Source organism: Novosphingobium sp. SG707, from assembly GCF_012275515.1.
Taxonomy (GTDB): domain Bacteria; phylum Pseudomonadota; class Alphaproteobacteria; order Sphingomonadales; family Sphingomonadaceae; genus Novosphingobium.
The window spans coordinates 518,268-573,215 of sequence record NZ_JAAZQL010000002.1 but is presented as its reverse complement, the minus strand read 5'-3'; the positions used below and the strand labels follow the sequence as shown (position 1 = coordinate 573,215).

The 54,948-nt window shown below is 64.0% G+C and carries 55 protein-coding genes, 3 tRNA genes and 1 pseudogene (2 of these 59 running past the window's edge); 39 read left to right on the top strand and 20 right to left on the bottom strand.

The window, feature by feature from the left end:
• Positions 1 to 117: the 3' end of a copper chaperone PCu(A)C gene (locus tag FHW92_RS07395; RefSeq protein WP_246869991.1), read on the top strand. It extends 390 nt beyond the left edge of the window; the window shows 117 of its 507 coding nt (coding positions 391-507); its start codon lies off the left edge, out of view; its stop codon occupies positions 115 to 117.
• A gap of 84 nt (positions 118 to 201) precedes the next feature.
• On the opposite strand, the gene FHW92_RS07390 is transcribed toward FHW92_RS07395, so the two are convergent.
• The 3 genes from FHW92_RS07390 to hrcA form a co-directional block, all read right to left on the bottom strand.
• Entirely contained in the window at positions 202 to 462 is a 261-nt protein-coding gene (locus FHW92_RS07390; RefSeq protein WP_168602600.1) for a hypothetical protein, read from the bottom strand.
• A 73-nt stretch (positions 463 to 535) separates the two neighbouring features.
• Positions 536 to 1,051, bottom strand: a complete 516-nt coding sequence (gene grpE / locus FHW92_RS07385; RefSeq protein ID WP_168602599.1) for a nucleotide exchange factor GrpE — start codon at positions 1,049 to 1,051, stop codon at positions 536 to 538.
• A gap of 19 nt (positions 1,052 to 1,070) precedes the next feature.
• Entirely contained in the window at positions 1,071 to 2,129 is a 1,059-nt protein-coding gene (gene hrcA / locus FHW92_RS07380) for a heat-inducible transcriptional repressor HrcA (protein WP_168602598.1), read from the bottom strand.
• Between the two features lie 168 nt (positions 2,130 to 2,297).
• Between hrcA and rph the strand changes: the two genes are divergently transcribed.
• Both rph and rdgB read left to right on the top strand, forming a co-directional pair.
• Positions 2,298 to 3,014, top strand: coding sequence for a ribonuclease PH (gene rph, locus FHW92_RS07375; protein WP_168602597.1), 717 nt, complete (start codon positions 2,298 to 2,300; stop codon positions 3,012 to 3,014).
• A gap of 57 nt (positions 3,015 to 3,071) precedes the next feature.
• Positions 3,072 to 3,692, top strand: a complete 621-nt coding sequence (gene rdgB, locus FHW92_RS07370) for an RdgB/HAM1 family non-canonical purine NTP pyrophosphatase (protein WP_168602596.1) — start codon at positions 3,072 to 3,074, stop codon at positions 3,690 to 3,692.
• A 268-nt stretch (positions 3,693 to 3,960) separates the two neighbouring features.
• Here rdgB and FHW92_RS07365 read toward each other — a convergent pair whose 3' ends face one another.
• Positions 3,961 to 4,506, bottom strand: coding sequence for a CAP domain-containing protein (locus FHW92_RS07365; protein ID WP_168602595.1), 546 nt, complete (start codon positions 4,504 to 4,506; stop codon positions 3,961 to 3,963).
• Between the two features lie 44 nt (positions 4,507 to 4,550).
• Here FHW92_RS07365 and hemW point away from each other — a divergent pair, with 44 nt between their 5' ends.
• Together hemW and FHW92_RS07355 are read left to right on the top strand one after the other, a co-directional pair.
• Positions 4,551 to 5,699, top strand: coding sequence for a radical SAM family heme chaperone HemW (gene hemW / locus FHW92_RS07360; protein WP_168602594.1), 1,149 nt, complete (start codon positions 4,551 to 4,553; stop codon positions 5,697 to 5,699).
• Complete coding sequence (locus FHW92_RS07355) at positions 5,696 to 6,616, top strand: tyrosine recombinase XerC (protein WP_168602593.1); 921 nt, start codon at positions 5,696 to 5,698, stop codon at positions 6,614 to 6,616. The genes hemW and FHW92_RS07355 overlap by 4 nt, the downstream gene beginning before the upstream one ends.
• 12 nt (positions 6,617 to 6,628) lie before the next feature.
• Here FHW92_RS07355 and FHW92_RS07350 read toward each other — a convergent pair whose 3' ends face one another.
• From FHW92_RS07350 to rsmI, 4 genes are read right to left on the bottom strand one after another with little or no spacing between them, the layout of a single operon-like run.
• The gene (locus FHW92_RS07350; RefSeq protein ID WP_168602592.1) at positions 6,629 to 7,708 is read right to left on the bottom strand and encodes an acyltransferase; all 1,080 of its coding nucleotides are present in this window, start codon (positions 7,706 to 7,708) and stop codon (positions 6,629 to 6,631) included.
• Positions 7,709 to 7,710: 2 nt separating this feature from the next.
• The gene (gshB, locus tag FHW92_RS07345; protein ID WP_168602591.1) at positions 7,711 to 8,712 is read right to left on the bottom strand and encodes a glutathione synthase; all 1,002 of its coding nucleotides are present in this window, start codon (positions 8,710 to 8,712) and stop codon (positions 7,711 to 7,713) included.
• 21 nt (positions 8,713 to 8,733) lie between these two features.
• A complete protein-coding gene (locus tag FHW92_RS07340) occupies positions 8,734 to 9,105 on the bottom strand; it encodes a YraN family protein (RefSeq protein WP_168602590.1) in 372 nt (123 codons plus the stop codon).
• Entirely contained in the window at positions 9,102 to 9,929 is an 828-nt protein-coding gene (rsmI, locus tag FHW92_RS07335) for a 16S rRNA (cytidine(1402)-2'-O)-methyltransferase (RefSeq protein WP_168602589.1), read from the bottom strand. Before rsmI ends, FHW92_RS07340 begins: the two co-directional genes overlap by 4 nt.
• A 51-nt stretch (positions 9,930 to 9,980) precedes the next feature.
• On the opposite strand from rsmI, the gene FHW92_RS07330 reads away from it, so the two are divergent.
• The 4 genes from FHW92_RS07330 (at position 9,981) to FHW92_RS07315 (ending at position 14,697) form a co-directional block, all read left to right on the top strand.
• Positions 9,981 to 11,144: a penicillin-binding protein activator gene (locus tag FHW92_RS07330; protein WP_168602588.1), complete on the top strand. Its 1,164-nt coding sequence runs from the start codon at positions 9,981 to 9,983 to the stop codon at positions 11,142 to 11,144.
• A 67-nt stretch (positions 11,145 to 11,211) separates the two neighbouring features.
• On the top strand, positions 11,212 to 13,209 hold the full coding sequence (parE, locus tag FHW92_RS07325) for a DNA topoisomerase IV subunit B (RefSeq protein ID WP_168602587.1): 1,998 nt from the start codon (positions 11,212 to 11,214) through the stop codon (positions 13,207 to 13,209).
• Entirely contained in the window at positions 13,209 to 14,285 is a 1,077-nt protein-coding gene (locus FHW92_RS07320; RefSeq protein ID WP_168602586.1) for an acyltransferase, read from the top strand. The genes parE and FHW92_RS07320 overlap by 1 nt, the downstream gene beginning before the upstream one ends.
• Position 14,286: 1 nt before the next feature.
• Positions 14,287 to 14,697 (top strand): GFA family protein, encoded by a 411-nt coding sequence (locus FHW92_RS07315; protein WP_168602585.1) that lies wholly within the window; start codon positions 14,287 to 14,289, stop codon positions 14,695 to 14,697.
• A 21-nt stretch (positions 14,698 to 14,718) separates the two neighbouring features.
• Here FHW92_RS07315 and FHW92_RS07310 read toward each other — a convergent pair whose 3' ends face one another.
• Positions 14,719 to 15,459 carry a glutathione S-transferase family protein gene (locus tag FHW92_RS07310; protein ID WP_168602584.1) on the bottom strand — a complete coding sequence of 247 codons (741 nt, stop codon included), beginning with the start codon at positions 15,457 to 15,459 and terminating at the stop codon, positions 14,719 to 14,721.
• Positions 15,460 to 15,508: 49 nt separating this feature from the next.
• On the opposite strand from FHW92_RS07310, the gene FHW92_RS07305 reads away from it, so the two are divergent.
• Positions 15,509 to 16,390 (top strand): DUF817 domain-containing protein, encoded by an 882-nt coding sequence (locus tag FHW92_RS07305; protein ID WP_168602583.1) that lies wholly within the window; start codon positions 15,509 to 15,511, stop codon positions 16,388 to 16,390.
• Here FHW92_RS07305 and FHW92_RS07300 read toward each other — a convergent pair.
• Positions 16,384 to 17,607, bottom strand: coding sequence for a DUF1343 domain-containing protein (locus FHW92_RS07300; protein WP_168602582.1), 1,224 nt, complete (start codon positions 17,605 to 17,607; stop codon positions 16,384 to 16,386). The two genes, FHW92_RS07305 and FHW92_RS07300, sit on opposite strands and share 7 nt — an antisense overlap.
• Positions 17,604 to 18,047 (bottom strand): DOMON-like domain-containing protein, encoded by a 444-nt coding sequence (locus FHW92_RS07295; RefSeq protein ID WP_168602581.1) that lies wholly within the window; start codon positions 18,045 to 18,047, stop codon positions 17,604 to 17,606. The genes FHW92_RS07300 and FHW92_RS07295 overlap by 4 nt, the downstream gene beginning before the upstream one ends.
• A gap of 135 nt (positions 18,048 to 18,182) precedes the next feature.
• On the opposite strand from FHW92_RS07295, the gene tyrS reads away from it, so the two are divergent.
• The 4 genes from tyrS (at position 18,183) to FHW92_RS07275 (ending at position 21,928) form a co-directional block, all read left to right on the top strand.
• Positions 18,183 to 19,412, top strand: coding sequence for a tyrosine--tRNA ligase (tyrS, locus tag FHW92_RS07290; protein WP_168602580.1), 1,230 nt, complete (start codon positions 18,183 to 18,185; stop codon positions 19,410 to 19,412).
• A gap of 122 nt (positions 19,413 to 19,534) precedes the next feature.
• Entirely contained in the window at positions 19,535 to 19,867 is a 333-nt protein-coding gene (locus FHW92_RS07285) for a PilZ domain-containing protein (RefSeq protein ID WP_168602579.1), read from the top strand.
• A 106-nt stretch (positions 19,868 to 19,973) separates the two neighbouring features.
• A complete protein-coding gene (locus tag FHW92_RS07280) occupies positions 19,974 to 21,224 on the top strand; it encodes an MFS transporter (protein ID WP_168602888.1) in 1,251 nt (416 codons plus the stop codon).
• A 2-nt stretch (positions 21,225 to 21,226) separates the two neighbouring features.
• Positions 21,227 to 21,928, top strand: coding sequence for a dienelactone hydrolase family protein (locus tag FHW92_RS07275; RefSeq protein WP_172249230.1), 702 nt, complete (start codon positions 21,227 to 21,229; stop codon positions 21,926 to 21,928).
• 11 nt (positions 21,929 to 21,939) lie between these two features.
• Here the strand turns inward: FHW92_RS07275 and hisI are convergent, their stop codons facing one another.
• Entirely contained in the window at positions 21,940 to 22,311 is a 372-nt protein-coding gene (hisI, locus tag FHW92_RS07270) for a phosphoribosyl-AMP cyclohydrolase (RefSeq protein WP_168602887.1), read from the bottom strand.
• Positions 22,312 to 22,669: 358 nt separating this feature from the next.
• Positions 22,670 to 23,413, bottom strand: coding sequence for a ComF family protein (locus FHW92_RS07265; RefSeq protein ID WP_168602577.1), 744 nt, complete (start codon positions 23,411 to 23,413; stop codon positions 22,670 to 22,672).
• An 83-nt stretch (positions 23,414 to 23,496) separates the two neighbouring features.
• Between FHW92_RS07265 and FHW92_RS07260 the strand changes: the two genes are divergently transcribed.
• A complete protein-coding gene (locus tag FHW92_RS07260; RefSeq protein ID WP_168602576.1) occupies positions 23,497 to 24,264 on the top strand; it encodes a methyltransferase domain-containing protein in 768 nt (255 codons plus the stop codon).
• Positions 24,265 to 24,483: 219 nt separating this feature from the next.
• On the opposite strand, the gene ppdK is transcribed toward FHW92_RS07260, so the two are convergent.
• From ppdK to FHW92_RS07245, 3 genes are read right to left on the bottom strand one after another with little or no spacing between them, the layout of a single operon-like run.
• The gene (gene ppdK, locus FHW92_RS07255; RefSeq protein WP_168602575.1) at positions 24,484 to 27,147 is read right to left on the bottom strand and encodes a pyruvate, phosphate dikinase; all 2,664 of its coding nucleotides are present in this window, start codon (positions 27,145 to 27,147) and stop codon (positions 24,484 to 24,486) included.
• A gap of 50 nt (positions 27,148 to 27,197) precedes the next feature.
• Entirely contained in the window at positions 27,198 to 29,252 is a 2,055-nt protein-coding gene (gene glyS, locus FHW92_RS07250; RefSeq protein ID WP_168602574.1) for a glycine--tRNA ligase subunit beta, read from the bottom strand.
• Positions 29,249 to 30,163, bottom strand: a complete 915-nt coding sequence (locus FHW92_RS07245; RefSeq protein ID WP_168602573.1) for a glycine--tRNA ligase subunit alpha — start codon at positions 30,161 to 30,163, stop codon at positions 29,249 to 29,251. The genes glyS and FHW92_RS07245 overlap by 4 nt, the downstream gene beginning before the upstream one ends.
• Positions 30,164 to 30,364: 201 nt before the next feature.
• Here FHW92_RS07245 and FHW92_RS07240 point away from each other — a divergent pair, with 201 nt between their 5' ends.
• The 8 genes and pseudogenes from FHW92_RS07240 to FHW92_RS07205 all read left to right on the top strand — a co-directional run bounded on the left by FHW92_RS07240 (position 30,365) and on the right by FHW92_RS07205 (position 37,614).
• Positions 30,365 to 31,279, top strand: coding sequence for a TraB/GumN family protein (locus tag FHW92_RS07240; protein WP_168602572.1), 915 nt, complete (start codon positions 30,365 to 30,367; stop codon positions 31,277 to 31,279).
• Positions 31,279 to 32,151, top strand: a complete 873-nt coding sequence (locus tag FHW92_RS07235; RefSeq protein WP_168602571.1) for a TraB/GumN family protein — start codon at positions 31,279 to 31,281, stop codon at positions 32,149 to 32,151. Before FHW92_RS07240 ends, FHW92_RS07235 begins: the two co-directional genes overlap by 1 nt.
• 113 nt (positions 32,152 to 32,264) lie before the next feature.
• Positions 32,265 to 32,552, top strand: a pseudogene (gene rplY / locus FHW92_RS07230) (50S ribosomal protein L25); the annotation flags it as partial.
• A gap of 112 nt (positions 32,553 to 32,664) precedes the next feature.
• Positions 32,665 to 33,231 (top strand): aminoacyl-tRNA hydrolase, encoded by a 567-nt coding sequence (pth, locus tag FHW92_RS07225; RefSeq protein ID WP_168602569.1) that lies wholly within the window; start codon positions 32,665 to 32,667, stop codon positions 33,229 to 33,231.
• Between the two features lie 143 nt (positions 33,232 to 33,374).
• Positions 33,375 to 34,619, top strand: a complete 1,245-nt coding sequence (locus FHW92_RS07220; protein WP_168602568.1) for a PEP-CTERM sorting domain-containing protein — start codon at positions 33,375 to 33,377, stop codon at positions 34,617 to 34,619.
• A gap of 136 nt (positions 34,620 to 34,755) precedes the next feature.
• Positions 34,756 to 35,856, top strand: a complete 1,101-nt coding sequence (gene ychF / locus FHW92_RS07215; protein WP_168602567.1) for a redox-regulated ATPase YchF — start codon at positions 34,756 to 34,758, stop codon at positions 35,854 to 35,856.
• Positions 35,856 to 36,335 carry a MaoC family dehydratase gene (locus tag FHW92_RS07210; RefSeq protein ID WP_168602566.1) on the top strand — a complete coding sequence of 160 codons (480 nt, stop codon included), beginning with the start codon at positions 35,856 to 35,858 and terminating at the stop codon, positions 36,333 to 36,335. Before ychF ends, FHW92_RS07210 begins: the two co-directional genes overlap by 1 nt.
• Before the next feature lie 37 nt (positions 36,336 to 36,372).
• Positions 36,373 to 37,614 carry an ectonucleotide pyrophosphatase/phosphodiesterase gene (locus FHW92_RS07205; protein ID WP_168602565.1) on the top strand — a complete coding sequence of 414 codons (1,242 nt, stop codon included), beginning with the start codon at positions 36,373 to 36,375 and terminating at the stop codon, positions 37,612 to 37,614.
• 3 nt (positions 37,615 to 37,617) lie between these two features.
• Here the strand turns inward: FHW92_RS07205 and mutL are convergent, their stop codons facing one another.
• The gene (gene mutL / locus FHW92_RS07200; RefSeq protein WP_168602886.1) at positions 37,618 to 39,456 is read right to left on the bottom strand and encodes a DNA mismatch repair endonuclease MutL; all 1,839 of its coding nucleotides are present in this window, start codon (positions 39,454 to 39,456) and stop codon (positions 37,618 to 37,620) included.
• A gap of 133 nt (positions 39,457 to 39,589) precedes the next feature.
• Entirely contained in the window at positions 39,590 to 39,772 is a 183-nt protein-coding gene (locus tag FHW92_RS07195) for a hypothetical protein (RefSeq protein WP_168602156.1), read from the bottom strand.
• On the opposite strand from FHW92_RS07195, the gene FHW92_RS07190 reads away from it, so the two are divergent.
• From FHW92_RS07190 to ribH, 11 genes are all read left to right on the top strand, one after another.
• Positions 39,747 to 40,793, top strand: a complete 1,047-nt coding sequence (locus tag FHW92_RS07190) for a rod shape-determining protein (RefSeq protein WP_168602564.1) — start codon at positions 39,747 to 39,749, stop codon at positions 40,791 to 40,793. The genes FHW92_RS07195 and FHW92_RS07190 overlap by 26 nt on opposite strands.
• 78 nt (positions 40,794 to 40,871) lie before the next feature.
• Positions 40,872 to 41,855 (top strand): rod shape-determining protein MreC, encoded by a 984-nt coding sequence (mreC, locus tag FHW92_RS07185; RefSeq protein WP_168602563.1) that lies wholly within the window; start codon positions 40,872 to 40,874, stop codon positions 41,853 to 41,855.
• Positions 41,856 to 42,401: a rod shape-determining protein MreD gene (locus FHW92_RS07180; RefSeq protein WP_168602562.1), complete on the top strand. Its 546-nt coding sequence runs from the start codon at positions 41,856 to 41,858 to the stop codon at positions 42,399 to 42,401.
• Complete coding sequence (gene mrdA, locus FHW92_RS07175; RefSeq protein ID WP_168602561.1) at positions 42,401 to 44,491, top strand: penicillin-binding protein 2; 2,091 nt, start codon at positions 42,401 to 42,403, stop codon at positions 44,489 to 44,491. Before FHW92_RS07180 ends, mrdA begins: the two co-directional genes overlap by 1 nt.
• The gene (rodA, locus tag FHW92_RS07170) at positions 44,488 to 45,606 is read left to right on the top strand and encodes a rod shape-determining protein RodA (protein WP_168602560.1); all 1,119 of its coding nucleotides are present in this window, start codon (positions 44,488 to 44,490) and stop codon (positions 45,604 to 45,606) included. Before mrdA ends, rodA begins: the two co-directional genes overlap by 4 nt.
• A gap of 118 nt (positions 45,607 to 45,724) precedes the next feature.
• Positions 45,725 to 45,800, top strand: a tRNA-Lys gene (locus tag FHW92_RS07165).
• Between the two features lie 27 nt (positions 45,801 to 45,827).
• Positions 45,828 to 45,903, top strand: a tRNA-Lys gene (locus FHW92_RS07160).
• 27 nt (positions 45,904 to 45,930) lie between these two features.
• Positions 45,931 to 46,006, top strand: a tRNA-Lys gene (locus FHW92_RS07155).
• Positions 46,007 to 46,040: 34 nt separating this feature from the next.
• Entirely contained in the window at positions 46,041 to 47,066 is a 1,026-nt protein-coding gene (locus FHW92_RS07150; RefSeq protein WP_210428396.1) for an acyltransferase, read from the top strand.
• A 43-nt stretch (positions 47,067 to 47,109) separates the two neighbouring features.
• On the top strand, positions 47,110 to 48,393 hold the full coding sequence (gene ribB / locus FHW92_RS07145) for a 3,4-dihydroxy-2-butanone-4-phosphate synthase (RefSeq protein WP_168602558.1): 1,284 nt from the start codon (positions 47,110 to 47,112) through the stop codon (positions 48,391 to 48,393).
• Positions 48,394 to 48,403: 10 nt separating this feature from the next.
• Positions 48,404 to 48,826, top strand: a complete 423-nt coding sequence (gene ribH, locus FHW92_RS07140; RefSeq protein ID WP_168602557.1) for a 6,7-dimethyl-8-ribityllumazine synthase — start codon at positions 48,404 to 48,406, stop codon at positions 48,824 to 48,826.
• 58 nt (positions 48,827 to 48,884) lie between these two features.
• Here ribH and FHW92_RS07135 read toward each other — a convergent pair whose 3' ends face one another.
• Positions 48,885 to 50,972 (bottom strand): M13 family metallopeptidase, encoded by a 2,088-nt coding sequence (locus FHW92_RS07135; RefSeq protein WP_210428395.1) that lies wholly within the window; start codon positions 50,970 to 50,972, stop codon positions 48,885 to 48,887.
• 327 nt (positions 50,973 to 51,299) lie between these two features.
• On the opposite strand from FHW92_RS07135, the gene FHW92_RS07130 reads away from it, so the two are divergent.
• On the top strand, positions 51,300 to 51,464 hold the full coding sequence (locus tag FHW92_RS07130; RefSeq protein ID WP_168602555.1) for a hypothetical protein: 165 nt from the start codon (positions 51,300 to 51,302) through the stop codon (positions 51,462 to 51,464).
• Between the two features lie 114 nt (positions 51,465 to 51,578).
• A complete protein-coding gene (locus FHW92_RS07125; RefSeq protein ID WP_246869990.1) occupies positions 51,579 to 52,106 on the top strand; it encodes a MarR family winged helix-turn-helix transcriptional regulator in 528 nt (175 codons plus the stop codon).
• Positions 52,107 to 52,187: 81 nt separating this feature from the next.
• Here FHW92_RS07125 and eno read toward each other — a convergent pair whose 3' ends face one another.
• A complete protein-coding gene (eno, locus tag FHW92_RS07120; RefSeq protein ID WP_168602554.1) occupies positions 52,188 to 53,474 on the bottom strand; it encodes a phosphopyruvate hydratase in 1,287 nt (428 codons plus the stop codon).
• 171 nt (positions 53,475 to 53,645) lie between these two features.
• Here eno and FHW92_RS07115 point away from each other — a divergent pair, with 171 nt between their 5' ends.
• From FHW92_RS07115 to FHW92_RS07105, 3 genes are all read left to right on the top strand, one after another.
• Positions 53,646 to 54,179, top strand: coding sequence for a hypothetical protein (locus FHW92_RS07115; protein WP_210428394.1), 534 nt, complete (start codon positions 53,646 to 53,648; stop codon positions 54,177 to 54,179).
• An 81-nt stretch (positions 54,180 to 54,260) separates the two neighbouring features.
• A complete protein-coding gene (locus tag FHW92_RS07110) occupies positions 54,261 to 54,635 on the top strand; it encodes a phage holin family protein (protein ID WP_168602553.1) in 375 nt (124 codons plus the stop codon).
• Positions 54,632 to 54,948, top strand: partial view of a hypothetical protein gene (locus FHW92_RS07105; RefSeq protein WP_168602552.1) — the 5' portion only. The gene runs 58 nt beyond the window's last position; 317 of the gene's 375 nt are visible here — the first part of the coding sequence; its start codon is at positions 54,632 to 54,634; the stop codon falls past the right edge of the window. The genes FHW92_RS07110 and FHW92_RS07105 overlap by 4 nt, the downstream gene beginning before the upstream one ends.

The following is a 54,948-nucleotide window of genomic DNA, read 5'->3' as shown; positions in this document are numbered from 1 at the left end:
GAACTGACGCTGACCTTTTCCGACGGGCGCAAGTTGACCGCGCCGATGCAGATCGAAGCGCCCGGCATGATGGGGTCGAGTATGACCGGACCGGGCATGGATCACTCCAAAATGTAATCGCGCACGCCTGCCCATTAAGGAAAAGCCCGCCTGTCGCGATGACAGGCGGGCTTTTCCTTAATGGGGCTTCCTCCGGCCCGTTCAGCAGCGAACGCGATATTCGCGGCCGCGATCATCCATGCGATAGCAATTGCCGTCGCGCTTGCGCACCGTCGAACCGGCCACACCGCCCGCCGCCGCGCCAATCGCCGCGCCGGTGGCTACATCGCCGCCCGACACACCGGCCACAACCGCACCGACGCCCGCGCCTGCCAGTGCGCCCTCGCCGCCATAGTTGCGGGCGCAGCCCCCGGTCATCACAAGAGCACCGGCCAGCACGCCCACCATCAGAAAATTGCGCATAACAGCCTCCTTTCCTCGTTACCAAGGAAAGGGCCAAGGCGGGGGAAAGTTCCACCCGCCCCGCGCGTCCTGTTTATTCCGGCTTTTTGGCCACGGCCACCATGGCCGGACGCAGCAGGCGATCCTTGATCGAATAGCCATGCTGAAGCACCTGAATCACGGTGCCGGGTTCGGCATCATGGGGCACTTCGATCATCGCCTGATGCTGATTGGGGTCCAGCGGCAGACCATGGGCGGCCACCTTCTGGATGCCATGCTGGCCAAACACCTTGTCCAACTCGCGGCCCGTGGCCTCGATCCCGGCCAGCAGCGCCTTCAGACGCTCATCCTCGCGCAGATCGGCGGGAATGGCGTCGAGCGCGCGCGACAGATTGTCGGCCACGCTCAGCATGTCGCGGGCAAAGCTGGTGCTGGCATAGGCGCGCGCGTCGGCAATGTCCTTTTCCAGACGGCGGCGCACGTTCTGCGTGTCGGCGCGCGCGTAAAGCACGTCATTGCGCGCGGCTTCCAGATCGTTTTCGAGTTGGGCGATGCGGGCGGCCAGATCGTCTCCGGCCTCATTTTGACCCTGCGTAGTTTCTTCCGTCATTGTTCCGATTATTCCAGTTTCAACCGATCAGTTTGCCCAGGGACTGGGCTGTGAAATCCACCATGGGGACGAGACGCGCATAATTCAACCGCGTTGGCCCGATTACCCCCACAACACCGATCACCCGTCCATCGCGATCCCGATAGGGAGATGCAATGACCGATGAGCCGGAAAGCGCGAAAAGCCGGTTCTCGCTGCCGATGAAAATGCGCGTCGCGTCGCCCTGTTTGGCGCGGTCGAGCAATTCGGCCACCGATTGTTTGTTTTCCAGATCGTCGAGCAGCGAACGCACCCGATCAAGATCGGACAATGCCGCCTCGTCCAGCAGATTGGCCTGTCCGCGCACGATCAGCACGGGGCGATGGGCCGCATCCTCGCTCCACACCGCCAATCCGCGCTGGACCAGATCGGCGCTGGCCGCATCGAGCGCGCTTTGCCCGGTGATGATTTCGGCCTGCATCGCGCGCGCCGCCTCGGCCAGAGTGCGCCCACCCAGATGCGCGGTGATATAATTCGACGCCGCCTCCAGCGCGCCCGGCCCCAGCGAGGCGGGCAGCGCCAGAATGCGATTTTCTATGCCCCCATCCTCACCCACCAGCACCGCCAGCGCCCGGCCCGGCGAGAGCAGCACAAGGCTCATCTGCGCCAGTCGCGGTTCGCGCTGGGGCACCATCACCACACCCGCGCAGGCCGACAGGTCCGACAGGGCGGCGCTGGTCGCGGCCAGCGCCGCCTCGATCGGGCCGGGCTGGTGCAGCGAACGCTCGATGGCGGCGCGCTCCTCCATGCTGGGTTCGCGCACCTGCATCATGCCGTCGACAAACAGGCGCAGCCCCTGCTCGGTCGGCATGCGTCCCGCACTGGTATGGGGATGCGAAAGCAGGCCGATCCCCTCCAACTCGGCCAAAACGCTGCGGATAGAGGCAGGCGAAAGGTTAAGCGCCCCACCGCCTGCCAGCGTTTTCGACCCCACCGGCTGGCCCGAATGCAGATAGGCCTCGACCACTTGCCGAAAGACTTCGCGCGCGCGCCCCGTCACCTCGGGAAAGGAAAGGTCGGAAGGAGGGGAATTGGCCATCTCCACCATATTGGGCGGCCCATCCCATCAAATCAAGAGAGATGGCACATCGGGCGATACGTCAAATCAGGCAGAACCGGCAGGCAAAACCTTGCCCCTGCCCGCGGGACGCGATAGGGCCGCGTCAACTTCATCAGGAACCAAACTTTACCTATAGAAAGGCCTGCCATGCGTCCCTCTGGCCGCGCGCCCGACGAAATGCGCGAGATCGAAATCATCACCAATTTCACCAAGCATGCCGAAGGCAGCGTGCTGGTCTGCTTTGGCGACACCAAGGTTCTGGTCACGGCCAGCGTCGAGGAACGCGTGCCCCCGTTCCTGCGCGGCAAGGGCGAAGGCTGGGTGACGGCGGAATATTCGATGCTGCCGCGCGCCACCCATACCCGCGGCAGCCGCGAGGCCGCCAAGGGCAAGCAGTCGGGCCGCACGCAGGAAATCCAGCGCCTGATCGGCCGCTCGCTGCGCGCCGTCACGGATCTGAAAAAGCTGGGCGAGCGCCAGATCACGCTGGATTGCGACGTGATCCAGGCCGACGGCGGCACGCGCACGGCCTCGATCTCGGGCGCCTGGGTGGCGCTGCGTCTGGCGGTCAACGGGCTGATGGCCAAGGGGCTGATCGCTGAGGACCCCCTGCCGCGCAAGGTGGCCGCGATTTCCTGCGGCATCGTCAATGGCGCAGCGGTTCTCGACCTTGATTATATCGAGGATTCGGGCGCGGATGCCGATGCCAATTTCGTGCTGATCGAAGGCGGCCATATTGCCGAGGCGCAGGCCACCGCCGAAGGCGCGACCTATGACGAAGAGGGCCTGCTGCGCCTGCTGCGTCTGGCCCGCATTGGCTGCGACCGCATCTTTGCTGCACAGGCCAAGGCGGTCGGGGCTTAATTGCCCCACCGGCCTGCCGTACAACATCCAAATATCCTCCAAAGGGGCCAAGCGCCGATGACCAGACTTTCCGGCAAGATCGTGATCGCCACGCATAATCTGGGCAAACTGGCCGAGATGCAGAAGATGCTGGCCCCCTATGGACTGGAATGCGTGTCGGCGGGCGAACTGGGGCTGGAAGAACCCGAGGAAGTCGGCACCACCTTCATCGAAAACGCGCTGATCAAGGCGCGTTTCGCGGCGGTGGAAAGCGGGCTGCCTGCGCTGGCCGACGATTCGGGCCTGTGTGTTCAGGCGCTGGGCGGACGGCCCGGCGTCTACACTGCCGACTGGGCCGAGCGCCACTGGTACGAAGGTCCCGAAGGCCGCGACTGGTTCATGGCCATGGGCAAGGTCGAGGGCCTCCTGTGCGAACACGGGCCGGACGTGGGCCGCGCGGCGCATTTCGCCTGCGTGCTGGCGCTGGCATGGCCCGATGGTGTCGATGCGGTCTATGAAGGCCGCGTCGACGGCACGATGACATGGCCCCCGCGCGGACGTCTGGGCTTCGGCTTCGACCCGGTGTTCATCCCGCGCGGCTATGACCAGACCTTCGCCGAAATCCCCCCCGCCGATAAGGCCAAGATCAGCCACCGCGCCGATGCCTTCGCCAAGTTGGTGGCGGATCAGTTCGGGTAAGGTTTATGCCTCCGGCGGGCAAAGGGACTTGTCCCTTTGCAATCCCGTTAATGTAGGCGTTGCGCGCATGGTTCAGCCGAAACGCTGAAAGCGCGGCGTTCAGATTTTAAAGCCTGCGGCGCCAGACTGCATGAGCTCGCCGCGCCGCAGGCTTTAAAACGACAGCACATCATGTTTCGTCGCGAATCATGCACAACCCCATGATGGGATTGCAAAGGGCCCCCGCCCTTTGCCCGCCGGAGGCAAAACTCCAAACCTTCCAAACCCCTTACGGCACCTTCTGCCCAAAAATATTCCCCGCCGGCCAATATCGGCAAACGAGAAAATCATCCCTAGGCCCGCGCGCCATCGCGCAACCCAGCCGCTGCGTCCCGCGCCAAACGATCTGGGTATAATGGGCAACATTGCGCCAATTACCATCACGGGTGACGGCGGGGAATGTGCCGGGCAGGAAATCGTCGCGTTCGGAGATGAACTGCTCGATCATGGTTTCGATCGGGTATGCGCCCGCCGTGCCCATAAACAGGTTTTCGCCCGCCTTTTTGCGTCGCTCGGCCGAGGCATGTTCGAACTTTCCGCTGCGGGCCAGTTCCTGCGCCCAATCGAGCGCGCCTTGCGCCAGCGCTTCGTCCCAGACCAGCGGTGCCTCGCTCATCCGCCCCCTTTCGCGGTTGTGCGCGGCCAGCGCGCGGGCGGCGAGCGCAGGGGCCATGGCCGGGGCGCCGGAGCCATAGACGGCAACCGGAGTGATTGCGGGCGCGGCCGCAACCGGGCCGCCGATCAGGCAACAGAGGACAAAAGCATGGCGCATCATAGCCACCTCTTGACATCTCAACCTTAAACCAGCGTGAAGAAGCCATGGCGCGCGCACTTTATATTCACTGGCCCTTCTGTCTCAAGAAATGCCCCTATTGCGACTTCAACAGCCATGTGCGCGATGGAGTGGACCATGATCTTTGGCGTGGGGCGCTGCTGGCCGACCTGCGGCGCGAGGCCGAGATGGCGGGCGGCGAGGCGCTGGAGAGTATCTTTTTCGGCGGCGGCACGCCCAGCCTGATGCCGCCCGCGCTGGTCGCCGCCTTGCTGGAGGAGGCGCAGCGGCTCTGGGGTTTTGCCCCCGGCATCGAGATCACGCTGGAGGCCAATCCGTCGAGTGTGGAGGCCGCCAATTTTGCCGCGCTGGCCAGCGCGGGGGTCAATCGCGTCTCGCTGGGGGTTCAGGCTCTCGATGATGCGGCTCTGCGTTTCCTTGGCCGCCTGCATGGTGTGGACGAGGCACTGGCCGCGCTCGGCGTGGCGCAGGAGCATTTTTCCCGCGTCAGCTTCGACCTCATCTATGCCCGCCCCGATCAGTCCGCCGATGCGTGGGAGGCCGAACTCAACCGCGCCCTCGCGCTGGGCACCGATCACCTCTCGCTCTATCAACTGACCATCGAGGAAGGCACGCGCTTTGCTACTCTGGTGCGCGAGGGTGCCTTTGCCCCGCTGGAGGATGATCCGGCCGCCGACCTGTTTGCGATGACCCGCGCGGTCACCGCGCGCGCCGGATTGCCCGCCTATGAAGTGTCGAACCATGCAAGGCCGGGGCAGGAAAGCCGCCACAACCTGACCTATTGGCGCTATCGCGACTATGCCGGGATTGGGCCGGGGGCGCATGGGCGGCGCGGAGGATTTGCGACCACACGGCACAAGAAACCCGAAAACTGGCTCACCTCGGTCGCCGCCAAGGGCCATGGCACGCAGGAGGAGCGCGCACTTTCTTCCGCCGAACAGGGGGCCGAAGCGGTGCTGATGGGCCTGCGTCTGGCCGAGGGAATGGATGTGGGCGCGCTGGCCTCCCGGCTGGGTCTGGCGCGGGGCGATCTGATCGAGGCGGACAAGCTGGCGCTCTTCATCCGGCAAGGGCTGATGTGGCAGGAAGGGCAGCGCATCGGGGCGACCGAGGCCGGGATGCTGGTCTTGAACAGCCTGATCGCGCAGGTCACGCCCGACGGTTTGGCCGGATGAACGAGGCGGCCGCCTTCCTCGCCGCCCGCGCCGAAGTGCTGACCGCATGGCACGCGCATCTGACCGACGCCCGCCGCCGCAGCCCGCATACGGTGCGCGCCTATATGGCCACGGCGGGGCGGCTGATGGATGCGCTGGAGGCCTATGACTGGGCGGCGCTGGCGCGGATCGACACGGCGGGCCTGCGCCATTTTCTGGCCGAGCGGCGCGAGGATGGCATCGCCAATATCTCGGTCGCGCGCGAATTGTCGGCCTTGCGCGGTTTCCTCAGCTTTGCCCGCGAAAAGGCGGGCATGGTAAAACCCGCCCCGCCCCGGCTGCGCGGCCCCCGGGTCAAGCGCGGCATCCCCCGCCCGGTCACGCCCGACGAGGCGACCGACCTTGCCGATCTGGTGCATGTCAATGCGCGCGATGATTGGCAGGGCTTGCGCGACCGGGCAGTGCTGCTGCTGCTCTATGGCGCAGGACTGCGTATCGCGGAGGCTTTGTCGCTGACCGGCGCGGACTGGCCGATGGGCGACCGGCTGACCATCACCGGCAAGCGGAGCAAGCAGCGCGTGATCGCCATCCTGCCCGCCGTGCGCGAGGCGATTGCGGCTTACCTCAACGCCTGCCCCTATCCGGTGGAGCGGGACAAGGCGCTGTTTCGCACGGTAAAGGGCGCGGCGCTCTATCAGTCAGCGGTGCAAAAGGCGGTGGCCGATGCGCGCGGGATGCTCGGCCTGCCCGATACGGCCACGCCCCATGCGCTGCGCCATTCCTTTGCCACGCATCTGTTGGGCGCGGGGGCGGATCTGCGCTCAATTCAGGAATTGCTGGGCCATGTCAGCCTGTCCTCGACGCAGGTTTACACAAGGGTCGATGCCGCCGTGCTGCTCGACGCCTATCGCAATGCGCACCCCAGAGCCGAAGATTAAACGCGCGGAAGATTAATCCCGGAACCACCCGTCAATCCGGGGCCGCATCCAGCGCAGCACCGGCACCTCGACCCAGCGATAGACCGCCACCGACAGCGCCACCACGGCCAGACTGACCAGCCCTGCCCATGGCAGCCATGGCAACGCATCATCGCCCAGCCGGTCCTGCACTGCCAACGCGCCATGCACCACCGGCAGATGCACCAGATAAAGCGCAAAGGAGGCATCGCCCAGCAGAATCAGCCAGCCTTGTCGCGCCAGCCATCCCGACAAGGCCCCGCCGCCGGCGCCAAAGATCCAGATGAACAAGGCCATCAGCGGCAGATAGGCCAGTTGCATCCGCCACACATCGGGCAGGCCCAGCAAAGGATAGGCCACCATCGCGCAGAGCAGCAGCGCGAGCGCGGCCGCCTCCGCCCCCGTCCCGCCCCGGCGCGGCAGGCGATAGACCAGCATCCCTACGATAAAATCGAGCAGGCGCGAAACCGGGCTGATATAGGTCAGCCAATGAGTCAGCGTAGGCTCATCGCCCGCGAGAATCGCCCCCTGCCCCCATGCCACACGCCAGACCACCACGCCCAGATTGAGCGCCAGCAAGCCCGCCGCCAGCAACCCCAGCCGCCGCAGCGGCTTCAGCGCCAATCCCGCAAAACAGGCATAGAAAAACGCCTCGTCCGACAGGCTCCAGCTTGGCTCGTTGATGGTGAAATACCAGTCCGAGCGCGGCACCCATGCTTGTAGCAGCGACAGATTGACCGCCACCTTGGGCCAGACGCCCGCGCCTTCCTGAACCAGCGCCAGCACCGCCAGCGGCACGCCCACCAGCCAGTGCAGCGGCAACACTCGCGCCAGCCGGAGCGTGAAATAGTGCCAGCCGCCGATCCGTCCTTCTGCCAGCCGCGCCTGATAGGTATGGGCAAGGATATAGCCGGAAAGCATGAAGAAGAAGGACACGCCCGCATAGCCCTCGTGAAAGAGGGTGCGCGCGATAGGCTGCAACGCATTGGGATATTCGGCCAGCGGCCAGAGATGCGAGGCCAGCACCGCCAGCGCCGCGAAGAACCGCAGCGCCGTCAGTTGATCGAGGCGCATCCTCAGGCTGCCGTCATATCCTTATGCCGCCGTTCGATCGCGGCCCAGATCATCGCGCCGCAATCGCTGTTGTTGAAACGGTCGATGGCGACGATGCCGGTGGGCGAAGTTACGTTGATTTCCGTCAGCCATTGCCCGCCGATCACATCAATGCCGACAAAGACCAGCCCGCGCGCGCGCAATTCCGGCCCCAAAACGCGGCAAATTTCCGCCTCGCGTTCGGTCAGCTCGGTCGCCTCGGCGCTGCCGCCCACGGCCAGATTGCTGCGGAATTCGCCCTCGCCAGGCTTGCGGTTGATCGCGCCCGCCACCTCGCCGTCGACCAGCACGATGCGCTTGTCGCCCTTGGACACATCGGGCAGGAAGGGCTGCACCATGAAGGGTTCCTTCCACATCTGGGTGAACACTTCGATCAGCGCGCCCAGATTGTCGCCGCCGGCGGGCACGCGGAACACCGCCTTGCCGCCATTGCCATGCAGCGGCTTGATGACCAGATCGCCGCCGAAACCGCGCTCGACCATGCGCTTTTGAAAGCCGCGCACATCCTCGATCCGGCGGGCCACCAGCGTCGGCGGCATGAATTGCGCGAAATCGAGCACAAAGACCTTTTCGGGCGCATTGCGCACCTGTTCCGGGTCATTGACGACCAGCGTCTGCCCTTTAAGCTTTTCAAGGATATGCGCGCCGGTGATATAGCCCAGATCGAACGGCGGGTCCTGACGCATCAGCACCACGTCAATATCCGCGCCAAGGTCGATATTGGCAAATTCGCCCAGCTTGTAATGCGATTCGCCCGCCTGCGGGCGATGCACGATAACCGGAGCGGCCCAAGCAGAAACCCGGCCCTTTCCGTCCGCCGTCGATTCCCATGCCAGTGTGCCGACATCGTAATACCACAGCGAATGCCCCCGCGCCTGCGCCGAGAGCATCAGGGCAAAGGTGGAATCGCCCGCAACATTGATCGAGGGCAAGGGGTCCATCTGAACGGCAACACGCAGTGACATTGGCAAATTCTCCAGCACCGATCAGATCGGCATCCATGCGTTGGCGATGTGGCGCACCATCGCGCCGGGCGCAAGCAACAGAATATCTACCCGCATATCATCCCCGGCTTTAGCATAGTCCGGCCACAGCAATTCGGCCGCGCGCGCCACACGGGTCAAACGGCGCTGGTCGATGGCAAAATCGAGATCAGCCTCGCGGGCGCGCCATTTGACCTCGACGAAAACGACCAACCCCGGCTGGCGAGCAATGATGTCCACCTCGCCCCGCGGGGTTTTCACCCGCTGGGCCACGATCTCGAAACCCTGATCGCGCAGCCAGCCGCAGGCCAGCGTTTCCCCATGCCGCCCCCTCGCCTCGGCGGCAATGCGGTCGGCCTCGCGTTTCCAGTTCATTTCAAGGTGAGCGCCAAGGCATACAACGCCTTGCGGTCCAGCCCGGTGGCCTTGGCCACGGCGGCGGCGGCCTGGCTGGGCTTCAACTCGCGCAATTGTTCGCGCAGCAGCTTTTCGGCATCCTCCATACTGGCCGCCTCCGCCACCGCGGGGCCGACCATCAGCACGATCTCGCCGCGCGGCGGATTGGCGGTGTAATGCTCGATCAGTTCATCGGGCGTGCCGCTACGGCATTCCTCGAACATCTTGGTCAATTCGCGCGCCACGGCCACCTCGCGCCCCGGCAGAACCTTGGCAATCGCGGCCAGAGCATCGGTCAGGCGCGGCGCGGTTTCGTAAAACACCAGTGTCGAAGGCACCACGGCCAGCTCGGCCAAGGCATGTTCGCGCGCCTTTTCCTTGGGCGGCAAGAACCCGGCAAACAGAAACTTGTCCGAAGGCAGGCCCGAAAGCGTAATACCCACAATCGCCGCGCTGGGGCCGGGAATCGAGGTGACGGGAATGCCTCGCTCGCGGCATTCGCGCACCAGCCGATAGCCCGGATCCGACACCAGCGGCGTGCCCGCATCCGACACCAGCGCCACCGGATGATCCGCCATCAGCGCCAGCAAGCCTTCACGCGCGCGCTCATCGGCATGGTCGTCATAGCGGATCATGCGCGCTTTGATGTCCAGATGCTGCAACAAACGCCCGGTAACCCGCGTATCCTCACAGGCCACCGCCGCCACGTCTCGCAATGTCTCGATAGCGCGCAGGGTGATATCGCGGAGATTGCCAATTGGCGTGGCGACAATATACAGGCCAGAAGAGAGTTTTTGTTCCATAGGTCAGCTTCATAGCAGGGCCGACCGGAGCAAGCCAACAGGACAAAAAAGATGGAACAGCCCAAGGCCCCCGCAAGCCGCACGCTTTGGCGCAAAAGCATGACCCTTGGCGTCACCGCGCTGCTTTCGGCCTGTACGGTCGTGCCCAAGGGACCGGTGGAAACGCCCAATGCGCCGCCCCCGCCCACCGCGCAACTGCCCGCCGACGAAGGACGCCATCGCATCGCGCTGCTGGTGCCGCTTTCGGGCCCGGGCAGCGCGGTGGGTCAGGCGATGGCCAATGCCACGACCATGGCCCTGCTGGACACCAACGCCACCAAGATCCGCATCACCACCTATGACACATCGCCCGGCCCGGCGGCGGCGGCAGCTAAGGCGCTGGCCGATGGCAACCGGCTGATCCTGGGCCCGATGCTGGGCGAGGATGCGCTGGCCGTGGCGCAGACGGCGCGCCCGGCCCATGTGCCGGTGATTTCCTATACCGGAGACGCTGGCGTGGCGGGCAATGATGTGTTCGTGATGGGGGCGGTTCCGGCCCAAACCATCGCGCGCGAGGTCAAATATGCCCGCGCGCAGGGTCTGACCCGCTTTGCCGCGCTGATGCCGCTGGGCAATTATGGCGAACGGGCGGGCAATGCCACCATTGCGGCGGTGCGCGCGGCGGGCGGCACGCTGGTGGGCATGGAAAGCTATGATCGCTCCAAGGGCTCGCTGACGGCGGCTGTGCGGCGGCTGAAAGGGCGCGGGGCGTTTGATGCGGTGGTGATCGGCGATACGGCGGCGATGGCCGCGCAGGCCGCGCCGCTGCTGAAAATCGCGGCGCCGGGTCTGCGCATTCTGGGCAATGAACTGTGGGCCGGAGAGGCCGTGGTGGCGCGCACGCCCGCGCTGAACGGCGCATGGTTTGCCGCCCTTTCGGATCAGCGCTTTGGCCGGTTCACCGAAAGCTATAAGGCGCGCTTTGGCCAGCCGCCCTATCGCGCGGCCACGCTGGGTTATGACAGCGTGCTGCTGAGCTTGCGCATTGCGCGCGAATGGGCGCCGGGCACGCCCTTCCCCACCGGGCGCCTGCTGGATCGGGGCGGGTTCCTCGGGCTGGACGGCATCTTCCGCTTCAACAGCAATCAGGTGATCGAGCGCGCGCTGGAAGTGCGCGAGGCGCGCGGCGGGGCGATCAATGTGCTCAGCCCCGCGCCGTCGCGCTTCGAGGACTGAGGTTTCAGGGGATTTCAGGGCGTGGGGCGCTTGCGTTCGGGACCAACGCCGGTCTAGTCTGTCGTTCATGTCGGACGATCTGTTTGAAACCCCACGCGGCCCCTCGGGCGAGGCCTATGACGCCAATGCGATCGAGGTGCTCGAGGGCCTTGAACCGGTGCGCCGCCGCCCCGGCATGTATATCGGCGGCACCGACGAACGCGCGCTCCACCATCTTGTGGCCGAAGTCCTGGACAATGCGATGGACGAGGCCGTCGCGGGCCATGCCAACCGCATCGAGGTCATGCTTGAGGAAGAGCCCGGAACGCCCGGGCGCATCACCATCATCGACAATGGCCGCGGCATTCCCGTGGGCGAACATCCCAAGTTTCCCGGCAAATCCGCGCTGGAGGTGATCCTTTCAACGCTCCATTCGGGCGGCAAGTTTTCCGGCAAGGCCTATGCCACCAGCGGCGGTCTGCACGGCGTGGGCATCAGCGTGGTCAATGCGCTTTCGACGCTGACGCGGGTTGAGGTGGCGATCAACAAGGAATTGTTCGCGCAGGAATTTTCCAAGGGCCAGACCCTCGGCCCGATCAAGAAGGTCGGCGCGGCGCCCAACCGGCGCGGCACCAGCGTGCAGTTCACGCCCGATACCGAAATTTTCGGCACGGATGCCCGCTTCAAGCCTGCCCGCCTGTTCAAACTGGTGCGCTCCAAGGCCTATCTGTTTGCGGGCGTGGAAATCCGCTGGAAATGCTCCCCCTCGCTGGCCTCCGAGGATGTGCCTGCCGAGGCCACGTTCCAGTTTCCCGGTGGTCTGGCCGACCATCTGGCCGAACAACTGGCCACGCGCGAATGCGTGACCGCCGCACCCTTTGCTGGATCGCAGGACTTCCCCGGCGAAATGAATGGCCGCGTCGAATGGGCGATCGCCTGGCCGCTGTGGTCCGAAGGCGCCTATTCCTATTATTGCAACACCATCCCCACGCCCGATGGCGGCACCCATGAACAGGGCCTGCGCGCGGCGCTGACCAAGGGCATCCGCGCTTTTGGCGATTTGGTGGGCAATAAAAAGGCCAAGGACATCGCCCCCGAAGACGTGGTGACCTGCTGCGAGGCGATGCTCAGCGTCTTTATCCGCGACCCGCAGTTTCAGTCCCAGACCAAGGACCGCCTGACCAGCCCCGAGGCCGCGCGTCTGGTGGAAAATGCGGTGCGCGACCATTTCGACCATTTCCTGACCGACAATATGGATCGCGGCAAGGCGCTGCTGGGCCATGTGATGGAGCGGATGGACGAGCGTCTGCGTCGCAAGGCCGAGCGCGAGGTCAAGCGCAAGACCGCCACCAATGCGCGCAAGCTGCGCCTGCCGGGCAAGCTGACCGATTGCAGCGGCGAAGGCGAAGGCGAGACCGAACTGTTCATCGTGGAAGGCGATTCGGCAGGCGGCAGCGCCAAGCAGGCCCGCGACCGCAAAACGCAGGCCATCCTGCCCATTCGCGGCAAGATCCTGAACGTGGCCAGCGCCTCGCTCGACAAGATCCGCGCCAATCAGGAAATCGCCGATCTGTCGCTGGCGATGGGCTGCGGGCTGCGCAAGGACTGCAATCCCGACCTTTTGCGCTATGACCGCATCATCATCATGACCGACGCCGATGTCGACGGCGCACATATCGCTACGCTTTTGATGACCTTCTTCTTTCAGGAAATGCCCGATGTGGTGCGTAAAGGGCATCTCTATCTGGCCCAGCCGCCGCTGTACCGCCTGACGGCGGGCAAGGAGAGCGCCTATGCCCGCGATGACGCACACCGGGCCGAGCTGGAAAAGACCAAGTTCAAGGGCAAGAAGGTCGAGGTGGGCCGGTTCAAGGGCCTTGGCGAAATGAACCCGCAGCAATTGCGCGAAACCACGATGGACCCGGCCAAGCGCAGCCTGGTGCGCATCACCCTGCCGCAGGAATATGAGGACCGGGCGCAGGTGAAGGATCTGGTGGACCGCCTGATGGGCCGCAACCCGGAACACCGCTTCCACTTCATCCAGAACCGCGCCGCCGATATCGACCCTGAAATGATCGACGCCTAATGGCCACCAAATCGCATTTCGAGGTGCTGGACGGCTTGCGCGGTGTCGCCGCGCTGCTTGTTCTGGTTTTCCATATCAGCGAGATCCTGTCCAAAGGCGTGATGGCGGACAATTGGCTGCCGCATGGCGCGCTGGCGGTGGATTTCTTCTTTGCGCTCTCGGGCTTTGTCATCGCCCATGCCTATGACCAGCGCATGGCCGAGGGGCTGGGCTTTGGCGGGTTTATGCTGCGCCGCTTTGTCCGGCTGCACCCCATTGTGCCGCTGGCCACGCTGATCGGCGCGCTGGCATGGGTTTACGCCCCCTTCCCCCATGCGGCGCATGTGGTCGATGGGCGGTTCTGGACGGCGGTGGTCATGGGGCTTTTCCTGCTGCCCTATCCCACACTGGCCGACCGGGCCGAGGACACCCATTCGCTCGACGGGCCGACTTGGACGCTGTTTCAGGAATATATCGGCTCGATCGCCTATGGGCTGGTGCTGCACCGCCTGTCGCCGCGCGTGCTGGCATGGTTGCTGATCCCGGCGGGCGGGCTGCTGGCTTGGGGCGCGGTGGTCTATGGCAATCTCTCGGTCGGCTGGGGATGGAGCCACTGGTGGATGGCGGAGGCTCGTCTGGCCTTTCCCTTCATCTTCGGCATCCTGCTTCGCCGCGTCCTGCCGAGCCTGACGCCATTGCGGATGAGTTTTGGCGGATTGGCCATCGTGATGACGGTAGCCTTTGCCGCGGGTGTGCCGGGGGGCAAGCCGGGCTGGGCCAATGGGCTGCTGGAATTCGCCTATGTTGCCCTGCTCTTTCCGCTTATCATTCTGATGGGCGCCCATTCGCGGATGAGCGCGGGGATGCGCAAAGTCGCCAAGGCACTGGGCCGCCTGTCTTACCCATTGTATATCATCCATTATCCCTTCATCTATTGGTATTGGGATATGGCGCTGGATCCGCATCCGCATGACCTCGCCCTCTGGGCCCCGGTGATTTACATCGGCTCGGTGGCGCTGGGCTGGGCGGCGCTGCGGTTTTGGGATGAACCCCTGCGGCGCTGGGCCACGGCGCGCTGGATTGCCAAGGAGAACTGAGATGACCCATACTGGTCAATGCCTATGCGGCGCGGTCAAGCTCTCGCTGAAGGGCGAACCGATTGCCGCGCGCATGTGCTGGTGCCATGACTGCCAGCGGCTGGCCAGCGGATCGGCCACGGTCAACGCCTTGTTCGCGCCGGAAAATGTGACGGTGACGGGGCCGGTGACGCTGCACCACAAGACCGCCGACAGCGGCAATACGGTCGAGCGCGCCTTTTGCAGCGCCTGCGGCAGCCATGTGTTTTCGCGGCCGCTGCTCGATCCGCCGGTGGCCTATCGCATCCGTGCGGGGGCCTTGGACAATCCGGAAATTGCCAAGCCCACCGGCATCATCTGGACCGCCAGCGCGCCGTCATGGGCGGTGATGGACCCGGCGCTGCCGCAATTTCCCAAAGCGCCGCCAGCGTAATTCCGGCGGCGCCTATGGGCATCAATCCTGCGGGCGCAGCTTTTCCATCGGCACTTCGGCAAACATCTTCTGCACGGCCGGGCGCGCGTTGATCTGGGCAATCCAGCGCACCAGATGCGGCGCATCAGCCTCGTTCACCAGTTCGGGGAAGCTGTAATTCATGCCATTGGCGATAGCGAAATTGCAGATATCGGCCAGCGTGAACATATCGCCCGCCAGCCATTCATGGTCGGCCAGATGGTCATTGAGGCGCGTGACCGAAAAGGCGATCTTGCGCATTTCCTCGTCCAGCAGATCCTGCGGGAAGCCTTCGCGCGCGCGGCGCCATTTGACCTGCTGCTCAAAGACCGGGATGGCCTTCACCTTCTCCTCGAACGCCTCATCGCTCAGGCTTTTGACCATATTGCCGACATAGCGGTGCCAGCCGATGGTCGAGACGCACCAGCAGAAATATTCATCGACCCACTTGGTCCAGATCCGCATTTGCGCGCGGCCATAGGAGTCAGCGGGGCGCAACTTCACCTCGCCGGGGTGTTCATCTTCCAGATATTCGCAGATCACCGTGCTTTCGGTAATCACCTTGTCGCCATCGACCAGAGCGGGCACCTGTCCGCGCGGATTGATGGCCTTGAACCAATCCTGATGATGTTCAAAGATGGCCGGGTTCAGGCGGTGCCCTTCGAACGGCGTGCCCTTTTCATAAAGAGTGAGCAGCGGCTTCATCGAATTGGCGGCCGGGCCGAAAGAATAGAGTTTGAGCATCGTCTAGGCATCCTCTTGTGCTTTGCCCCGACCTTAAGGAATGTAAGCAATGCATACAAGTGGTGGGAAAAATACCCGTCAGATTCCGCCTATCGGCCCCACCCGATTTGCCGCCATCCGCGCCCGGATCGAAGCTTTCGCCCCGCGCCCCGGATGGCGCACATGGGTCTATGAATTCCTGCTCTTCGGGTTCAAGCAGGGGTGGGCATGCCTATTTGGCGGCCTGATGCTGGCCCTGCTGCTGATGACGCATCTGTTCTATCCGGCGCATGCGGCGCTGGCCCGTTATGACATGCTGACGCTTTCCGCGCTGGGCATACAGGTCGCCATGCTGGCGCTGCGGCTGGAAAGCCGCGAGGAGGCATGGGTGATCGCGGCCTTTCACATCGTCGGCACGGTGATGGAATTGTTCAAGACCGCGCAGGGGTCATGGGTCTATCCCGAGGCGGGGTTTCTGCGGATCGGGAATGTACCGCTGTTCTCCGGCTTCATGTATGCGGCGGTGGGCAGCTATATCGCGCGGGTCTGGCGCATCTTTGATTTCCGTTTCAGCCATTATCCTGATGAAAGGCTGACGGTGCTGGTGGCCGTGCTGATCTATGTGAATTTCTTTGCCCATCACTGGCTGCCCGATATTCGGCTGGGGCTGTTTGCGGCGATCGGCATACTGTTCTGGCGCACGCGGGTCTATTTCCGCAACTGGCGGGTGCATCGCTGGATGCCGCTGCTCTTGGGGTGGTTTCTGGTGGCGGGCTTTATCTGGATCGCGGAAAATATCGCCACTTTCGCCAATGCATGGCTCTATCCGGGCCAGCGGCATGGCTGGGTGATGGTTTCGCCCGGCAAGCTGGGGGCGTGGTATCTGTTGATGTATATTTCGTTTGTGCTGGTGGCGCGGCTGCATCGCGCCGCGCCACCGCGCGTTCAGTAAAGCAGATAGGGCCGGATTTCCTCCGCCCAGCGCGCCTCGTCCGGCGTGGTGATCGCGTCGAGATCGGCGGCGCAAGAGCCTGCATCATCCACCCATTCGCGCAAAGCCGGCCCGCCATTGATGACATCAATGGCAAGGCGCGTCAGCTCATACTCATAGGGGAAATCGCGCCACAGCGGATAATCGGGATAGAGCCGCCGGATCGCCTTGAAGGCCAGCGCTTGCAAACGCCAGGGGCGGAAGGCCTGATGGTCATAAAACCCGCCCTCGGCATGGATCATCAGCGCGCTGCACAGCTCGCCCACATGCTTGTGAAATGTGGGCGTGAACCAGCATTCGCGCAGAGCACATCCCGTCATCCATTGCGGCGCAAATGCCTGCATCTCGGCCAGCACAGCCTTGGCATCCACGTCCGGTGCGCCGAACAACACCTCCAAAGGCCGCGTCGTGCCGCGCCCTTCGGACAGGTTCGTGCCCTCCAGCATCACCGTCCCGGCATAGGCGCGGGCCATGTTGAGACTGGCCGCATTCGGGCTGGGGTTGATCCAGAGGCGCTCCTCGGGCCAGCCAAAACCGGCAAGACCGGCGCGCGCAGGCGCATCGGGGGCCCAGCCCTCCATCGTGATGACGCGGTAATCGACATCCAGCTTGAAATGATCGACGAACCAGCGCCCCATCTCGCCCAGCGTCAGGCCATGGCGCATCGGCATCGGCCCGGCGCCGACAAAGCTCTCCTGTCCGGGGATCAGCGTCAGCCCTTCGATGGGGCGCCCCGCCGGATTGGGCCTGTCCAGCACCCAGACCGACTTGCCCGTGCCCGATGCGGCTTCCAACAGATAGAGCAGCGTGGTGACGAAAGTGTAGATCCGGCAGCCAAGATCCTGAAGATCAAACAGGAAAACGTCGGCCGTATCCATCATCGCCGGGGTCGGGCGGCGCACCTGTCCATAAAGGCTGAACACCGGTATGCCGAGCGCAGGGTCGAACTCGTCCTCCGTCTCGACCATATTGTCCTGCTTGTCGCCCTTCAGCCCATGTTGCGGACCAAAGGCGCTGGTCAGGTTTACATCGCCGCAGGCGGCCAGCGCATCAAGACTATGCACCAGCCCCGAGGTCAGCGAGGCGGGATGCGCGACGAGCGACACACGGCGCCCGGCAAGCGGGGCACGAAGCGAGGGATCAGCGAGCAGGCGGTCAAGGCCGAACAGAACAGTCATGGTGCCTCCGCTGCCGCAAGCTGGAGCGTGAAGCAAGAGCGCTTGTGAAAATCGGGCCGCCCTTCGCCGTGCGCCAGCGCCCAATAGGATTTGTGGCCGCCCGCCTCTTCGATCACAGCGGTCAGACCAGCGCAAACCGCGCCCTCCAAGATCGTGCGCGGCAGGCGGACCTCGCACACCGCCTCATCGCCCGCCCGTGTCATGGCGATCGCCGGGGCGATGGACATATCCGCATTGCGCCCGCCCTCGCGATAAGCGGCAAAACCATAGGTCGCCCAGCACGAGGAGGGCGAGAAATTGAACTCCTGATAGCTCGTCCCCTCCCGCCCCAGAAACAGCTCGAAACAGGTCGCCTTCCACAGGTCGTCATGGCGCTCTGCATGCGCGGGCGTGGGCAGCACCAATCCCCCCGCCCCGCCCACGCGATATGTCAACGTCAAGGCATCGCCGCGCGCTTCCCAATCCACGCTTACGGATTTAACCCCTACGGCGGGCGTTTGCGGATGACAGATCAGCGAGAAAGTTCCCAAAATGAATTCTCCGTGCTAGGCGGCGCGCTCAATCAAGAGGCAAACATGACCGAATACAAGTCCGACCTGCTGCGCCTGCTCGACGAGCGGGGCTATATCCACCAGTTGACCGATGCCGCCGCGCTCGATGCGTTGGCCTGCAAACAGGTGGTGCCGGGCTATATCGGCTTCGATCCCACGGCGCCATCGCTGCACGTGGGGTCGATGGTGCAGATCATGCTGCTGCGCCGTTTGCAACAGGCCGGGCACAAGCCCATCGTGGTGATGGGCGGCGGCACCGGCAAGATCGGCGACCCCAGCTTCAAGGACGAAGCGCGCAAGCTGATGACCGACGAGATCATCGCGGACAATGTCGCCTCGATCCGCCGCGTTTTCGACCGTTTCCTGACCTTTGGTGACGGGCCTAGCGATGCGATCATGGTCGACAATGCCGAATGGCTCGACAAGCTGGGCTATATCTCGTTCCTGCGCGAGGTGGGCCAGCATTTCAGCGTCAACCGGATGCTGTCCTTCGATTCGGTCAAAACAAGGCTCGATCGCGAACAGTCTTTGTCCTTCCTTGAATTCAACTACATGATTCTTCAGGGCTATGACTTCCGCGAATTGTCCAGGCGCTATGGCTGCCGCCTGCAGATGGGCGGGTCGGACCAATGGGGCAATATCGTCAACGGCATCGAACTGACCCGCCGTATGGACGGCGTGGAAGTGTTCGGTGTGACCACTCCGCTGCTGACCACCGCCGATGGGGCCAAGATGGGCAAATCGGTCAACGGCGCGGTCTGGCTCAATGATGATGCGCTGCCCGCCTATGACTTCTGGCAATATTGGCGCAACACCGATGACCGCGACGTGGGCCGCTTCCTCAAACTGTTCACCGACCTACCGCTCGATGAAATCGCGCGTCTGGAAGCGCTTGAGGGCAGCGAGATCAATGCCGCCAAGGTCGTGCTGGCCAATGAGGTGACGAAACTGGTGCGCGGCGAGGAAGCAGCCAAGGCCGCCGAAGCCACCGCCAGCGCCACCTTTGCGGGCGGCGGTCTGGGCGCGGATCTGCCGGTATGGCATGTTCCGGCCGAAGGCTGCACGATCATCGATGCGCTGGTCGGAATTGGATTTGCGGCGAGCCGTGGCGAAGCCAAGCGCCTGATCGCGGGCGGCGGGGCCAAGCTGGATGGCGTTGCCGTCAGCGATGAAAATCTGCCGATTAGCCTTGAAAGCGGAGAAATCCGCCTTTCCTCGGGCAAAAAGAAGCACGGGATTCTCAAGGCTTTGTGATGCTTTCGGAGGCGGCAAGCTCTTGCCGCCTCCACCGGCAGCTTCTTGCCATATTTACCATTTTTTCGCCATTTGTGTCCTAAAAGCCTCTCCTTGACGTAATTCATGCAGGAGATTGACACATGGCATCAGGGGCACAGCTTTCGGTTACCGAACTGCGCCGCGCCGCGCGCCATCCGGTCAGTTTCCGGGTGGTGGCCGAACACCGGCGCGTGGGCGATGTGATGCTCGACATCGCCAATATTTCGATCCACGGCTTCATGGTCGGCAACAAGGTCGAATTGGGGCGCGGCGAAAGGGTAACGATCCGCTTGCCCGTCGTAGGGCGCATCGAGGCTCATCTGATCTGGTCGACCGATGATCGTTCGGGTTTTCAATTTGAACGCATCATCCGTCAGGACGATTTCACTAACATGATCGCCGCGCTGCAACCCAACCCGCGCCTGCGCCGATAAGACAGAACCGGGGGCGCCGACCAAAGGCGCCCACAAGCCAGATTTTTCCCTCAACAAGCACTGGTATCTTGGCAATCGGCTTTGCACCTGCCACATCGGCGCGGTGATGGAGCCAACCAACCCTCTGCAAATCGCCGACTATCGCCGATTTTGGATCGCCCGTTTCCTCTCCTGGCTGTCGGGCTCGGGCATGGTGGTCATCATCGGCTATCAGCTTTATGATCTGGCGCGCCAATCCTATGGAATGACCATTGCCCAGGCCTCCTTCATGCTGGGGGTGCTGGGCTTTGTGCAATTCGTGCCGATGTTTTTGCTTACCCCGGTTTCGGGCGTGGTGTCCGACCGGTTTGATCGGCGCAAGGTCGGCGCGCTGTCGGTCTCGGTCGATATGGCCATGGCGCTGACGCTGGCCATCACCACATGGCAGGGCTGGCTCAGCCTGCCGCTGGTGCTGTTTCTGGGTATGGCGCATGGCACGGCGCGGGTGTTTGTCGGGCCTTCGGTGGGGGCCATCGCGCCGATGATCGTGCCGCCTGCGCTCTTGCCCCGCGCGATTGCGATGAATTCCATGGCGATGCAATCGGGCACGATTGCCGGGCCTGCGGTGGCGGGATTGCTGTTTGGCTGGCATCCGTCGCTCTTCTATTGGATGTCCTGCGCGCTGCTGTGTGTTTCGGCGCTGGCGCTGCTGACGATCCGGCCCCTGCCCGCCCATGCCGCCAATCGTGAAACTCACCCGATGCGCATGGCGTGGGAAGGGCTGACCTTTGTGCGCGGCAATCCGTTCCTGCTGGGCTGCATCACGCTCGATCTCTTCGCTGTGATGCTGGCCGGGGCGACGGCGCTGCTGCCGGTCTATGCGCGCGATATCCTGCATGTGGGGCCGACGGGTCTGGGCGAAATGCGCGCGGCTCCGGCGGTGGGCGCGGCGGTGCTGGGCATCCTGTTGTCGATCAAACCGCTGGAGCGGCGGGTGGGCATCACCATGCTCGGCTCGGTCGCGCTGTTTGGCGCGGCGACGGCAGTGTTTGCCGTTTCCACCAATTATGCGCTGTCGCTGGCCATGCTGGCGGTGCTGGGCGCGGCCGACATGATCAGCATGTTCGTGCGCTCCACGCTGGTCCAGATGCATACGCCCGATGAAATGCGCGGGCGGGTTTCGGCCATTTCGGGTCTGGCCATCGGCGCCTCCAACGAATTGGGCGAGATGGAGTCGGGCATTGCCGCATGGTTGCTGGGTGCGCAGGGAGCGGTACTGTTCGGCGGCCTTGGCGCGGTGGCGGTGACGCTGATCTGGGCCTTTCTGTTTCCGCAAATCCGCAAAGCCAATCGTTTTACCCCACAAGAGGATGATTGATCATGCTTCAGCCTGTTTCCTATTCCGACGGTGATGTCGCGCTGACCGGCTGGGTGGCGCGTCCGGCCGGAACGCCGCGCGCCGCGATCCTGATCTGGCCCACCATCGCCAATATCGGCCCCGCCATCGAGGCACGCGCGCTGGCTCTGGCCGAGCAGGGCTATCTGGCCATGGTCGGCGATTTCTACGGCGCGCCGGTGGCCAGTTTCGAAGCCTCCTTCCCGATGGCCGAGGTTTTGCGCGGGGATTGGGATGCCTATCGCACGCGCCTCCATGCCGCGCTCTCGGCGCTGCGCGCCCTGCCCGGCGCAGAAGGGCTCAAGGTCGGCGTGATCGGCTATTGCATGGGCGGTCAGGCCGCGCTCGAACTGGCGCGTGACGGGGCCGACATTGCCGCAGCGGTCAGCTTCCACGGCGTCTTCGGCACGGAAAAGCCCGCCGCCCCCGGCGCCGTCAAGGCGCGCATTCTGGTGCTGCATGGCGATGCCGATCCGCTGGCCCCGCGCAGCGCCGTCATCGGCCTGTGGGAGGAACTGGACGCCGCCGGGGCCAACTGGCATTTCCACGCCTATGCGGGCGTGCGCCATGGCTTTACCGACCCCGACAGCGATGCGCGTGGTAAGGACTTTCTGGGCTATAACACCAGCGCCGACCGTCAGAGCTGGGCCGCGATGCTCAGCTTCTTCGACGAGATCTTTGCGTAATCCAGCCGCCTTCAGTCCACACGGGCCAGGGCATCGCCCTCCAGCTTGCGATAGAAGCAACTGCGCGCGCCCGTGTGGCAGGCCGGGCCTTCCGGCTTGCACAGCATGACCAGCGCGTCCTGATCGCAATCAACGCGAATTTCCTGCACCCGCAGGAAATGGCCCGAGGTTTCGCCCTTCAGCCACAGTTTCCCGCGCGAACGCGAATGGAAATGAGCCAGCCCCGTCTCGCGCGTTTTGTCCAGCGCCTCTGCGTCCATAAACGCCACCATCAGGATTTCCCGACTCTCCGAATCGACCGCGATGGCCGTCAAAAGACCCTGCGCATCGAAACGCGGCATGAAGGTAGAACCGGATTCGCGCTCGATATTCCCGGCGGACATACGTAAAACTTTCCGTTCAAGGCGCCCCAACCCTCTGCTGGGCGCGGTGATGTTGCGCGATAACCACAACTGGGGGCGAAAATCCACACTTGCGATGATCGCCTCTTTATCTTTGGCCCGAAAAGTTGAAACAAATCGGACACGGTCTTGAGGGAGATCGTATTGCCAGGCAGCGGAACGCGCCACGGTTCAGGGAAATGCCAGCCAGCGCTGAAAGAGCGTTGCGCGGTAGAGAATGAGGGTTCAGGTGTGGTGGCCCATCAGGGGGGGACACCAGTCGCGCTGAGAAGCGTCGCCTATCAGTTTCGTCACGTTAACGCCCGGAGGTCAGACCTCCGGGCGTTTTCTTATGGACCATTTACGCCAGCTCCTCGCCATGGACGCGGGCGAAACAGGCCACCACTACCCGCGCCGCACCCGCCTGCTCCAGCGCGGCGATACAGGCATTGGTGGTCGCCCCGCTGGTCAGCACGTCATCGGCCAAAATCACTTTTGCGCCATGCAGGCGCGCTTTGCGGCCGGGGTGCAGGCCAATCGCGCCGGTCAGCACCTTGGCCCGCTCCTGCGGCCCCAGTCCGCCCAGCATCGGCGTCTTGCGCCGCCGCACCAGCGCGTCGACCATCGGCTTTGCCCCGGTGTGCCGCGCAATCTCCTGTGCCAACAGAGCCGATTGGTTGAACCCCCGCCCCCACAGTCGCCAGCGATGCAGCGGCACCGGCACCACCAGCCAGCCCGGCCCGACATCCCGCGCCTTTAACCGCGCCGCCATCAGCCGCCCCATTAGCCCGGCCAGCGCCACCCTCCGTCCATGCTTGAGCGCGATCACCAATTGGCGCGAAGTGTCATTGTAAAGCGTGGCCGCCGCGACGCCATCATGGCGCGGCGTCTCGACAACACAGGTGTGGCACAGCAGGCCATCCTCGGCATGGGAAGCCGCCGCGCTGCTCAACGGGCGCTGACACAAGCGGCACGAAGGATCACCCGGCATCGCCAGCCCCGACCAGCAGGGCGCGCAAAGGCCGCCCTGTTCATGGATACCCTCGCCGCACAGCGGGCAGCGCGGGGGAAACAGCAGGTCGAGAACGGGCGAAAGGCGGCGCATGGACAAAAGTCTAATGGCTGCTTTTGCCGGGGCAAGCGCGAAGATCCTTGCAGCCGCGCGGCGCAAGAGGCAGGACGGGGCGCATGAGTCAGCCTCCCCGCATTTTCGCGCCGCACCGCCGCCTTGCCGCCCGCCGCCGGGCGATGGTCCTGCAAAATCAGCCCAATGCCGCGCATTATCTGCTCGACGATATGGTTGAGGATGTGCTCGAGCGGCTCTCCTTTGTGCAGATGACGCCTCGCCGTGCGCTGGTGGTGGGCGATTGGACCGGGGCGCTGGGTGCCGCTCTGCGCGCGCAAGGCGCCGAGGTGGTGGAGGCCGATCCGGCAGGGTTGCGCGGGGCGATGGTGCTGGATGAAGAGCAGCCCTATCTGCTGCGCGATTTCGATCTGATTGCCTCGCTGGGCACATTGGATACGGTCAATGACCTGCCCGGTGCGCTGATCCATATGCGGCAGGCGCTGGCGCCGGGCGGCGTGATGATCGCCAGCTTTGCAGGGGCCGGTTCGCTGCCTGCGCTGCGCGCGATCATGATGGCGGCCGATGGCGAGCGCCCCGCCGCGCGGATGCACCCGATGGTCGATGTTCGCGCCGGGGCGCAATTGCTGCAACGCGCCGGTTTTGCCGATCCGGTCAGCGATGGTCGCGCGGTCAAGGTGCGGTTCCGCTCGCTGGCAGGCCTTGTGGGCGATGTGCGCGCGCAGGCATGGAGCGGGGTTTTGACCCAGGGTGGCCCGCCGATTGGCGAGGCCGGCTATGCCCGCGCTCTGGTTGCCTTTGATGAGCTGGCCGAGGATGGGCGCGTGACCGAGGTGTTCGAGATTTTGACGTTGAGTGGGTGGAGAAGGTGAAATGATGCGAGGGACTCGTCCCTCGCGCTTCCGTTACTGTCCACGTTGCGCGTTGGGTTCGGCGTTATGTGTCGGACGCGGGGTTGGAAAATAGAAAGCCTGCGGCGCCTTATCCTAGCGCCGCAGGCTTTATCCATTCAACGTCTCGGATCAGGCACTTGCCCCTTGACGGGATTGCCAAGGGACGAGTCCCTTGGCCCGCCGGAGGCAAAAGCCCCCTTACCCCAAAGCCGCCTGCGCCGCCGCCAACCGAGCAATCGGCACGCGGAAGGGCGAAGCCGAAACATAATCCAGCCCGGTCTTTTCGCAGAAAGCGATAGAGGCCGGATCGCCGCCATGTTCGCCGCAAATGCCCAGCTTGATGCCCGGCAGGGTCTTGCGCCCACGCTCGGCGGCCAGTTCGACCAATTGACCCACGCCCTCGACATCGAGGCTGACGAAGGGATCGCGCGCATAGATGCCCTGCTCGACATAGGCCGAGAGGAAGCGCGCCGCGTCATCGCGCGACACGCCCAGCGTGGTTTGCGTGAGGTCATTGGTGCCGAAGGAGAAGAACTTGGCCTCCTCGGCAATTTCGCCCGCCATCAGCGCCGCGCGCGGCAATTCGATCATCGTGCCGACGAGGTAATCCAGCACCTTGCCCTTTTCGGCAAAGACCTGCGCAGCGGTACGGTCCACCAGAGCCTTCAGGATCGAAAGCTCCTTCTTGGTCGCCACCAGCGGGATCATCACTTCGGGCACCACCGCCTCGCCGGAGGCCAGCGCCACATCGACGGCGGCCTCAAAGATCGCACGGGCCTGCATCTCATAGATTTCCGGGAAGGTGATACCCAGACGGCACCCGCGATGGCCCAGCATCGGGTTGAATTCATGCAATTCGCCCGCACGGCGCTTCAAGGTTTCCACGCCGATGCCGATGGCATCCGACAGTTCGGCAAATTCCGCCTCGCCATGCGGCAGGAATTCGTGCAGCGGCGGATCGAGCAGGCGGATCGTGACCGGCAGGCCCGCCATGATCTCGAAGATCGCATGGAAATCGGCGCGCTGTTCGGGCAGCAACTTGGCCAGAGCCGCGCGGCGACCGTCCTCGTCCTCGGCCAGGATCATCTGGCGCACGGCTGAAATGCGGCCCGCGTCGAAGAACATATGCTCGGTGCGGCACAGACCGATACCTTCGGCGCCAAAGCTGCGCGCGGTGCGGCAGTCCTCGGGCGTTTCGGCATTGGTGCGCACCTTCATGCGGCGATGCTTGTCGGCCCAGACCATCAGCGTGCCGAAATCGCCCACCAGTTCAGGCTCGATGGTCGGCACAGCGCCGCCCATGATGTCGCCCGTCGCGCCGTCCAGCGTGATGATGTCGCCTTCCTTCAGATCGCGGGTGCCGATCTTGAGGGTGCGGCTGTTCATGTCGATGCTGACCGCGCTGGCCCCCGAGACGCAGGGGCGGCCCATGCCGCGCGCCACCACGGCAGCGTGGCTGGTCATGCCGCCGCGCGCGGTCAGGATGCCCTTGGCCGCATGCATACCGTGGATGTCTTCCGGGCTGGTTTCGACGCGCACGAGGATGACGCTGTCGCCGCGCTCGGCCCGCGCCTGCGCCGTTTCGGCGTCCAGCACGATCGCGCCCGAGGCCGCACCCGGCGAGGCGGGAAGCCCCTTGCCCAGATAGTCACGCTCCGCCTTGGGGTCGAGCGTGGGGTGCAGCAGTTGGTCGAGCGCCATCGGATCGACGCGCTTGATCGCGGTGGCTTCGTCGATCAGGCCTTCGCCCACCATATCGACCGCCATCTTCAGCGCGGCCTTGGCCGTCCGCTTGCCGCTTCGCGTCTGCAGCATCCACAGCTTGTTGCGCTCAACGGTGAATTCGATGTCCTGCATGTCCTTGTAGTGCTTTTCCAGCAGTTCAAAGACAGCGGCCAGCTCGGTGTAGGCCTCAGGCATCGCCTCTTCCATAGAAAGCGGCTTGGCCCCGGCGCGTTCGCGGGCAAACTTGGTCAGATATTGCGGGGTGCGGATGCCCGCCACCACGTCTTCGCCCTGCGCATTGACCAGCCATTCGCCGTAATAGGCCTTCTCGCCGGTCGCCGGATCGCGAGTGAAGGCAACGCCGGTGGCCGAGGTGTCGCCCATATTGCCGAACACCATCGCCTGCACGTTGACCGCCGTGCCCCAGTCGCCCGGAATGTCGTTCAGGCGGCGATAGACCTTGGCGCGTTCGCTTTCCCAGCTGTCGAACACAGCGCCGATCGCGCCCCAGAGCTGTTCATGCACATCCTGCGGGAACGGGCGGCCCAGCGCCTTTTCGACGATTTCCTTGTACTCGCCGACGAGCGCCTGCCAATGCTCGGCTTCCAGCTCAACATCGGCGTAGAAACCGTTGTCTTCCTTAATGATTTCCAGAGCATCCTCAAACAGGTGATGGTCAATGCCAAGCACCACGTCGGAATACATCTGGATGAAACGGCGATAGGAGTCCCATGCAAAGCGCGGGTTGCCCGAACCCTGCGCCAGGCCCTGCACCGTCTCGTCGTTGAGGCCGAGGTTGAGCACCGTGTCCATCATGCCCGGCATCGACACCCGCGCGCCCGAACGCACCGAAACCAGCAGCGGATTGGCGGTATCGCCAAACTTGCGGCCCGTGGAGCTTTCGACATGCGCCACGCCAGCGGCAACGCCAGCGCGCAGATCGGCGTCAAAGCTTTTGCCATTGGCGTTATAGGTCGCGCAAACTTCGGTGCTGATCGTGAAGCCCGGCGGGACCGGCAGACCAATACCGGCCATTTCGGCCAAATTGGCGCCCTTGCCCCCGGCGATTGTCTTGTCGCGGCTGCGCGGGTCGGTCGAATTGGCGCCACCACCGAAATAGAATACGTATGCAGACATGATTAGACCAAGCCTCCCAGAACGAATCGGCCTTTGTAGTTTGCCCCGCCCTAGCCTTCGATCCGCGAGAAGTCAGCCACTTTGTGCGTTGCAGCACGCAATTGCGACAAAAGACCTAAGCGCGCGGAGCGGATGTCGGGATTGTCAGCGTTAACAATGACGTGGTTAAAGAACTCGTCAACCGCGCTGCGCAAGGAGGCAAGAGCCGCCATGGCCCCGGTGAAATCCTCATCCGCCACGGCTTTTTCCGCACGCGGCGCCGCATCGGCCAGCGCAGCCATCAGCGCCGCTTCGGCCGGTTCGGGCGCAGGATTGGTGACACCCGCGTCCCAGCCCTTCTTTTCCTCGGCCTTGAGGATATTGGCGGCGCGCTTGTAACCGGCCAGCAGGTTTTTACCGTCATCGGTCTGCACAAAGGCTTGCAGCGCATGGACGCGGGCGAGCAGGCGGACGAGATCGTCCTCGCCGCCAAGCGCAAACACCGCGTCGATCAGGTCGTGGCGGACGCCCGCTTCCTTCTGCTGGACCTTGAGGCGATCGGCGAAGAAGGTGAGCAGATCATCGGCAGCGCCATTCACTGCCACGCCCTGATCGCGATAGAGCCCAGCCGCCGCCTCAAACAAGGGCAACAGATTCAAACGCAGCCCGTTTTCCGTAATCAACCGGATCACGCCCAGCGCCGCCCTGCGCAGCGCAAACGGGTCTTTCGAACCGGTCGGCTTGAGATCGGCGCCAAAGAAGCCGACCAGCGCGTCCACCTTGTCGATGATCGCGGTCAGGATCGCGGCGCCTTCCACCGGAAGTTCGTCCGATTGGCCCGCAGGCTTGTAGTGATCGCGGATGGCGGCCACCACCGGCGCGGGCAGACCTTCGGCGGCGGCGTAATAACCGCCCATCAGACCCTGCAATTCGGGAAATTCGCCCACCATTTCCGTGACGAGATCAGCCTTGAGAATGGCGGCTGCGGCGCGGGCATGATCGACGCTGTCGCCCAGCGCGCCCTGAAAAGCGCCCGTCAGCGCAACAAAGCGCTCCTGACGCTGCGCCACCGTCCCCAGCTTTTCATGGAACGTGATGCGCTCCAGCTTCTTGGCCTGCACCGCCAGCGGGGTTTTCAAATCCTGCTGCCAGAAGAAACGCGCATCGGAGAGACGCGCGGCCAGCACCTTGCGGTTGCCCGCGATTATGCCCTCGCCCCCATCGATGGCGTCGATATTGGCGGTGCAGACGAAAGCGTTCGCCAGCTTGCCCGCAGCATCTTCGCAGACGAAATATTTCTGGTTGATGCGCGCCGTCAACTGGATCACCTCGGGCGGAACCTCAAGGAAAGCCTCATCAAACCGGCCCAGCAAGGGCTGCGGCCATTCGGTCAGGCCTGCGTTTTCGATCACCAGACCTTCGTCCTCAACCAAGGTCAGACCGGCGGCCGAGGCCACCTCCTTGGCCTTGGCGCGGATAATGTCCTGCCTCTCTTCGTGGTTCACCAGAACATGCGCGGCGCGCAGGTCATCGGCATAGCTGTCGGCATCGGCCACGCTGACCGCGCCCGAGGAATGGAAACGATGCCCCACCGTCTCGCGGCCCGACACGATGCCGCCAACCTCACATGGCACCACCGCGCCATCGAGCAGCGCAATGATCCCCTGAAGCGGCCGGACCCAGCGCAGGCTCTCGGTCGAAAGCGAGGCGGCGCCCCAGCGCTGGCTCTTGGGCCAGGCAAAACCGCGCACAATGGCGGGGATCGCCTCGGCCAGCACATCGGCCGTCGCGCGGCCCGGCTTTTCGGTCACGGCGAAGAACACGCCATCGCGCTCTTCCAATTGCTCGCGCGTCAATCCGGTCTTGCGCAGGAACCCGGCCAGCGCCTGTTCCGGCGCCGAAGCCTTGGGGCCCTTCACTTCCTCACGCACCGCCTGCGTCGCCACGGGCAGCCCGCGCGCGATCAGCGCCAGACGGCGCGGCGTCGACCACAGCGTCAGTTCACCAACCGCAACGCCCGCCGCCGCCATTTGGCCGCGAAACAGCTTTTCCAGTTCGGCCCGCGCGCCTGCCTGCATACGCGCGGGAATTTCCTCGCTGCGCAGTTCAAGAAGGAAATCGCTCATTTCGTCCACCCCGGAAATTTCACGGCCCATTCGGCCTCGTTCTTCTCGATCCACGCTTCGCACGCGCCCTTGGCCAGATCGCGCACGCGGCCGATATAGCTGGCGCGTTCCTGCACGGAAATCACGCCGCGCGCCTGAAGAAGGTTGAAGAGATGCGACGCCTCAATGGCCTGGTCGTAAGCGGCCAGCGGGATCTTCGCCTCGATGCAGCGCTTGGCCTCGGCCTCGGCATGGGCAAAGCCTTTGAACAATTGCTCGGTGTCGGCCACCTCGAAATTGTACTTCGACATTTCCTGCTCATTCTTCAGGAACACATCGCCATAGGTCACGCCCGCATCATTGAAGCGCAGGTCGTAAACCCAGTCCACGCCCTGAATATACATGGCCAGACGTTCGAGCCCATAGGTCAGCTCGCCCGCAACCGGCTTGCAGTCAAACCCGCCGACCTGCTGGAAATAGGTGAACTGCGTCACCTCCATACCGTCGCACCAGACCTCCCAGCCCAGCCCCCAGGCGCCCAGCGTCGGGCTTTCCCAGTCATCCTCGACAAAGCGGATGTCATGGGCCAGCGGGTCCACACCGATCGCGGCCAGCGATTGCAGATACAGCTCCTGCAAATTCTCCGGCGAAGGCTTGAGGATCACCTGATACTGGTAATAATGCTGAAGGCGGTTCGGGTTTTCGCCATAGCGGCCGTCGGTCGGACGGCGGCTGGGCTGCACATAGGCGGCCTTCCACGGTTCGGGGCCCAGCGCGCGCAGGGTTGTGGCGGGGTGAAACGTGCCCGCGCCCATGCGCATGTCATAGGGTTGCAGAATGGCGCAACCCTGCTTGCTCCAGAAATCATGGAGGGTCAGGATCATGTCCTGAAAGCTCAGCGGCTTTTTGGCCAGAGGTGCTGTTTCGCTCATAGGGCCTGCCTTTGGCGTATGGCCCGCAAAGGGTCAAGGGTGACGGATCAAGGGCGGGAAAAACCCCCTTTTTGCCCGCACAGAGCGTAATTTCCGCCCGCATTAACCTTTCATTCGCTCATTAGCGCAATCGACAGGGGACGCAGGATCTTTATAGGGGCCGCCATGTCGAAGGTCATTCTCCCCCGCCTCATTCGCGCCATGGCTTGTGCCTGGGCGCTGCTGGCCGCTGCGCTGGCATTTGTCACGCCGGCCGCCGCCAAGGTCCAGCGCCATCCCACCCCGGTCGCCAGCCGGCAGGTGGCCAACCCGCATGTCGCCCGCCCGGCCTTGTGGAAAGTGCAGCGCGGGGACACGGTGATCTATCTGTTCGGCACGGTCCACGCCCTGCCCGCCAATATCGACTGGTTCGATGGCGCGGTGGCGCAGGCCTTTTCGGAATCGACCTCGCTGGTGACCGAGATTATCGAGAAAAAACCGGAAGAAATGCGCGCCATCGTGATGGACAAGGCGATGCTGCCGCAGGGCCAGAACCTGCGCGCCACGCTTTCGCCCACCACGCGCAAGGCGCTGGAAAAGGCGCTGGCGGGCAATGGTCTGGCGCCCGCCATGTTTGACGGCTTCCGCCCCTGGTATGCCGCGGTCGCGCTCTCGACCCTGCCTCTGATGAAGTCGGGCTATGATCCGGCCAACGGGGTGGACGGGCGCCTTGTCAAAATGGCGCAGGAGCGCGGGATCGAACATGCCGCGCTCGAAACGCCGGAATATCAGCTTGGCCTGTTCGATTCGCTGCCCGTCGCCTCGCAGCGCGGATATTTGCGCGAAGTTGCGATCAATTCGCCCAAGATCACCACCGAACTGGGCGCGATGATCGCGGCGTGGAAGGTGGGCAATGCCGCGCGTCTGGCCAAACTCATCAACGCCGATCAGAGCGACCCCAAGCTGGCCGAAGCGCTGCTGCTGGGCCGCAACCGCAATTGGGCGGCATGGATCGGAGAGCGGCTGACCAAGCCGGGTAAGGTGTTCATCGCGGTGGGCGCGGGCCATCTGGCCGGACATGGCAGCGTGCAGGAGCAATTGGCCAAGCAGGGCATCATCGCCACGCGGGTTCAGTAATGAAACGAGGCTGGGCCACCCTGGCCGCGCTCTCGCTGGCGGGCGGCGCGATCTGGTATGGGCTGCATCGGCCCGAAACGGTTCATCCCGCGCTGTGGCAGATTGAAGGCCCCGGCGGGCAAAAGGGCTGGCTGCTGGGCACAATCCACGCCCTGCCCCGCGCGGCGGACTGGCGCGAGGGCGCGGTAGCGGCGGCATGGGATGGGGCCGATACGGTGATCGTCGAAATCGCCGCCCTGAATGATGATGCTGCCACGGCGCGGGCGTTCCAATCGCTGGCCCATACGCCGGGCCTGCCCCCGCTGGACGCGCGTGTCTCGCCGCAAAACCGCGCTGCCCTGACGCGGGCGCTGGCCGCCGCCCATGCCAAACCCGCTGATTTTGCCGATACCGAAACCTGGGCCGCCGCGCTGATGCTGGCGCGCGAGGCGGCCACGGGCAACCCGGCCTATGGCATAGACCGCGCCGTTCTGGCCGAAGCGGGAGCCAAGCGGATCGTCGAACTGGAAGGCGCAGGCGCGCAACTGGCCATCTTCGACCGCCTGCCCGAAAGCGCCCAGCGCCGCCTGCTGGACGAGGCCCTGTCCGACGAGCGATCCGATACGCAGCCCCCCGCCGATTTGGCAACCGCGTGGAAGAAGGGCGATGTCGCCACGCTGGCGCAAGAAACCAACCGCGGCATTCTGGCCGATCCGGTCCTGCGCGAGGCGCTCTATACCGGCCGCAACCGCGCATGGAGCGCAAAAATCGCCCAGAGCCTTGCCACCGGCGCGCATCCCTTTGTCGCGGTGGGCGCGGCGCATATGGCCGGACCAGACGGCCTGCCCGCCATGCTTTCCGCGCGAGGCTATCGCGTCACGCGGGTACAATAGCATCCTTGCTTTTCGCCCGCTTTGCGCCTAAGGGCCCGCGCTTGCCCGGCATGGTCATCCCTGGAGGCGTGTCGGGTGTATTTTGGTTCCAGAAGTTTTGAAAGGCTTGTGTTATGAGCAATACCCTGACCCTGCCGGCCGAGACGCGTGCGAAGACTGGCAAGGGAGCCAGCCGCACCCTGCGTCGTGAAGGCCGCGTGCCCGCCGTGATCTATGGTGGCAATGCCGAACCCATCGCGATCCACGTCGAAGCCAAGGAGCTGATCCGTCAGCTCAACACCGGCACTTTCTTCGACGGCGTGATCGAGCTGACCGTTGACGGCCAGACCATCAAGACCACCCCCAAGGACGTCGCCTTCCACCCGGTGAGCGACCGTCCCGAGCACGTGGACTTCCTGCGCGCTTAATTGCGACAGGCGCCGCATGATGCGGCGATGAAACAGGCGGGAAAGATGGCCGGAAGCCGGCCTGTCTTTCCCGCCTTTTCTTTGCGCCAGACGGGAATTTGAAACGATGCAATTGTGGGTGGGCCTTGGCAATCCGGGCGACCAGTACAAGATGAACCGCCACAATGTGGGCTTTATGGCCTGCGATGTGATTGCGGACATGCATCGCTTTGGCCCGGTGCAAAAGAAGTTTCAGGGCTGGCTTCAGGATGGCCGTATCGGCACAGAGCGGGTGATCCTCTTGAAACCAGCCACCTTCATGAACGAAAGCGGGCGTTCGGTGGCCGAGGCGATGCGCTTTTTCAAGCTCACGCCCGATGCGCTGACTGTCTTTCATGACGAACTCGACCTGCCCCCCATGAAGGTCAAGGTAAAAACCGGCGGCGGCCATGCCGGACATAATGGCCTGCGCTCGATCGCCCAGCATATGGGGCCCGACTATCGCCGCGTGCGCATCGGCATCGGCCATCCGGGGCACAAGGACCGCGTGACGGGCCATGTGCTTGGCAATTACGCCAAGGCCGAAATGGACGATCTGGCCGACATGCTGGGCGCCATCGCCGCCGAGGCGCCATGGCTGGCCAAGGGCGATGACGTGCGGTTTATGAATGATGTTGCGCTGCGGCTTGGCTGAATTTCAACGCCATACTTCGTGCGATACTGGCGCGTTGCTTTATCATTAACCGCGCTTCAACCGTTCCTGTCCCATAGATCGCGCCCAATAGATGGCGCCATCGTTGGGCAACCTGCCCCGCCGCGCCGACAGAACGGGGCATTATGGCACAGACCCAGCAACGTGGGCACCAGCAAGGCGCGCACCAGCAAGGCACGCAAAAGCAGAACTGGCTGCTGACCGGCGTCACCATCGGCAGCATCATTCTGGCGATTCTGGGCTGGACGCGCAAAGTGGACTGCGGCTGCCCCAAGGATTTGAACGCCACGGTTTCAAGCGCGGTCAAGGGTCTGGGCGAAGGCATCGGGCAAGGCCATGGCGCAAAAGTGCTCGACGCCAAGGGCATGGCCATCCGCGTCGGCGCGCCCGATACGGGCAAGGCTGCGCCGCTGGGCCGCCCCGCCGTGCTGGGCACCGGCATCGGCGCTTCGGGCAACCCGGCCAATCTGACCAATACACGCGGCCCGCTGGGCGTCGGGCGCGGCATCGGCACGGGCGCGGCCCCTTCGGGCAGCGGCAATCTGCGCGCCGATGGTACACCCTTTGACGGCACCGGCGACGGCTTTGCCCGCAACAACGGCGCCAATGGCATCGGCCCCACCGCATCGCGCGGCACCAGCGGCGGCCCCGGCAACCCCTCGGGCGGATCGGGCGGCGCCTCCAACAGTTCGCTGGCTCCCAACGGCCAGTCGGCAGGCGCCAGCTCCACCGGCGGCACTGGCTCTCAGGGCACCGGCTCGACCTCGGGCGGACAGCAGGCTGTGAGCAGCAGCGGCGGTTCATCGGGCGGTTCAGCCAGCGGACAAGGTTCCGGTCAGGGCCAGGGCGCAACCTCGGGCGGCGTAACCAGCACCAGCTCGACCACGTCGGGCGGCGCGGTTTCCAGCACGGGCGGGTCCACCGGCGGCGCGGCAGCCTCTGGCGGCGGATCGACCGGCGGGCGCGATCCCTTTGGTCCGCGCGATCCCAATATTCGCCCCGGCGGCAATGGCGGACCGGGCGGCGCAACCTCTGGCGGGCGCGGACCTGCGGACGCTCCGGGCGGAGATCGCCCCGGCGCAGGCGGGCCTGACCGCGATGGCCATAGCGGCAATGGCGGGCGCGATCCGGGCGGGCGCGGAAACGGTGAACATGGCAACGGCTGGTTCGACGGCTTCCACTTTGGCGACAAGGACAATGGCAAGGGTGGGGGAGCAGGCGCCACCGATGTTCCCGAACCGGGTACCTTTGGCCTGATGGGTATCGGCGTGGCCGGGCTGGGCTTTGCCTCCTGGCGCCGCCGCCGGGGCAAGGGCGCGGCGGCCGGACAGGGCGAGGAAGCCCAAAGCGAGGAAGGCAAGCCTGCCTGAACCCCACTTTTCCCTTGATTTCGCTCCTTGGCTAGACCATCGCGCGCCCATGATAAGGCCCCGCCGCAGCGGGGGCCAATGGCGCGCGCCCGCCTTGCATAAAGGCAGGCCGCAAGGCGATTAAAAGGATCGAGCGATGGGTTTCAAATGCGGGATCGTCGGCCTGCCCAACGTGGGCAAGTCCACCCTGTTCAATGCGTTGACCGAAACGCAGGCGGCGCAGGCGGCCAATTATCCCTTCTGCACCATCGAGCCCAACGTGGGTCAGGTGGGCGTGCCCGATCCGCGCCTTGACAAGCTGGCCGAGATTGCCGGCAGCCAGAAGATCATCCCCACGCAATTGTCCTTTGTCGACATCGCGGGCCTCGTGCGCGGCGCGTCCAAGGGCGAAGGTCTGGGCAACCAGTTCCTTGGCAATATCCGCGAAGTGGACGCCATCGTCCATGTGCTGCGCTGTTTTGAAAATGACGACATCCAGCATGTCGACAACCGCGTGGACCCGATTTCGGACGCCGAAACGGTCGAAACCGAACTGATGCTGTCCGACCTTGAAAGCCTGGAAAAGCGCGTTTCGGCGGCCCAGAAAAAGGCCAACAGCGGCGACAAGGAAGCCAAGATCCTCGTCTCCGTGCTGGGTCAGGCTCTGGAACTGCTGCGCGAGGGCAAGCCTGCGCGCCTGACCGAGCCCAAGGATGAGGACGAAGCGCGCGTCTTTGCGCAGGCCCAGTTGCTGACCGCAAAGCCCGTGCTGTATGTCTGCAACGTCGAGGAAGAAAGCGCGGCCACGGGCAACGCCTTCTCGGCCAAGGTGTTCGAAAAGGCCAAGGCCGAAGGCGCCACCGCCGTCATCGTTTCGGCCGCCATCGAGGCCGATCTGGTGGGCATGGCCCCCGATGAACGCGCCGAATTCCTCTCCGAACTGGGCCTTGCCGAAACGGGCCTCGCGCGTATCATCCGCGCCGGTTACGAATTGCTCGGCCTGCTCACCTTCTTCACCGTCGGCCCCAAGGAAGCGCGCGCATGGACCGTGGCCAAGGGCTCGAAGGCCCCGCAGGCGGCGGGCGCGATCCACTCGGACTTTGAACGCGGCTTTATCCGCGCCGAAACCATCGCCTATGACGATTACGTCTCGCTGGGCGGCGAAGGGCCGTGCCGCGATGCGGGCAAGCTGCGTCAGGAAGGCAAGGAATATGTCACCAAGGACGGCGACGTGTTCCACTTCAAGTTCAACGTGTGATGAGCGCAGAGTTCCGGACCTTTTTCGAAGACCTCGTGCCGGGCGAAATCCACAAGTTCGGCCGGTATGAGGTCAAGCGCGAGGAAGTCATCGACTTTGCCCGCGCCTATGATCCGCATGAATTCCACCTGTCCGACGAGGCGGCGGCGAACAGCCATTTCGGCCGCCTTTCGGCCAGCGGTTGGCACACTTGCGCAATGACCATGCGGATGATGGTGGATCAGATGCATGAAAAAGGCATCGCCAGCATGGGCGGCGCGGGGGTCGATGAATTGCGCTGGAGCGCGCCGGTCTATCCGGGCGACGTTCTGCGCGTGGAATCGGAATTGCTGGAAAAGCGCCGCAGCCGTTCGCGCCCCGAAATGGGTCTGATCCGGCGGCGCAACACCGTGTTCAATCAGGAAAACCGCGCAGTGATGAGTTTCCTTGTCACCGGCATGATCGCCCTGCGCGATCCGTCAGCCCCCTTTGAGGATTGACGCGAATTTGCAAGATTACGGGTTCAGGACGATGGTCATGAAGCAGTTTTTCCGTCTGATGGCCGCCCTGTTCCTGTCGCTGGCCCTATCGCTGGCTGGGCTGGTTCCGCCCGCCGCCGCGCGCGGCAAGGCGCCCGAACGCATCCCCACGATCCTGATTTCCATCGACGGCTTTCGTCCCGATTATATCAGCCCCGCCCTCACCCCCAATCTGGCGGCGATCGCGGCCAAGGGCGTGTCGGGCACGATGACGCCATCCTTTCCTTCGATCACCTTCCCCAATCACTGGACCATGGCCACCGGCCTGCGCCCCGACCGGCACGGCATCATCAACGGCGCGATGAGCGACCCGGCCCATCCCGGCGTCATCTTCGGCAAATCCAGCGAGCAGCCATGGTGGTGGGACGGCAGCGGCGGCCCGGTGCATGTCGAGCCGATCTGGGTAGCCGCCGAGCGCGCCCATATCCGCAGCGGCATCATGTTCTGGCCCGGATCGACCACGGCCATCGACGGCATCCGCGCCAGCGACTGGCAGGCCTATCACGCCGATCTGCCCAACCATGAACGCGCCGAGGTGGTGCTGGACTGGATGCGTCGGCCCGCCAATATCCGGCCCGGTCTGGCGCTGCTCTATTTTGGCGATGTGGATGTGAACGGCCATCGCCATGGGCCGGGATCGCCCGAAACCATCGCCGCGATCCGTGATGTGGATGCCGCCATCGGCTATCTGCGCCGGGGGCTCGCAGCCATGCACCGCCGGGTCAATATGGTCATCGTTTCCGATCACGGCATGGCGCATACCATTCCCGACCATGTGATCTGGCTGAAGGATTATGTGGCCAAGGAGGATTACGCGCTCGTTTCCTATGGCGGCATCCTGTTCATCAACAATGTGCCGGGGCATGAGGCCAAACTGGCCGAAAGCCTGAAGAAAATGCCCGGTTTCATCCATTGCTGGCGCAAGGGAGAATTGCCGGAACGTTTCCATTACGGCCATAATCCGCGGGTGCCCGACTGGCTGTGCCTGCCCGATCCGGGCGCGCGCATCATGGACGGCAACCCGGAACACCCCGATGACGGCGGCGACCATGGCTATGATCCGGCCAGCCCCGACATGCGCGCGCTGTTTCTCGCCACCGGCCCGGCCTTCCGCCCCGGTACGCATCTGCCCGTGTTCGACAATGTTGCAATCGAGCCGCTGCTGCGCCGGTTAATCGGTCTGGCGCCCGGCAAGGATCGCGACGGGACGGCGGCTCCGGTGGAAAAGGCGCTGCGGTAGGGCCTATTTCCGCCCGAACAATTTCTCAATATCGCCATGCAATAATTTCACCCAGGTCGGCCGCCCGTGGTTGCACTGGCCTGAGCGCGGGGTCACTTCCATCTCGCGCAGCAGGGCGTTCATTTCGGCCACATTGAGCGCCCGCCCCGCCCGCACGCTGCCGTGGCAGGCCATGGTGGCCAGCACCAGATCGAGCCTTTCGCCCAGCAGCAGCGCGTCCCCATTGGCAGCCAGATCATCGGCCACATCGCGCACCAGCGCCTGAACATCGCCCTTGCCCAGCGCGGCGGGGACCGAGCGGGCCAGCATCGCCGTGGGCCCGAACCGCTCCAGCGCCAGCCCGAGCTGCGCCAAGGTCGGGATCGCCTCCTCCAGCCGGTCGCAGCCTGGCTCGTCCAGTTCGATCACCTCGGGCAGGAGCAGCGCCTGCGCGGCGGCCACCTTGTCCCCTGCCCCGGCCGCCTTCAGCCGTTCCAGCACGATACGCTCGTGGGCGGCGTGCTGGTCAACGATCACCAGACCATCCTCGGCCTCGGCAATAATATAGGTGTTGGCGACCTGCCCGCGCGCCACGCCCAGTGGATGGCGAACCGCCTCGGGCGCTGCTTCCTGCGCAGCCTCGGCGCGGCCCATCGGCAGGTCCTGCGCGGGGGCCATCACCTGCGCCTCATAGCCGCGCCATGCCGCGCCCGCCTCGCTGACGCGGTTGGGAGAGGGCGTATGTTGGGGCGCATATTGGCGGGCGAAGAGGCTCGACAGGCTGGGCGCCGGGGCGGGTGCAATCGGTTCAACCTGCCCAATTTCCGATGTCCAAGCGGCCATCGCGGGCGCTGCGGGGGTCTGGGCGGTCTTTTGCCCCGCCCCTTCCAACGCATGGCGCAGACCCGAGACGATAAAACCCCGGATGAAGGAAGGATCGCGGAAACGCACCTCGGTCTTGGCCGGGTGGACGTTCACATCCACCTCCTCGGGCGGCACATCGAGGAACAGCGCCAGCACCGCATGACGATCACGCGCCAGCATATCGGCATAGGCCCCGCGCACCGCGCCCACCAGCAGGCGATCCTTGACCGGGCGGCCGTTGACAAAGAGATATTGGTGATCCGCCACGCCCCGGTTGAACGTGGGCAGGCCCGCCACCCCGGTCAGCCGCGCAGGGCCACGCTCCAGCTCGATAATCACCCCATCCTCGGCCAGTTCGCGCGCGACGATCTGGGCCACGCGGGCCGGGCCGCTCTGCCCCGGCTGGACCGACAACACGCGCCGCCCGTCATGCTCCAGCACAAAGCCCACTTCCGGCCGCGCCATGGCAAGGCGGCGCACCACATCGAGGCAGGCGGCATATTCGCTGCGCCCGCTGCGCAGGAATTTGCGCCGCGCCGGGATTTTGGCGAAAAGATTGTCCACCCGGATCCGCGTGCCGGGGGGCAGCGCGGCGGGCGCGTCCTCGACCACCTCGCCATGATCGACCACCCGGCGCCAGCCCTCGGCGGCGCCACGCGGGCGGCTCTCGATGGAAAAGCGCGCAACGCTGGCGATGGAGGGCAAAGCCTCGCCGCGAAAGCCAAGGGTCGTGACCAGTTCGATGGCCTCGTCGGGCAATTTCGACGTCGCATGCCGCTCCAGTGCCAGCGCCATCTGATCGGGCGCCATGCCGCAGCCATCGTCGGTCACCTCGATGGCGTCCAGCCCGCCATCGGACAGGCGCACGCTGATCTGGCCAGCGCCCGCGTCGATGGAATTTTCCATCAATTCCTTGAGTGCGGAGGCAGGCCGTTCGACCACTTCACCGGCGGCAATGCGGTTGACCAGATTTTCGGGCAGGCGGCGAATGATTGGCATAAGCCCCATATAGAACGCCTTGATGCAAAGCGCAGGACGCCGCAGCGAGAATTTCCACCGATTTTCCGCAAATGCATAGGGCCAATCGCCACCGCGTTGGTGCAATCGTCACACGAATCAGCCATGGCCAAGATCAAGCGAAAGCGATTCGCGCCGATCCGTTGACGCATTGCAGGACAGGGCCAACAAATTTTTGGCCTTTATGCTGCTCATGCGTTATGGAGCGGCGCGCCCACACCCAAATATCCTGCCGAACGTTCAGAATGTCCGGCAAAGCCACGGAAGCCTCGATGTCGTCCTTTTTCTCGCGTTTCATGAAATTCGGTTCGCAAAACATGGCCATCGACCTCGGTACGGCCAATACGCTTGTCTATGTGCAGGACCGGGGAATCGTGCTGAACGAGCCCAGCGTGGTGGCCATCGAGACGATCAACGGTAACAAGAGCGTCAAGGCCGTGGGCGACGATGCCAAGATGATGATGGGCAAGACCCCCGACAGCATCGAGGCGATCCGCCCCCTTCGCGATGGCGTGATTGCCGACATCGAAATCGCCGAGGAAATGATCAAGCATTTCATCCGCAAGGTTCATGGCAAGCGCAGCCTGTTCCGCTACCCGGAAATCGTGATCTGCGTGCCTTCGGGCAGCACCAGCGTTGAACGCCGCGCGATCCGCGATGCGGCCAGCAATGCGGGCGCGTCTCAGGTTTACCTGATCCTCGAACCGATGGCTGCTGCGATTGGCGCCGATATGCCCGTGACCGAGCCGGTCGGTTCGATGGTGGTCGATATCGGCGGCGGCACGACCGAGGTCGCCGTGCTTTCACTGCGCGGTCTGGCCTACACCACCTCGGTGCGCGTGGGCGGCGACAAGATGGACGAAGCCATCGTTTCCTATGTCCGCCGACACCACAACCTTCTGATCGGCGAAGCCACGGCCGAGCGCATCAAGAAGGATTACGGCATCGCCGTGATGCCCGCCGACGGCATTGGCGAAACGATCCACCTCAAGGGTCGCGATCTGGTCAATGGCGTGCCCAAGGAGATCACGATCACGCAGGCCAATATCGCCGAAGCGCTGTCCGAACCGATCAGCGCGATCATCGAAGGTGTGCGCATCGCGTTGGAAAACACCGCGCCCGAACTGGCCGCCGACATTGTCGATCAGGGCATCGTGCTGACGGGCGGCGGCGCGCTGATCAAGGGTCTGGACGATTATCTGCGCGAGGAAACCGGTCTGCCGGTGTCGATCGCGGAGGATCCGCTGTCCTGCGTGGCGCTGGGCACCGGCCGCGCGATGGAAGATCCGATCTATCGCGGCGTGTTGATGACGGCCTGATAGTTTGAGTTTTTGTTCCCTGTCCGCCGTCGGCATAGGGCCACGGCGGACAGATAATGCGTAGGAAAGGCGGGATGCATGGCTCCGCCAGGCAACCGGCGCCCGGGCTATTCGCGCAGGGCGCATAACAATATCTTCTTTGCCTATGTGGCCGCTGCGGTGGGCACGGTGGTGGGCGGCGCGCTGCTGTTTGGCTCGATGGGCAACACCGGCAATTTCGCGTCCCTGCGCAATCTGGCCAGCGATGTGACCCAGCCTGCGGCGCAACTGACGGCGCAGGGGCGTTCGGCTGCGGGCGGCGCATGGGGCGTGGCGGCGGGCTATTTCACCTCCGGCCCGGAAAATGCGCGGCTTAAGAAAGAGGTCGCGCTGGGCCGGGTGCAGGCGGTCGAGCTGGCGGCGGTGAAGCAGGAGAACGAGCGGCTCAAGGCCATGCTCGGCCTGACATCGGACACGCCCAAGCCGATCGCTTTTGGCTGGCTGGTGGCCAGCACCAGCGCCAGCGCACGCCGCTATGCCACAATCTCGGTGGGCAGCCTTCAGGGCGTGAAAAGCGGGATGCCGGTGCGCACGCATCAGGGGCTGATCGGGCGCGTGCTCGAGGTCGGCCTGCATTCGGCGCGGGTGCTGATGATCACTGATCCCGAAAGCGTGGTGCCGGTGCGCCGCGCCAGCGATTCCATCCCCGCCTTTGCCACCGGCAAGGGCGACGGCACGCTGCAATTGCGCTTGCTGACGCTGGGGATCAATCCGCTCAAGGTGGGCGATGCCTTTGTGACGTCGGGTTCTGGCGGGCTGTATTGGCCCGGCGCGCCGATTGCGGTGGTCTCCAGCCTGACGCGCGACGGGGCGATTGCCCGCGTGCTGGGCGATCCGGCGGTCAGCGAGATGGTGGCCGTGCTGCCCGCATGGGCGCCGGGCGATGATCCCACGCTGCCCCCGCCCGCCGATCCGGTGAAGGCCAAGGCGGACGCCGATGCCGCAGCCAAAGCCGCCGCCAAGGCCGACGCACAGGCCAAAGCGACCGCGGCCAAGGCCGCCAAGCAAAAGGCGGCGCAATAAATGCCCGCCAACCGCCTCTTGCGGGGCAGCGCGCGCCAGATCAGCCGCGCCCCCTCGCCGTTGATCGCCTATGCCGCGCCTTGGGTGACGGTGGCGCTGGCCTCCTGCCTGCCGGGATGGCCTCTGATCTCGATGGCGCCGATCATGCCGCCGCTGGGTTTTATGACGCTGCTGGCATGGCGGCAATTGCGGCCTGGGTTGCTGCCGGTCTGGGCGGGCGCGGTGCTGGGGATGGTCGATGACCTGTTCAGCGGGGCCCCCTTTGGCGCGGCCATGGCGCTCTGGTCGATCACGATGATCGTAATGGATCTGATCGAGGCGCGTTTTCCATGGCGTAATTTCCTGACCGACTGGCTGGTGGCGGGGGTGTTTATCGCCGCCTATCTGGCGCTGGGCTGGGTGATTGCGGGCCATTCGGGCGGGGCGATCGCGCCTGCGCTGGTCGTGCCGCAAGGGCTGGTGGCGCTGTTGGCCTATCCGATGGTGGGGCGCACGGTCGGCCTGATCGACCGCTGGCGATTGATGCGATTCCGGGTGCTGGGTTGATGGCAAAGCGCAAGAAAGCGCCAAAACTGATTACGCCGGCCATGCTGCGCGACAGTTTCGACCGTCGCTCCATGGTGGTGGGCGTGCTGCAGGGCGGGGTCGGCCTGCTGCTGGCCACGCGCATGGGTTATATCGCTCTGGCCGAGAGCCAGAAATATCAGATGATGGCGGAGAGCAACCGGGTCAACCTGTCGCTGATTCCGCCGCGCCGGGGCTGGATTCTCGACCGCGACGGACAGCCCATCGCCAGCAACCGCGCCGATTTCCGCGTCGACCTGATCCCTGACCGGGTGATCGAAAAGGAAAAGACGCTGGAGGAACTGGCCAAGGTGCTGGGGCTGGACGAGATCGCGCTGCAGGATGTGCGCGACCGGCTGGACAAGGCGCGCGGGTTTCAGCCCGTCGAGGCCGGATCGCATTTAAGCTGGGAACAGTTCGCCGCGATTTCGGTGCGCCAGCCCGATCTGCCCGGCGTGGTGCCCCAGCGCAGTTTCTCGCGCTATTATCCCTCGGGTCCCTGCGTGGGCCATCTGGTGGGCTATGTCGGCGCGGCCAATGCCAAGGATTATGAAAAAGAGCACAACCCGCTGCTGATCACGCCGGGTTTCAAGATCGGCAAGGACGGGCTGGAAAAGGTCTATGACCAGACCCTGCGCGGCCAGCCCGGCGCCCGGCGCACCGAGGTGACCGCCAGCGGCAAGATCGTGCGCGACCTGGAAACGCGCGAGGATGTGCCGGGGCAGCCGATCAAGCTGACGGTCCATGCCGGTTTGCAGGAATATGCCGCGCGCCGCATCGGGGTGGAAAGCGGCGCCTGCGTGGTGATTGATTGCCTGACGGGCGACCTCCTGTGCTTCGTTTCCATGCCCAGTTTCGACCCCAACAGCTTTACCGACGGGGTCGGGCGGCTGGAATGGAAGATGCTGTCGGACGATGACCATGTGCCGTTGCGCAACAAGCTGCTGCATGGCCTTTATCCGCCCGGATCGACGGTGAAGCCCACAGTCGCGCTGGCCTTTCTGGAGGCGGGGCTTGACCCCAAGGCCAGCGTCAATTGCTCGGGCGGGCTGCGCGTGGGCAACCGCGTGTTCCACTGCTGGCAGCACCATGGTCACGGCAGCGTGGACATGGCCAAGGGCATCTATCAGTCCTGCGACGTCTATTTCTATCACTTCGCCCAGCAGATCGGCATGGACCAGATCGCGCGCACGATGCGCAAGATCGGCTATGGCCAGAAATTCCCCCTGCCCTATCCCAGCCAGTCCTATGGCACCGTGCCCGACCCGGCGTGGAAGATGAAGAAATATGGCAAGGAATGGGCCGTTTACGATACCGTGAACGCCACCATCGGCCAGGGTTATGTGCAGGTGAACCCCTTGCAGCAGGCGATCATCGCCAGCCGTCTGGCCAGCGGCAAATTGCTGATGCCGCGCCTGATGCATGAGGATAAGCCCGCCGCGCCTGCTTCGCTTGGCGTGCCGCAGGAACATCTCGATTTCATCCATTCCGCCATGCACGAAATGGTCAACGGGCGCGGCACCGGCCATGCGGCCAAAATCCCCATTCCGGGCGTCGAACTGGCGGGCAAGAGCGGCACGGCGCAGGTCGTGGGCCTGAACATCGGCAATGGCAAGGGCGGCCTTTGGCGCCACCGCGACCATGGCCATTTCATCTGTTTCGCGCCCTTTGACAAACCGCGCTATGCCTGCGCCGTGCTCGTCGAGCATGGCGGCGGTTCGGGCGCGGCCATGCCGATCGCGCGCGATGTCATGACCTATATGTTCGACCAGCAGAAGGCGTGGGACGCGCTGACCAAGCTGGAGGCCGGATGGGGCGGCACGCCCCAGCAGAGGCAGGCCACCAAATATCGCGCCTATGCCGCCGAATATGGCGTCTCCGCCCCCGCCGTGCAGGACAGCGACGAAGCCCTGGCGCGCGAGAGCGAGGCCGACGCGCGGCCCATGCCCCAGCCGATCCAGTCGGATGCAGCCCCGCCCGCGCCCGAGCCCGTGGCCGATGACACGCCCGCCCCGGCGCCATCCCCCAGCCCCGGCGCGACGACCAATCCAGCGGCGAGCCAGCATCCATGAGCATGCATGTCATCCCCACGCCTCTGCGCGGCCTGCCATGGCGGGTGCTGATCCCGCTGACGGCGCTGGTGCTGTTTGGCGCGACGGTGCTGTGGTCGGCGGCGGGGGGCCATTGGTCGCCCTATGCGTGGAAGCATATTTTCAACTTCGGCCTGTTCCTGTCGCTGGCCATCGCGATTTCGCGCCTGCCGGAACGCGCCTTTCGCCAATCGGCCTATCCGATCTATGGCGGCCTCGTCTTCCTGCTGATGCTGGTCGAGGCGGTGGGCAAGGTCGGCGGGGGCAGCCAGCGCTGGCTCAACATCGGCTTTATGAACCTCCAGCCATCGGAATTGATGAAGCCGGGGATCGTGCTGGTGATGGCGGTGTTTTATGCCAGCCTGCCGCCCACGCTGATCCGCAGTTGGCGCGCTCTGGTGCCGCCCTTGATCCTGCTGGGGGTTCCTGCCGCGCTGGTCATGCTCCAGCCCGATCTGGGCACGGCGCTGGCGATCTGTTTTGGCGCGGTGGTGGTGGTGTTCCTGTCGGGCGTGCCGATGTGGTGGTTTATCAGCGGCGGTGCGGCGGCGGCGGTGGTGGCTCCGCTTGCCTTCTTTTTTGCGCTGCATGATTATCAGCGCAAGCGGGTGCTGGTCTTTCTGGACCCCGAAGCCGACATGCTGGGTTCGGGCTATCACATCACCCAGTCGAAAATCGCCATCGGTTCGGGCGGCTTTTTCGGCAAGGGGCTGGGCAATGGCACGCAGAGCCATCTGAAATACCTGCCCGAGGCGCATACCGACTTTGCCTTTGCCACCATGGCCGAGGAATGGGGGATGATCGGGGGGCTGTTTATCCTCTTCGTGTTCTTTGTCGTGCTGTTCCGCTGGGGCATGGGCGTGGCACGGCGCGCGCCCGACCGCTTCAGCCAGTTGCTGGCCGCAGGGATGACCGCGACGATCTTTTTCTATGTGGCGATCAATATGATGATGGTCATGGGCCTTGCCCCTGTGGTGGGTATCCCCCTGCCCTTTATCAGCCATGGCGGGTCCTCGATGATGACCAATATGATCTGTATCGGCACGATCATGGCCGTTGACCGCTGGGGCAAACGCGCGGGCAGCAGGCTGGGCTGAGGCCCGATCAACAAGTCACGCAATTTTTTTGAAAGAATCACTTGCGCGCCCGCGATCACACGCTAAAGGGGGCGCCTCCGGAGGGAAGCCAACCAAGCTTCCCCGTAAAAACCGGTACGGACGCATAGCTCAGTTGGTAGAGCAGCTGACTCTTAATCAGCGGGTCCTAGGTTCGAGCCCTAGTGCGTCCACCACGGTTTTTTCGCCTTTACGGCATGGATGGACGCATAGCTCAGTTGGTAGAGCAGCTGACTCTTAATCAGCGGGTCCTAGGTTCGAGCCCTAGTGCGTCCACCAAAATCTTCTGGCCCTTTTGGCACAGACGGACGCATAGCTCAGTTGGTAGAGCAGCTGACTCTTAATCAGCGGGTCCTAGGTTCGAGCCCTAGTGCGTCCACCACCCTTTCCTGACAGATCACTTTCCATTTGCCGCGATGGTCGATAGTGGCCGCGCCATGGCCCATATGCCCTCCCCTTCGATCAAGCGCCTGCCCGGTCTGGAACTGCTGCGGCTGGTGGCGGCTTCCTGCGTGCTGCTGCTGCATGTGCGGGCGGTGTTTGGCGGGCAAAGGGTGTTTGGGCTGGGCTATCTGGGGGTCGATTTCTTCCTGATGCTTTCCGGCTTCCTGATGGCGCGGGTGCAGGAGCCGAGGCTGGCCCATGGGGCGGCGCCATGGTCGTTTCTGCGGCGGCGCTTCTGGCGGCTGTGGCCGATGATGGCGCTGGGCGGGTTGATCGGGATGCCCCGCCTGTGGCTGCGCTCGGCGGACATGTATAATTTCCTGCTGGCGGCGCTGCCCAATATGGCGCTCCTGCCGGTGTGGTGGTGGACCTTTGCCTTTCCGCTCAACATTCCGGCATGGACGATGACCTGCGAGCTGGCCTGCAATGCCGCCCATGTGCTGGGCCTGTGGCGGCTGCGGCGTTTGTGGCTGATTGCGCTGGCGGCGGGGCTGCTGATGGCGGACGGGTGGATCTCGTGGCATTTCCACGGGCTGGACGTGGGGCCAAAAAGCGACAATTTCTTCTGGGGGGCGCTCCGCTGCCTTGCCGCCTATGTGCTGGGCATCGTGCTGGCGCGCTGGTGGCAGGAAGAGCCTGCAGTGCCGGTGCCGTGGTGGATGGCGCTGCCGCTGATGCCTGCGCTGCTGCCGCTAGTGTGGTGGACAAAGACGCAAGGCTGGTGGTTCGACATCGGCTTTGTCGTGCTGGCCTGCCCGTTGATGATCGCGGGCGCCATGCGGCTCGACAGGTTTCACCGCGCCGCGCTGTGGCTGGGCCGGATCGCCTTCCCGCTCTTTGCCCTGCAAATGCCGATTCTTCAGGGCATCCGGCAATTGGGCGGCAATTACTGGATCGGGCTGGGCGTGGCGGCGGCAGCGGGGGTCTTGGTGGCGGTTTTGGCCGCGTATATATCCGCCTGGCGCATACTGAGAAGAAATAATGTGATGGTGATGTGATGCACCTCTTGAAATCACAGTCCCATGTGATTACCTCACATTCATGACACAGAACATCATCGATCGCGTTCGCCGCCTCGTCAACGAAGGGGGCATGACCCGCGCCGGTCTGGCCCGCGCCGCAGGGCTTCATGCTAACACCCTGCGCGATGTCAACGAGCCGGAATGGAACCCCACCGCCGAAACGCTGGGCAAGCTTGAGCGTTTCCTTGACGAGAGCGACGAGACCCCGGTGCTGGTCAGCATCGAGGAAATCATCGAGGAAGCCCGCAACGGGCGGATGTACATCCTTGTCGATGACGAAGACCGCGAAAACGAAGGCGATCTGATTATCCCGGCCCAGATGGCCACCCCTGCTGCGATCAACTTTATGGCCACTTATGGCCGCGGCCTGGTCTGCCTTGCTCTTTCGCATGAACGTGTGGACCAGCTTGGTCTGGAACCGATGAGCCGCCGCAACGGCACCCCGCTGGGCACGGCCTTCACCGTCTCGATCGAGGCCAAGGAAGGCATCAGCACCGGCATTTCCGCCGCCGACCGCGCGCGCACCGTCTCGGTCGCCATCGACGGCAGCAAGGGCCCGGCCGATATCGTCAGCCCCGGCCATGTCTTCCCCCTGCGCGCGCGTCCAGGCGGCGTGCTGGTGCGCACCGGCCATACCGAGGCGGCGGTGGACATTTCGCGCCTTGCGGGCCTCAACCCTTCGGCCGTCATCTGCGAGGTGATGAGCGATGACGGCACGATGGCGCGTCTGGACGACCTGCTGCTGTTTGGCCGCCAGCATGGCATCAAGATCGCCACGATCCGCGACCTGATCGCCTATCGCCGCAAGCATGACCGTATGGTCAGTCTGAAGTCGGAAACCTCCTTCAAGAGCCGTTTCGGCGGTGACTGGCAGGCCCGCGCCTATGCCAACAAGGCGACCGGCGAGGAAAATCTCGTCCTGCTCAAGGGCCGCATCGACCCCAGCAAGCCCACGCTGGTGCGCATGCATTCCACCTCGATGTTCAGCGATCTGCTGGGCGAGGACAGCCCGCGCGCCAATTTGCTGCACCGCTCGATGGAAATCATCGGCGAGGAAGGCGCGGGCGTGATCGTTTTCGTCAACCGCCCCCATTCGGAGGTGTCCAAGTCCTTCGAATATCGCCAGCTGGCGATCGACGGCAACACCAAGCCGCTTGAGGAATTGCGCGATTACGGCGTGGGCGCGCAGGTTCTGGCCGAGCTGGGCATCCATGAGCTGGTGCTTTTGACCAATACGCATCATACGCTTGTCGCGCTGGAAGGTTATGGGCTGACCATCACCGAAGAACGCCGCATTGATTGAAGGACCTATCATGGCCAAGTTTCTGATTGTCGAAGCCCGCTTCTATGACCACCTCAACGACATGCTGGTCGAAGGCGCGCGGGCCGCGCTGAAGGCGGCGGGCCATAAGGTCGATGTGCTGACCGTGCCGGGCGCGCTGGAAATTCCGGGCGCCATCTCGCTGGCCGAGGCTTCGGGCGAATATGAGGGCTATGTGGCCATCGGCGTGGTGATCCGGGGCGAAACCTATCACTTCGAAATCGTGGCGGGCGAAAGCGCGCGCGGGATCATGGCGCTGACCATGGACGGCATTGCCATCGGCAACGGCATCCTGACGGTCGAGAATGAAGAGCAGGCGATTGTGCGCGCCGATCCCAAGCAGAAGGACAAGGGCGGCGAAGCGGCCAAGGCGGCCCTCGCCCTGCTGGCGCTGAAGGAAAAGTTTGGCGCGTAAGACGCCGGACAGAATAGGAAAAAGGGCGCGGTGGTCATCCCATCCGCGCCCTTTTCTTTTACCAGACCTTCACCCGCTTGGCGGGCGGCAGATAGAGCTTGTCGCCCGGCTTCACATTGAACGCCTTGTACCAGTCATCGACATTGCGCACGGTCAGCGCGCGGTACTGGCCCGGCGCATGGCCATCGGTGGCGATCTGGGCGCGCAGGGCGGCCTCACGCGCCTTTGTCGCCCAGCTCTGCGCAAAGGCGAGGAAGAAGCGCTGGTCCCCCGTCATGCCGTTGATGACCGGCGCGGGCTTGCCCTTGAGCGAGGCGTGATAGGCATCGAGCGCCGCAGCCAGCCCTGCCACATCGGCAATATTCTCGCCCAGCGTCAGTTCGCCCTGAACATGCAGGCCGGGGAAAGGCTCATAGGCGCTGAACTGATCGGCCAGCGCCTTGCCCGCCTGTTTGAAGCGCGCCATGTCGGCCGGCGTCCACCAGTCGCGCAGACGGCCCGAAGCGTCGAAGGCCGCGCCATTGTTGTCAAAGCTATGGCTGATCTCATGCCCGATCACCGCCCCGATCGCGCCATAGTTGAAGGCAGCATCGGCCGCCGGATCATAGAACGGCTTTTGCAGGATCGCAGCGGGGAAATTCAGCGCGTTCTGCACCGGCAGATTGACCGCATTGACCAGTTGCGCATTCATCCACCATTCGCCCCGGTCCATCGGCTTGCCGATCTTGGCCAGTTGCAGGTGATATTCGTTGAGGCCCGCCGCCTTGGCATTGGCATAGGCATTGTCGGGGCTGAGTTTCAGCGCCGAATAGTCCTTCCACGTGTCAGGATAGCCCACGCCCACGACAATGCCGCGCACCTTGGCGATGGCCTCCTGCTTGGTGGCAGGCGCCATCCAGTCGAGCCGCGCGATGCGGGTGGCAAAAGCCTCCTTGATGCCCGACACCATGCCCTGAATGCGGGCCTTGTCGCTGGCGGGGAAATATTGGCCGACATAAAGCCGCCCCAGCGCATCGCCCAGCGCACCATTGAGCGCGGCAATCGCCCGGCGTTCGCGGCTGCGCTGCACCTTTACGCCCTGCAGAGCCTCGCCATAGAAAGCAAAGCGGTCATCGTCGATCTTCGTGGGCAAGACCGAGGCGTATTGGTTGACCTGATGATAGGCCAGCCAGTCCTTCCACACATCCAGCGGCTCGGAAGCGACCAGCGCGGCGATGCGCGGGATCGACTGGTCGTGAAACGCGGCAAAGCGGTCCTGATGGGGCAGACCGGCGGCGGTGAAGAAAGCCTCCCAATCGATGCCGGGCGCCTTGGCGGCAAAATCGGCGCGGGTCCATTCGGCATTGGCGTGCTGGAAATCCTCGCTCTGCTCGCGGCTTTCATGGGCCTGCGCAATTTTGCTTTCCAGATCGTAGATCTTCTGCGCGCGTGCTTCGGCATCAGCAGGCGTGGCGGCCAGACCGGCATCGGCAAGGATCGTGGCAATATAGGCGCGGTATTTGGTGCGAATATCGGCCATCCTGGAGTCGGCCGAGAGGTAATATTCGCGCTCCGGCAGGCCAAGCCCCCCCTGCAATACATAGGGCATCACCGCTGTACCATTAAGGGATTGGGTGATGAACAGGCCGAAGAGGTTCTCGGTCTGAAAATCGGTGGCATTAAGGGGATCTACGTCGGCGCGGACCTGCGCGCCCAGCACCCGGGACAGATCAGCCTTGTTCGCAATCGCAGCAAATGCGGCCAGATCGCCCTGCACCGGAGCCATGCCCGCCGCGTTGATCGCCCCCGTATTGAGATAGGCGCGATAGTAATCCTGGATCAGCGCGGCATCGCTGCCGGGCTTGGGATGGCCCGCCACAACCCCGGCCACCAGCGCGGTGATTCGCTTTTCGGTCGATTGATCGGCGATATAGAAGCCGCCGACCGAGGCTCGATCAGCCGGAATCGCGGTTTCGCGCTCCCAGGTGCCATTGGCGAAGAGGTAAAAATCATCTCCGGGGCGGATAGAACGATCCATTCCGGATGTATTCAACCCCGCCGAAGCCCCCTTGGGCGCCCCCTCGGCATGGGCTGCCATCGGTGCGGCCAAGGCCAAGGGGCAAAGGCCAAGCGCCAGCGCCCGGCGGAAAATTGCAATCTTGGGCATTATCCTGTCCTTACAATATAATAGCGCCATTCCCCCTCTCGGGTTTCCCTGCATAGACGCCGCGCGCCGGGCGCGGTCAACAAGTTACACCGATGTCAGTAAGGTCGCCATGGCGCTGGAGATAGGCCAATCGGTGGGTTTGAATAGTCCAAATGTGGTGAATCTGCACAAGACGCCAATGTCCTTGACGATATACATAGGTGTAATCACCTAAAGCCCCTTGTTCAAATGCGAACCACGCCTGCCTATCGAACAATATCGATCATCAACAATGCCCCGATGCAGAGCAATCTGCAATCGAGCGCAATGTCCAGAAACAGGGATAGCATGGACCGGACCGACGACTCTCTCGCGCTGATGCAATGCCTGCGTAACGCCCTCGACCGGCTGGACGCCATTAATGCCTTTACCGCAGCTGCACACTTGGACGCCTGTTTGCACGCATTGAGCGATTACTTCATTTCCGACGAAAATCACTCGAAAGGCGATTAATCGGTATTCCCCCTAATATTCCCGGCGGCCCCCCTTCGGCTAAACTACGCAGACACCAGTAGCTATTTCTGCTGCTGCCATGTTTTGCTGCTAGTATGGGGGACATCGCAAAGGATGAACTGGACCGACAGAAATCCTGCCGCGCTGGCCAGCGCGGCGCCTCAGATCTGGAAAGAGCCCGAGGGCACCCAGCCCGTCAATCAACGCCTGCGTACGCTGGCGCAATCGCTGCTCAATGCCGCCATGGAACTGGAAAAGGCGCCGCCTGCGGCGCCGGTTGACGATGGCGGGGCCGGTATCGTCGCAAGGCCCAAATCAGACCCGGCCGAACAGGCCCAACAGCTCTATCGCGAACGCCGCCGCCGGATCGAGGCGTTCGGCGACGACACTCTGTTTGGAGAGCCCGCGTGGGACATCCTGCTCGACCTGTTCGTGGCCGGAGAGCGCGGCAAGCGCGTGGCCGTGACCAGCGCCTGCATCGGCTCCGGCGTGCCCAGCACGACGGCGCTGCGCTGGCTCAATGTGCTGGAGGTGCGCGGCATGGTCGAGCGCGAGGATGACAATCACGACGCGCGGCGGTCCTTTGTGCGCCTGACCGCCAAGGCGCGGGCGATGATGCTCGAATATTTCGCCAACCTCTGACGCAGGCCTTTTGGGCAAAACAAAAGGGCGGGGAGTCAAACTCCCCGCCCTTTCCTGTTCCAGTCGCCCGGAAAAGGCCTGTTAGACCTTCAGGCGGCCAAAGGCGCTCTTGCCGGCATAAAGCGCGGCAACGCCCAGTTGTTCCTCGATGCGGATCAACTGGTTGTACTTGGCCAACCGGTCCGAACGGGCCAGCGAGCCGGTCTTGATCTGGCCGCAGTTGGTGGCAACAGCGAGGTCGGCGATGGTCGCGTCCTCGGTCTCGCCCGAACGGTGGCTCATCACGGCGGTATAGCCCGCGCGCTGGGCCATCGAAACGGCTTCGAGCGTTTCGGTCAGCGTGCCGATCTGGTTGACCTTCACCAGCAGCGAGTTGGCCAGACCCTGATCAATGCCCATCGACAGACGCTTGGGGTTGGTCACGAACAGGTCGTCACCCACCAGTTGCACCTTGTCGCCGATCAGATTGGTGAGCGCAGCCCAGCCTTCGAAATCGTCTTCGCTCATGCCGTCCTCGATCGAGATGATCGGATAGTCGGCCGAGAGCTTGGCCAGATATTCGGCAAATTCGACCGGCGACAGCGAGAGGCCCTCGCCGCTGATCTCATACTTGCCGTTCTTGAAGAACTCGGTCGAGGCGCAGTCGAGCGCGAGCAGGATGTCGCTGCCCAGCTTGAAACCGGCCTTTTCGATCGAGGTCGACACGAAATCGAGCGCGGCGCGCGTGCTGGCGATGTTGGGGGCAAAGCCGCCTTCGTCACCCACGGCCGTGGCCAGACCCTTTTCGTGCAGGCCCTTTTTCAGCGTGTGGAAGATTTCCGCACCCCAGCGCACGGCTTCGGCAATCGAATCCGCGCCGACCGGCATGATCATGAATTCCTGGAAGTCGATCGGGTTGTCGGCATGTTCGCCGCCGTTGATGATGTTCATCATCGGCACGGGCAGAACATGGGCCGAAACGCCGCCCACATAGGAATAAAGCGGCAGGCCGCGCGCGTCGGCGGCCGCCTTGGCCGTGGCCAGCGAGACGCCCAGAATGGCGTTGGCGCCGATGCGGCCCTTGTTGGGCGTGCCGTCCAGTTCGATCATGGCAAGGTCGATGTCGCGTTGATCTTCGGCATCAACGCCGACCAGCGCTTCGTGGATTTCGGAATTCACCGCTTCCACCGCCTTGGTGACGCCCTTGCCCAGATAGCGGCTCTTGTCGCCATCGCGCAGTTCAACCGCCTCATGCGCGCCGGTGCTGGCGCCCGAGGGCACGGCGGCGCGGCCAAAGCTGCCATCTTCGAGCAGCACATCGACTTCGACCGTGGGATTGCCACGGCTGTCCAGAATTTCGCGAGCGTGGATGTCGATAATCGCGGTCATGGCGTGTTCATCTCCTCTCGGACACCTTTCAGATGCCCTCAAGACGATTCCCTTAGCAGCGGAACCTTGGCAGGCAAGGTGCATTGCAGCATGATAGGAAAGAGGCGAGCAAATCGATGCGAATTCATCACTCGATTCTCTGCGCCCCGCCCAAGAGAAGGATGACAAGCCATGGCCGATGAAACCAACGCTCTTGTTGCCGACGCTGCCGAAGCCGTTACCGAAACGGCCGACGGTGTGAAGGCCAAGTTCAGCAAGGCGATTGACGACGCGCGCGCGGGCGCCGTCGCGCTGGGCAAGGATCTGCAGGAAAAGGCTGCGCCCTACACCGAAAAGCTCTCGAGCGGCGAATTTCTGGCCGAAGCCAAGGCGATTGGCGAACAGGCCAAGGAACGCGCGCTCAATCTGGCCGCCGACGGCAAGGTGAAGGCGAGCGACGCCATCACCTCGCTGGGCAAGGTGGTTGCCGACAATGCCGGACTGGTCGATGACAAGCTGGGCGGCAAATATGGCGATTATGCCCGCAGCGCAGCCCGCGCCCTTCAGGAAACCGGCGCCAAGCTGGAATCCAAGGATCTGGAAGAATTGGGCAAGGAAGCCACCGAATTTGTGAAGAAAAATCCTGTGATCGTCGCCGGGGCGCTGATCGCGGTTGGTTTTGCCCTGACCAAGCTGCTGGGCGGCAAGAGCGACGAAGAAGCATAAGCCGTAAAAGGCATCAGCTTGAAGGCGCCGGGTGGCCTCGCGCTGCCCCGGCGCCTTTACGCAAGCATTGAAGGGGGCCTGATGCCCAAGCATCGGCAAGACAGCAGCGAAATCGACGAGCCCAGTCTCGAAGAGGATTTTCGCGGGCTTTTCACATCGACCCGCGCCGCATTCGACAGCGAGATCGAATATCAAAAGGCCCGCGCAGGCATGGCGGTGAGGCTCGTCCTGCGCATTGTGGGGCTGACGGCGCTGGCGCTGGCGCTGGTATTTTTCCTGCTGATGGCGATCATCATAGGCTCTCTGCTGGGTCTGGCGACGCTGGTGGGGCCGTGGGGCGCGATGGGCATCGTGGTGGCGGTGCTGCTGCTCGTCACGTTGTGGAGCGTTGTGAAGGTCAAGCGGGCCGTCGGCAGGCTGACCGCCCTGTTTTCCGCTTCGGAAGGCGACGCATGAGCCCGGCCGAGGAAAAACTGGCGCAATTGCGCGCCGCGCGTGATGCCGCCCGCGCCGAGTTTCTCAGCCGCTCCACCCGCATCCGCGCGCTGGCCGAACCGGGCGAACTGGGCCGCCGCCTGACCAATGACATTCAGGTGCAGGGGCGCAAGGCGCTCTCGCAGGCGATGGAGATTGCCGCCGACGAGCGCGGCGTGCTGGCGGGCACGTTGACGGCGCTGATGCTGTGGCTGGCGCGCAAACAGATCTTTGCCAAGGCGGTCGAATTGGCCCCCAAGGCCAAACCGGCCTGGCACAAGGCCCTGGATACGGT

Bases quoted from the DNA above. Each gene is read 5' to 3' on its own strand.
- rodA (WP_168602560.1), top strand. From the start codon at position 44,488: ATGAGCATGCATGTCATCCCCACGCCTCTGCGCGGCCTGCCATGGCGG.
- rph (WP_168602597.1), top strand. From the start codon at position 2,298: ATGCGTCCCTCTGGCCGCGCGCCCGACGAAATGCGCGAGATCGAAATC.
- FHW92_RS07190 (WP_168602564.1), top strand. From the start codon at position 39,747: ATGTCGTCCTTTTTCTCGCGTTTCATGAAATTCGGTTCGCAAAACATG.
- FHW92_RS07205 (WP_168602565.1), top strand. From the start codon at position 36,373: ATGAAGCAGTTTTTCCGTCTGATGGCCGCCCTGTTCCTGTCGCTGGCC.
- rsmI (WP_168602589.1), bottom strand. From the start codon at position 9,929: ATGGAACAAAAACTCTCTTCTGGCCTGTATATTGTCGCCACGCCAATT.
- FHW92_RS07305 (WP_168602583.1), top strand. From the start codon at position 15,509: ATGCATACAAGTGGTGGGAAAAATACCCGTCAGATTCCGCCTATCGGC.
- mreC (WP_168602563.1), top strand. From the start codon at position 40,872: ATGGCTCCGCCAGGCAACCGGCGCCCGGGCTATTCGCGCAGGGCGCAT.
- rdgB (WP_168602596.1), top strand. From the start codon at position 3,072: ATGACCAGACTTTCCGGCAAGATCGTGATCGCCACGCATAATCTGGGC.
- FHW92_RS07320 (WP_168602586.1), top strand. From the start codon at position 13,209: ATGGCCACCAAATCGCATTTCGAGGTGCTGGACGGCTTGCGCGGTGTC.
- grpE (WP_168602599.1), bottom strand. From the start codon at position 1,051: ATGACGGAAGAAACTACGCAGGGTCAAAATGAGGCCGGAGACGATCTG.
- FHW92_RS07310 (WP_168602584.1), bottom strand. From the start codon at position 15,459: ATGCTCAAACTCTATTCTTTCGGCCCGGCCGCCAATTCGATGAAGCCG.
- hisI (WP_168602887.1), bottom strand. From the start codon at position 22,311: ATGTCCGCCGGGAATATCGAGCGCGAATCCGGTTCTACCTTCATGCCG.
- FHW92_RS07340 (WP_168602590.1), bottom strand. From the start codon at position 9,105: ATGAACTGGAAACGCGAGGCCGACCGCATTGCCGCCGAGGCGAGGGGG.
- FHW92_RS07210 (WP_168602566.1), top strand. From the start codon at position 35,856: ATGAGCGCAGAGTTCCGGACCTTTTTCGAAGACCTCGTGCCGGGCGAA.
- FHW92_RS07350 (WP_168602592.1), bottom strand. From the start codon at position 7,708: ATGCGCCTCGATCAACTGACGGCGCTGCGGTTCTTCGCGGCGCTGGCG.
- FHW92_RS07115 (WP_210428394.1), top strand. From the start codon at position 53,646: ATGGCCGATGAAACCAACGCTCTTGTTGCCGACGCTGCCGAAGCCGTT.
- tyrS (WP_168602580.1), top strand. From the start codon at position 18,183: ATGACCGAATACAAGTCCGACCTGCTGCGCCTGCTCGACGAGCGGGGC.
- FHW92_RS07130 (WP_168602555.1), top strand. From the start codon at position 51,300: ATGGACCGGACCGACGACTCTCTCGCGCTGATGCAATGCCTGCGTAAC.
- FHW92_RS07240 (WP_168602572.1), top strand. From the start codon at position 30,365: ATGGCTTGTGCCTGGGCGCTGCTGGCCGCTGCGCTGGCATTTGTCACG.
- FHW92_RS07265 (WP_168602577.1), bottom strand. From the start codon at position 23,413: ATGCGCCGCCTTTCGCCCGTTCTCGACCTGCTGTTTCCCCCGCGCTGC.
- FHW92_RS07220 (WP_168602568.1), top strand. From the start codon at position 33,375: ATGGCACAGACCCAGCAACGTGGGCACCAGCAAGGCGCGCACCAGCAA.
- FHW92_RS07285 (WP_168602579.1), top strand. From the start codon at position 19,535: ATGGCATCAGGGGCACAGCTTTCGGTTACCGAACTGCGCCGCGCCGCG.
- ychF (WP_168602567.1), top strand. From the start codon at position 34,756: ATGGGTTTCAAATGCGGGATCGTCGGCCTGCCCAACGTGGGCAAGTCC.
- gshB (WP_168602591.1), bottom strand. From the start codon at position 8,712: ATGTCACTGCGTGTTGCCGTTCAGATGGACCCCTTGCCCTCGATCAAT.
- FHW92_RS07180 (WP_168602562.1), top strand. From the start codon at position 41,856: ATGCCCGCCAACCGCCTCTTGCGGGGCAGCGCGCGCCAGATCAGCCGC.
- ribB (WP_168602558.1), top strand. From the start codon at position 47,110: ATGACACAGAACATCATCGATCGCGTTCGCCGCCTCGTCAACGAAGGG.
- FHW92_RS07150 (WP_210428396.1), top strand. From the start codon at position 46,041: ATGGTCGATAGTGGCCGCGCCATGGCCCATATGCCCTCCCCTTCGATC.
- FHW92_RS07330 (WP_168602588.1), top strand. From the start codon at position 9,981: ATGGAACAGCCCAAGGCCCCCGCAAGCCGCACGCTTTGGCGCAAAAGC.
- eno (WP_168602554.1), bottom strand. From the start codon at position 53,474: ATGACCGCGATTATCGACATCCACGCTCGCGAAATTCTGGACAGCCGT.
- FHW92_RS07390 (WP_168602600.1), bottom strand. From the start codon at position 462: ATGCGCAATTTTCTGATGGTGGGCGTGCTGGCCGGTGCTCTTGTGATG.
- ppdK (WP_168602575.1), bottom strand. From the start codon at position 27,147: ATGTCTGCATACGTATTCTATTTCGGTGGTGGCGCCAATTCGACCGAC.
- hrcA (WP_168602598.1), bottom strand. From the start codon at position 2,129: ATGGCCAATTCCCCTCCTTCCGACCTTTCCTTTCCCGAGGTGACGGGG.
- hemW (WP_168602594.1), top strand. From the start codon at position 4,551: ATGGCGCGCGCACTTTATATTCACTGGCCCTTCTGTCTCAAGAAATGC.
- FHW92_RS07355 (WP_168602593.1), top strand. From the start codon at position 5,696: ATGAACGAGGCGGCCGCCTTCCTCGCCGCCCGCGCCGAAGTGCTGACC.
- FHW92_RS07280 (WP_168602888.1), top strand. From the start codon at position 19,974: ATGGAGCCAACCAACCCTCTGCAAATCGCCGACTATCGCCGATTTTGG.
- FHW92_RS07245 (WP_168602573.1), bottom strand. From the start codon at position 30,163: ATGAGCGAAACAGCACCTCTGGCCAAAAAGCCGCTGAGCTTTCAGGAC.
- FHW92_RS07365 (WP_168602595.1), bottom strand. From the start codon at position 4,506: ATGATGCGCCATGCTTTTGTCCTCTGTTGCCTGATCGGCGGCCCGGTT.
- FHW92_RS07195 (WP_168602156.1), bottom strand. From the start codon at position 39,772: ATGAAACGCGAGAAAAAGGACGACATCGAGGCTTCCGTGGCTTTGCCG.
- FHW92_RS07235 (WP_168602571.1), top strand. From the start codon at position 31,279: ATGAAACGAGGCTGGGCCACCCTGGCCGCGCTCTCGCTGGCGGGCGGC.
- ribH (WP_168602557.1), top strand. From the start codon at position 48,404: ATGGCCAAGTTTCTGATTGTCGAAGCCCGCTTCTATGACCACCTCAAC.
- FHW92_RS07110 (WP_168602553.1), top strand. From the start codon at position 54,261: ATGCCCAAGCATCGGCAAGACAGCAGCGAAATCGACGAGCCCAGTCTC.
- FHW92_RS07300 (WP_168602582.1), bottom strand. From the start codon at position 17,607: ATGACTGTTCTGTTCGGCCTTGACCGCCTGCTCGCTGATCCCTCGCTT.
- mutL (WP_168602886.1), bottom strand. From the start codon at position 39,456: ATGCCAATCATTCGCCGCCTGCCCGAAAATCTGGTCAACCGCATTGCC.
- pth (WP_168602569.1), top strand. From the start codon at position 32,665: ATGCAATTGTGGGTGGGCCTTGGCAATCCGGGCGACCAGTACAAGATG.
- parE (WP_168602587.1), top strand. From the start codon at position 11,212: ATGTCGGACGATCTGTTTGAAACCCCACGCGGCCCCTCGGGCGAGGCC.
- FHW92_RS07125 (WP_246869990.1), top strand. From the start codon at position 51,579: ATGAACTGGACCGACAGAAATCCTGCCGCGCTGGCCAGCGCGGCGCCT.
- FHW92_RS07275 (WP_172249230.1), top strand. From the start codon at position 21,227: ATGCTTCAGCCTGTTTCCTATTCCGACGGTGATGTCGCGCTGACCGGC.
- glyS (WP_168602574.1), bottom strand. From the start codon at position 29,252: ATGAGCGATTTCCTTCTTGAACTGCGCAGCGAGGAAATTCCCGCGCGT.
- FHW92_RS07315 (WP_168602585.1), top strand. From the start codon at position 14,287: ATGACCCATACTGGTCAATGCCTATGCGGCGCGGTCAAGCTCTCGCTG.
- mrdA (WP_168602561.1), top strand. From the start codon at position 42,401: ATGGCAAAGCGCAAGAAAGCGCCAAAACTGATTACGCCGGCCATGCTG.
- FHW92_RS07260 (WP_168602576.1), top strand. From the start codon at position 23,497: ATGAGTCAGCCTCCCCGCATTTTCGCGCCGCACCGCCGCCTTGCCGCC.
- FHW92_RS07135 (WP_210428395.1), bottom strand. From the start codon at position 50,972: ATGCCCAAGATTGCAATTTTCCGCCGGGCGCTGGCGCTTGGCCTTTGC.